Source organism: Aliihoeflea sp. PC F10.4 (genome assembly GCF_054612275.1).
In genome coordinates this window covers 117,656-175,326 of sequence record NZ_JBTSWH010000001.1, presented here as the reverse complement: position 1 = coordinate 175,326, position 57,671 = coordinate 117,656, and the positions used below count along the sequence as shown (strand labels likewise).

The following is a 57,671-nucleotide window of genomic DNA, read 5'->3' as shown; positions in this document are numbered from 1 at the left end:
ACAAGGGGCCGATGGAACAGACAACGGAGATTTCATGTCCCAACCCGTCCATATAGGCGAGTTGGTCATCGAGGTCGTACCATTCCTTCCAGCTCGCGACCGTCCCGCTGCGATCATTCGCTCCATGATAGGTGTAGCCGCCTCGTGCGTTTTTCACGGCGCGTGGAAAGCCATCACGCTTTTCGAGTTGCTCAAGGACGGAGCGCGGCCACCAGTGAAAATGAGAATCTATAATCTTCATGTTCGCACCCCAGACGCTGACTTCAATTTCTCTCGAACCATCGTGGTCACAGGAAGCTACGGCCTCCATCCACAGTAAGCGATTGCCCCGTCATCAGGCTGCTCTCGTCGGACACAAGAAAAGCGACAATGCCTGTGATATCCTTCGATCGCACAATCTCAGGTACCGACTGCACATTGAGCGCGTGCAGTTGCCGCTCGTCGCCGGAAAGCCCACCCCTTTCCACACCGGTCTCTACCGCACCGGGCAGCACGGCGTTTACAGTGATGCGGTGTGTTCCAAGTTCGCGCGCTAGCGCACGCACCATCCCGATCAGTGCCGCCTTGCTGGTGATATAGTGGACGTAGGGCCGGGTTGGAGGAAGCGTGACCGTTGCGCTGGAAAGAACAACGATCCTGCCACTTCCCTGCACGATCATAGCCGGTGTTACGGCACGGATGCAGTTGAACACTCCGGTAACATTGACGGTCATCGCCCGATTCCAGTCCTCGTCGGTGATCTGTTCGACTGGAGTTGATTTGAGGCCCGTCCATCGCGCACTGCTAACAAAGGCACCAATCCCGCCAAGCCTTTTCTGTGTCATGGCAACCATGGCGGCGACGGACGCCGGATCGGTGATGTCAACCGGTGCGGCGAACGCGCCTCCCCCGTCCGCGCGAATGCCCGCAGCCACCGCCTCGGCCTTTTCCTCATCAATATCAGCGATAGCGACTTTAAGTCCGCGCACGGCAAGGTCGGCGGCAATCCTGGCACCGATCCCCTGCCCCGCGCCCGTCACGATTGCTGTCTGCGGTCTCAAAGGCTGCTCCCGCGTTCAGTGGCCAAAGTCGACGCGCCAGGAATCGGTCTTGGCTTCGAGAAGCGATAAAAGCTGGGTGAGCACCACGCCGAGCACGATGATAATGACGATTGAAACCATCATCTTTGTCGTTTGCATGATCTGAGCGTAATAGCTTATCGCGTAGCCCAGACCCGCATTGGCCCCAAAGAGTTCGGCAACCACGACGCCCGTCAGTGCGCGGCCGACTCCAAGACGCAGCCCCGCCATTATGACGGGTACCGATCCGGGTAGCGCAACGCGAAGGAAGACGTCGTAACGCCTTGCCCCAAACGATTCAGCCGCGCGCGCAAGGTCTTGGTCGGTATTCTTGATCCCCGAAAGCGTATTCGCATAGATCGGTGTAAGCGCGAACAGAAACGCGATCGCGACGATAGTTGGGGTGCCATAACCCAGCCAGGCTATGAAAAGCGGATAAAAGGCAATCGTGGGCGCAGAGTACTTGAACCAGACGAAAGGTTCGAGTGCTGACTCGATGTCGGCGAACCAGCCAGCCAGAACTCCCAGCCCGATGCCAACCACCGTTGCCAGCCCTAATGCGAGAGCGAAAGAGTAAAGTGTCGCCGCAATGTTCGTAGCAACCGAGCCGTCCCGGAGTTGCACCATGAACTCGTTGGCGACCTCACTTGGCGTGGAGATAAAGAACGGATTGATGATACCTAAATCGACGGAGAGTTGCCACAGGACCACGATGCCGACCATCGAGAATGTTCCAAGAATGAGCGCCTGGCGACGATGGAAGAACGCGATCATTTCGACCTCCATTCCCGAACCCTGTTCTCAACCGAGCGCACGAGCATGGTGAGGGTATATCCGAATGCGCTGACGACGATCGCGTAGACAAGCAATCTGTCGACTCTCATAGAGGAACCGTAGAGGTTGAGCTGATAGCCGATGCCGGCCTGCGAGACATAGAGCTCGCCGACGACGACACCGAGAACGGCGCGACCGACCGCCAGACGCAAGCCCGTTAGGATAGATGGAAGCGAGCCGGGAACGAGGACGCGCGTAAAAATATCGAGCTTGCTCGCGCCGAAGGCCCGTGCCGCACGGATGAGCTTCGGATCGGCCTCTCGCATGCCCGCCATGGTATTGACGATGATGGGAAAGACCGCGCCGAGAAACACCACGGCCACCTTGGAAGCCATGTCGATCCCAAGCCAGATCACCATGATCGGGAGCAAGATCAAAGTCGGCGCGATGTAAAGCGCCATAAGCGGAGGGTCTATCAGATGGCGCGCCGTTCTCGACGTTCCCAGTGTCACTCCCAAAGGAATCGAAACGGCAATCGCCAGACAGAAGCCCAATACGAATTCGGTCAGACTGATGCGCGCGTGATACCAGAAATTGTCATGAAGAATGACGTCGACGAACGCGACCGCAACCTCGCTTGGTCGACTGGTGAACCGGCCATTGACCCATCCCAGCATCGGCGCGACCTGCCACAAGATAAGGAAGCACGCGACCGACAAAGTGCCAATCACCGCCGAGCGGGATGGCCGGAAAGCAAACAGCGCGAACTGCTGCGACTGGCGGCCGGGGATCACCATCTGAGCCGATTTCATGCCACCTCCCGCAACAGTTGCATGCTTGCCATGTCCTCGGCGAGGTATGCTCGCAATCGTCTTCGCAACGCTTGAAATTCGTCACTGTCGAGTACCGCTTCGTCGCGGGGGCGCGGCAGGTCGACTTTGATCACGTCTTTGACGTGGCCTGGATTTCGGCCCATCACGACAATCCGATCGGCTAGGAAAATCGCCTCGTCGATATCGTGCGTGACGAAAAGCGCCGTCTTCTTGTCCCGCTCCCATACGCGCAGCAATTCCGCGCCCATGATCTCCCGGGTCTGGGCATCCAGTGCGCCGAAAGGCTCGTCCATCAGCAGCACCTCAGGATCGACGGCAAGCGCACGGGCAATGTTCACCCGCTGACGCATACCGCCTGAAAGCTGGTGCGGATGGTAGTCCGAAAAACGGCCGAGCCCGACCAGGCGGATCATCTGCATCGCGCGATCGCTCTTGTCGCCGCCGTTCCACCTTTGCATTTCAAGGCCGAAGCGAACGTTGCCCTTTACCGAGCGCCACGGAAGAAGCGACGCTTCCTGGAACACTACCGCCCGGTCCGGACCAGGTCCGGTGATGCTTGCGCCGTCTATGCAGATTTCGCCGCGTGTCAGGTTGACCAGCCCTGCGATGGCCATCAGCAACGTGCTCTTGCCACAGCCGCTAGACCCGACAATGGTCACGAACTCGCCCTTTTCGATGGACAACGATACGCTATCGATAGCCGGAAATACCTCATCGCTGTTCGGCTTGCGATAGTCTATGCCGAGATTGCTGACTTCAATCTGCGCCATTTTCTCCTCCTTCACGACCGATGACCGCATTGCATTTCCTACGGCTTCCAGTCCTCATAGCTCGCCCGGAACTCGTCGATCCAATAAGCTTCCAGAGGCCAAGCCTGTTCGAATTCACCTGACGCCACGCCCATCGCGATGAAGGCCTTTATGCCCTCGTCGGAACCAAGGCGCCCGTCTTCGTGGAAGCCACCGATCATCGCGTCATAGACGCGGCCGGCATATTGCTCGTCCAGCCCCACCCGTTCGACAAGAAGGCTCACCGCCTCCTCTCGGTCCTGCCGGGCGTCGCGCATCCCGCGGATGAAAGCCCGCAGGATACGCTTCAGCGTTTCGGGATTTTCCTCGATGTAGGTCCCTGTCGAGAAGAAGGATTGGACCGGATAATCGGGCATGAAATCGCTTTGTCGCGCGATGAGGGTGAACCCGCGATCGGCCGCCATGAAGTTGTGAGGCTCGGCGAATGGACCTGCCTGAATTTGCCCGGCTTCGAGCGCGGCCAGCCTTTCAGCTGAACCGCCGCCTTGAACGATACGGACATCATTGGCAGGATCGAGGCCTCCATCGGCCAACACCATGCGCGTCAGTACATCGGTTGAGGATCCGAAGCGCGTAATGCCGATAACCTTACCCCGCAAATCCTGCACCGACTTTATGCTTGCTTCAGCATACCATTCGAACGGCACCTGATTGAAACCGCCATAGAAGACCTTCACATCCTGCCCCGCCTGAATGGCGGCGATGACGCTGGCGGGCGAGGCTGCTCCGACATCGACCGACTGCGCGAGCATCGCGCGCACCAGGTCGGAACCGCCTCGAAAGCTGGTCAACCTGACGTCGATCCCTTCTTCGGCGAAATAGCCCTTTTCCTCGGCAAGGAAGATAGGAAGAAAGGTCGGGGTGGCCAGCGTGATCCCCAATGTCAGGCTATCCTGCTCCGGCGCGCCAGATGGCTGGGCGCTGGCCGCGAACGTCGCAAACGTGGCCAGTGCAACAATTGAAGACGCTTTGATGCCGCTCGTGAATGCATTCGCACACATCGCTCGTTCCTCCCGTGACCGTGATCAAGGTTGCCAGTCTGCGAACGTTTCCTGGAAGGTTCCGACCCAATAGGTCTCCTGCGGCCAGGGTTCCTCGTAGGTGCCGTTCTGGATGCCCATGTCCCAGAAGGCCTGCATGCCTGCTTCGCTTGGCAGACGCCCGTCCTCGAAGATCGTTTCGATGAAATCATCGTAGCCGCGCTCGAGATATTCACGCTCCATACCCAGCTTCTGGGCCAGCACTTCAATCGACTTTTCCTTGTCCTCCTTCGCCAGGCGTACGCCTTTGACAAACCCGCGCAGCACCGCCTTGATGGCATTCGGGTCGTTTTCAATGAAGTCTTCACGCGCATAGAAGACATGGAACGGATAGTCCGGCGCGATATCCTCCTGCTTGAGAATCAGATTGAAGCCCAAATCCGCCGCCATGAATTTTTCGGGCGTCGCGAAGATGTTCACGTCTAGTTGCCCAGCTTCCATCGCCGCCAAGCGCGCAACCGACCCGCCACCCTGAACGATCTGGACTTCGGATTGAGGATCGATGCCCTCCTGCAACAGCGCGTATCGCGTGAGAAAGTCGGTCGACGATCCAAAGGTGGTGACGCCAAAACGTTTGCCTCTGGCCTCTTCGAGCGTGGCGATCTCAGGTATCGCATACCAGTCGAAGATCGCCATGTTGAAGCCGCCGTAAAAAACCTTGATGCCTTGACCGGTCTCGACCCCGACCAGTGCTTCGGCCAAAGCGCCGATGCCGATGTCGACCGCGCCCGCTACCATGCCGCGCACAAGGTCGGTGCCGCCTTTGAAGGCGACGATCCTGACATTGACACCCTGCTCCTCGAAAAAGCCTTCAGATTCCGCAAGATAGATCGGTAGATAAGTCGACGTATTGAGCGGCAGCCCTATCGTAATGTCGGTCTTTTCGATTTCCTGAGCGTAAGCGGGCTGCAATGACGCCACCGTGATTGCAGCCACTGCAGTGATATTCCTAACCAACTTCAGCATGTTCTCCTCCACTGCTGATCTCATTTTCTAGGCGGCATGTTCCTCGAACTTTTCCGGCCGGATGTCAGTCCTGGCCAAGCCATCCATCGCTACGACCTCCTGCAGCAACGAACGCGCATTGCGTAGCGGAAAGTCGCTTTCCGCTGCTTGTCCTTCTATCCGCTGCAACCTGCCCGCAAGATCGGACGGCAAGGCCGAAAGCTTTCGCGCCGATACCGTTATGGGATCTTGTGCCGTTTCCTCTGGCGAAGCCGCCTCGAATTCATTGGCGCCGGCTTTTACCACGACCTCGGCCGGCCACCCGGCGCCCCCCACCCCCACTTCGAGCGGCTTCATCGCGACCTTTCCGGCAAGTGACAAGGTCGTCTCGAGAAACGGACGGGTGCGGGCGACATCGCTCAGACGCTCAGGTTCGAACGCCGCCACCCCCAATTGAAGACCGAGATGAGCAATGGTCGAAAGCCTGTCGCCAAGGACAAGTTCGCGGCTTGAAACGGCTATGGTTTCCTTGGGTACCCGTACGGTAATGGTCTTGATCGTTGCGGGGTCCAACCCGTCGGCAATCAGACGGCGAAACGCTGAAATGGCGTTCATGCCTTGGCGAGCCGCGACGAAGGGCTTCAGTTCGACACGCATTATTGCCTCCTTGTCGAACATCCCAACCCCAAGACCGCCGGCCGCCCTTCCCTGTCCCTTCATCCAGTCCGCAGACAACAGGGCGAGATCGCCTCTAACGCCGGCGCGCGCGGCCAACGCCGCTCGAATGCCTTTGAGGGTTGCCTCGCCAACGGACAGCCAACGCGAAGACGGTGAGCCCGTTGGGCGGCCATTTCTTCCCGACGTACCGGCCATCGCAATCACAAGCGCCTGCGCCGTTAAATCGGGTCCAAGCTCCAATGCCATCGCGGAACTGACGGCGGCCACCGCCGGCGCAGCAAACAAACCCGGCCAAGTTTCAGGCAATGCATCGACCCCACCGATCGCCGTGCAAAGCGCGAGGCCAACGACGTGACCTGCTGCCACGGCCCTTACGAAAGCCGCCTCGTCTGAAGCAAACATAAGAGCGGTGGGAACTGCGAACGCGTCCGGCGTGGCGCATGACGGTACGTTGATCGCATCCCATTCTGTATAGCGAATAATGGCGGCGGAGGCGGAGGCTACGGAGGCCCGATCATCCGCTCCCGCTCCGGCATTCGCGTAGAATTTCAGAAGATCCGCACCTTCCCTCGTCATCACCCCTGCGCAAAGACATGCTAGAGCATCGATCGAGTGTGAGAATACGCATGCACGCAGATTCGGATCGTCGCCGTCAATATTGTGTAGAAAACCGGCAATCTCCAGCGCGTTCATGCCGCCTCCCCCTTGTGTTCGGGGACTGTCCCAAGACCAATCGGCCGCGCGGCGACAACCGTTTCGCCATCGACGTGAAAAGCCGCTGTCAGGATACCGTAGGCTACAGGTCCGCGTAACGGTGTCTCTTCGCTGGCGACTACGGTCAGAGGCCGCGTACCCATCGGTGCTTCCAGGTGCCAATCGAGCAGATGCGAATTTGGCGGCAAGACAGCTGACACATCCAAAGCGTCGGCATGCAGAGCCGGCCATTCGGCATCCAGTTGGCTGTATGTACGCGCGAACCGGGCAGTTAAGTCCGCATCGCTCGAAAAGCTTTGGATGCGGCGAACCCACACACCGTTATATGCCACCGATAAACGCACCGCGAAGCTGCGGCCAAGCCGCATCTTCCCGGCTCGGATGAAGCGCCGATCCTTTGACAGGTCAGGCGCAACAGCAACATAGCACTCCTCGGCACCAGCCAGGCGCACCGCCCGCTCCACCGGCCCGGTAAAATCGCCGACAAAATCGACCTGCGCATCGCCCACGGCAAAAGCTGCACGCGCGATCTCGTCCGTATAGCGAACGAGGTGCAGCTCAGCTTCGTCGACATCGCTGCGAATACGATCGAAAAAGCCTGTCGCATCGGAAAGCTCTACCTTCGCTACCGACAAGATTTCCTCGACCAAACCACCGGGCATTCGATCGAGTTCGACAACGCCCAGTCGTCGGGCACCAGCTTGTGCCAACCGCTCGCCCGCCAGCCTGCCGGGAAACGGCGAATGCGCCACTTCGAACGTCGGGCTTACAGATTTCACCCATTCGCCAACACGCTTGGAAAGGGCTGTCAGAAAGATCGGCAAGCCTTCTCGCAGCATCAAGACCAGCCCGTCGGACCAATAGGGGGTGAAGCCCGATACCCATGTCACGCCCGCCGAGCGCACATGGTTGGTGTAGATCAGGAGGCCATCGAGCTCGGCACCGACCAGTGCGTCGCACAGCCTTGCCTGTCGTGCTTTCACGTCAGTCACGGACAATTCGTCTTCCCGCCACCTGATCAGTCCGTGCCTCATGCCGCCGCCCTCCTGGAATCGACACTGAAGAGCCGCCGTGGTGTCGTCGTCAGAATTTCGGGACCGTCGGTTCGGACAATCAGAGAATCGCCGTGAACGAAATATCCGATCTCGGGATTGTAGGTGTTCGGATGTACAATGAGCGACATCCCCTCCTCGATCACCGTATCCACACTTTCGAGGATGTGCGGTTTTGTATCCGGAAACAGGCCAAGCCCGTGGCCACGCACCCGGGTATATTCACTGGTGACATAGTCGCCGAGGCCATGCGCACGAAAGACGTCATTTTCGGCGCGCGCGATATCGGCCGCCTTGACGCCCGGCTTGACCACGGCGAGCCCCGCCTGCAAGGCGTCGTCATAGATCGAGAACACCTTTTGTTGCGTCTCGCTCGGATCGCCGAGCACCAGCGTGCGGCAGACTTGGACGTAATAGCCATTGACGCAAGGCGTCAGTTCGGTCGTGACCAGATCGCCCGTTTGCAGCACCTTGCCGAGCGGTGGTGCCATTCCTCGCACCTCCGGCCCGCCGACGCCGATAATCATGAAGTTGTCGTCCACGCCTTCGCTGCGAAAGAACGCTTCCACCTCGGCGATCAACTCATAGTCCTTCTTGCCGACGGCTGCGGCGTTGCGGAAGACCGTATAGCCCTGGTCGGCAAGGCGCGCCGCGCCCCTGATGGCCTCAAGCTCCTCGGTGGTCTTCACCATTAACAGGCGATCGATAAACGCCGTCGCATCATCAAAGTGCAAATCATCGCGTCGGGCCGACAGACCGTAAGGCAGATGCCGCTTTGGGCCAGCAGCAATGCGTTGGTTGCCCAGACGAGCGATCGCGTCACAAACAGTCTGCGTGAGCGAGGACGCTACGATTGTCGTCACCTGCGGGCACTCGACACTGGCACGTTCGGCTTCCAGTTGGTCATCAAGGTAGAGCGCGATCTCACCGTCGCGCGTGACGATGGCGATGCCTTCGCCTTCCAGAATGCCGAAATCAGCCGCGTAACGCAGATAGTCGTTCTGCCACGCATTGCCGTAAAGCACGAGGACGTCGATATGCGCCGCCTCCATGGCCTCGATCAATCGCTTCCTGCGCAACTCGCCGATCATCATGCGCTCCTCAACCATTGACCGCCGCGCGGCGCGGAGGAGCGAGTTCGGCATAGCCATAATCACGCTCCGCTGCCTGCATGGTGACGAAGCCGTTAGAAATGTCGTCCTCAAGGTCGGTGCGCGATCGGTTGCGCGGATCGCCATATCCTCCTCCACCGGCCGTCAGAAAGGTGATGCGGTCACCCGGTGCGAACTGAACGTCGGTCGCCTTGTGTACCTTTTGACGCGTACCGTCCGCTCGGTCGATGATGGCAACCGAGACTTCGCCTGCTGCACCGCCGTGAAGCCCCCAGGGAGGCGTCACCGTGCGGTCGAAGTTGATATTGCCCCTGCACGAACGCATGCAGCGATAGGTCAGTTCGATACCTAGACCGCCCCGATGCTCGCCAGCGCCACCCGAGTCCGGACGCAGCGCATGGCGCTCGATCATGAAGGGATACTTCATTTCCTGAAGTTCTACGGGCGTGTTGCGCACATCGCCCTGGCAAACGGAAACAGCGGCGGATTCTCCATCCTCGTGTGGACGCCCGCCCCAGCCGCCGCCGAAAATATTCATCAGCAAAAAACGCGAGCCATCTTCGTAAAAGCCGAAGAACGAGCATCCACCCATATCGCCCTTGTGCGCGGCAGGGATCAGGTCCGGTACGGCTGGCGCCAGCGCTTTCAAGATGGTGTCGATCACGGTCGGCAGTGCGATGCTCCACTGACCGAGAGCAGCCGGCGGCCGCGCCGACAAAATGGTGCCGTCCGGCAGATCGACATCGAGCGCCCTGAAACACCCTTCGTTAACGTCGAGATCCGGTGAGGTGAGCGCCTTGAATGCAACGCGCGCAGCAGCAATGCCTCCGGAGCGTCCGGCGTTCAGCGGACCATTGACCTGCGGGTGCATGCCATTGAAATCCACTGTCATGGTCGATCCGGAAACAATAACTTTGACAGCGATTTTTAACGGTGTGGAGAGGTCCCGACCGTCATTGTCGAGATAACTCTCCGCAGAATAGACACCGTCCGGAATACCCTCAATCACTTGCCGGACAGATCTGTCGGCATGGTCCCAGATAGTGTCTACGCAGCTTTCCACCACGCCAAGACCATACCGTGCAACCAGTTCGGAGTAGCGTTTGGCACCGATCTGACAGGATGCGATCTGCGCGCGCAGGTCGCCGAGGCTCGCTTCGGGATAGCGGATGTTGTCCTGGATGATCTGATACAGGGTGTCATTCAGTTCACCGGCTTTGTAAATTTTAAGCGATCGCAACTGAAGACCTTCGGAGAAGATATCGGTCGTCGCGTTCGAGCCAAAACCCTGTCGGCCGCCGCCAATGTCTACCCAATGCGCACGGTTGGCGGCAAAGCCGATGAGTTCACCATCTTGAAAACATGGTGCATACACGACGACGTTGTTCAGATGCTGACCGCAGATATGGCCGTGGTTCATCACCAGCACATCGCCTTCGGCGAACCCACCTAGCCCGTACTTGCCGATGCCGTCTTCGACCGCGATACCAAGGTCGGCAAGAAATATCGGAAGTCCGCCGCGATTCTGCGAGATCATGCGGCCGCTTGTATCGATAAGGCCGCAGCAATAGTCACGCACCTCATAGATCATCATGTTGTATGCGGACTTGCAGAGCGCCTCTGCCATTTCATCGGCGTATGCGACGATCGCGTTGCGGACAACTTCAACCGTGACGGGATCATTTTTCTGCGGAGTCATGCCTATTCCTCGCTCTGGCTGGCTAGCGTCACCAGAAGATGTCCCGCCTCATGCACGACCACGTCGTCACCGGGATGGATCAGAATTGTGGAGTTGGGCTCCTCGATCACCGCAGGGCCGCCGAGTCGGAAACCGGCCGGCAAGGCCGGGCGCCAGTAAATTGACGTCTCGACAGGCTTTTCAGGATCGTCGAACACGACCGCGCGATGTTGCACTTCAACCTCACCTTCCGGTCGCCAGGGGCTCGACAGCCATTCCTCGGCAAGATTGTCGGGACGCGGCGCGGTCAGAACGAGCCGCAGGCTGACGATTTCCAACGCCTCGGTCGGTGCCGACTGGCTGTAGCGGCGGTCGTGTTCCGCATCGAAGCGCCGGCGGATCTCGCGCGTGTCGTCGGAAAGCATACCGGCGCGATCGAGACCAATCGAAATTGTGTGCTCCTGGCCGACATAGCGCATGTCGGCAAAAAAGCGGTAATCAGCTTCATCTCCTGGGATACCATCGCGCTTCATCTGTTTGCGCGCCGTTTTCAACAGTTCCTGATAAACGACATCGACGGCAGCGACCGACAACTCGCCGATACGGCCGATGAAAGTCTGCACGAAGTCCTGGCGCCAGGACGCCATCAACATGCCGAGCGCGGAGAAGGTCCCCGGCAGCTTTGGAATGATAACCTGTGGAATGTAGATTTCGCGGGCAATGGCGATCGCGTGAAGCGGACCGGCGCCGCCAAACGCGATCATTGCCGTGTCACGCGGATCGATGCCTTTGTGGATGGAAACTGCGCGCACCGACAGGGACATCGAACTGTCGGCAATCCTTGAAATCCCCAGCGCAGCCTGCACCGCGTCGAGCCCCAACGGCACGCCGACCTCTTTCATCATTGCCCGTTCGGAGGCCGCGCGGTCGAGCGGCATGCCACCGTTCAAAAAGCGTTCCGGATTGATGCGGCCGAGGATAAGGTCGGCATCCGTCACCACAGGCACGTCTGCACCCTTGCCATAGCATGCAGGCCCCGGGTCAGCGCCTACGCTTTGCGGTCCGACATGCAGTCCGCCGGCATCGTCAACCCAGGCGATGGAGCCGCCCCCAGCCCCAACCTCGACGATATTGACGACCGGCAACTGCATTGGCTGGCCGTCTGCTTCCTCGCCGATCACGTAGCCGGTCTCGATCGCAGGTGCGCCGTCGGTGATCAGGCTCGATTTTGCGGTAGTTCCGCCCATGTCGAAGCCGATGCAGCGCTTGAGACCGAGAAGCCGTGCAAGGCGTCCGGCGCCGATCATACCGGCAACAGGACCCGACTCCATCATGGCGACCGGTTGCTCCTGTGCCTGGCCGATTGACATGACGCCGCCATTGGACCGCATAATATGAATCTTGCCGCCAAACGCATCGGCGCGAAGATACGATTCCAGCCGTTTGAGATAGCCGCCTACGCGTGGACCGACGAAAGCGTTGAGCGCAGTGGTCGACGAACGCTCGTACTCACGATATTCGCGCAGGATTTCATGCGAAAGCGTGACAAATACACTTGGGAGCGCCTGACGCAGCACCTCTCCGATGCGACGCTCATGCGTGGGGTTCGCCCACGAATGCAGAAGACATACAGCGACAGATTCGACGTCGGCCGCGTCGATCTCAGCAACGATGTCTAAAAGAGCCTTTTCATCCAGTGCCTCCAGCACATCCCCGGATGCCAGCATCCGTTCGGGCACCTCAAATGTGAGACTGCGCGGCACCAGCGGCTGGGGCCGTTTGAAAAACAGGTTGAACGCCTGAATGCGGTTGGAGCGGCCGATCGCATAAACATCGCGAAATCCGGCTGTCGTTATTAGTGCCGTGCGAGCTCCCTTGCGTTCCAGCACGGTATTGATCGCGATCGTGGAGCCGTGCAGAATCTCATTTAGCGTGACAGGATTGCAGTTCACCAACTCGATGCTGCGCGCAATACCTTGCGTCGGATCGGCTGGTATCGTGGAAGTTTTTGACGTGACGATCTCGCCATCAACATAGCCAACCAGATCGGTAAACGTTCCGCCGATATCAATTCCGACGATATTCATACATCCTCCCGTCTGTCCCGATATTGGGCAGACCATTTCACTTAACCTCGGCCCAAAGCATCAACACGTTTGAAGTTTACTGACGTCATCTCTCACTCCTCCCGCGTATCCTCGTTCATGATTTGAGCGATGATCGCGGAGAAGAGCAACGGGTCATGAGGCTGTATATTTAATAGGCAATAGGCTATAGGTTATCGCAATGTATAACCTTACACTCCGCCGAATGGAGATCCTTGTCGCCGTGGTTGAAGAGGGCAGTTTCGCTGCTGCAGCTGATCGATTCGGAATCGCACAACCGTCGGTAAGCGCTCACATTCTGGCGATAGAAAAGGAAATTGGCGGACAACTTTTCCTGCGCCGGCGCGGCCGAAAGCCAACGCTTACAGAAATCGGCCTGACCGTTCTTCAGCATGCCCGCGAGCTTCTTGCTGAGGCCGATGACATGCGTGCCGACGTGGTTAAAATTCGAAGCGAAACCGGCCAGCAAGTCATTTTGTCGTGCCAGCGAAGCTTGGCGAATTTCGTCCTGCGCAAAGAAATAACCGACTTCGCTTTGTCGCGTCCCGACATCCAACTCGTGCTGCGTATCGGGAAGCAGGAAGATGTCTTCAACGAGATTCGCGATGGCATTGCGGACGTCGGATGCTTTTTAGGCAATGAGGATCCACGTGGCGTTCGTTCCGAAGTCATCGGCCGAGAAAAATTGGTGCTTATTTCTGCACCAAACCATTTGTTGGCTCGTCGGAAACGAATCAACTCGGAAGATATTGCACGTCAAGATTTTGTCGGGCCGCCTCCGTCCTCGCTTTTCGGGCGAGGCGTCTCGAGGCTTCTCGCTGGTGCGGGAGTGCATCATGTTAAAATCGCAGCTCAGGCGACGGAGTATCAATTTCTGCGTGAGTTCGTCGTCGCCGGGGTTGGCATCGCCTGCTCGCTAGAACGAAGCGTCGCCGCTGACATCGATCGAGGGCTTGTAACGAAACTGGATTTCGCCAGCGACAAACTCTACTTCGACATCCGCCAAATAGTCTCTATGCGACGTCCAATATCCACTCAAGCCGTTCATCTGATGAACCATCTGCGAAATAGTCATCAAACAAGCCATGATATCCATTGATATACGGCAATTTACTAGCTCTATGTCGAAATAGTATGGATGAGATAGTCAAGTTCATGGGGTCATGATACGTGAAGACGATGACGTGCATCTACGCTCGTTTTTCACCGACGCATCTGCGCAAACTTGCGGATTTTCTGGCGATCTAGGTTTGCTGAACCTGCCGACCACTACGCAACCGGGGACGTTAATGTAGTGATTTCGAGGTGTCAGATGGTGGGCGTGACAGGGATTGAACCTGTGACCCCTACGATGTCAACGTAGTGCTCTCCCGCTGAGCTACACGCCCATCTGACGGAGCCGCATACACCATGGAAAAACGGCATCGTCAATAGGTTTGCGCCGCCTTATTTCCCATTGAAGGCTGACGCTGGGCGAACTCGTCAGGCCGCCTGCAACATCTTCTCGACCTCGTTGACGAGATCGCGCAGGTGAAACGGCTTCGACAGGACCTTGGCGTCCTTGGGAGCCTTGGAGTCCGGATTGAGCGCAACGGCGGCAAAGCCGGTGATGAACATCACTTTCAGGTCCGGATCGATTTCGGTCGCCCGGCGCGCCAACTCGATACCGTCCATTTCGGGCATGACGATATCGGTCAGGAGGAGCGAGAATGGCTCCTCTCGCAAGCGTTCATACGCGCTCGCGCCATTGTCGTAGTCGATCACGTCGTAGCCTGCGCGCTGCAGCGCCTTGACGAGAAAACGACGCATATCCTCATCGTCTTCCGCGAGAAGAATTCTTGCCATCTTGTCGTTCGTAACCCTCTTGCCGAGCGGGACCAGACCCGATTCGGTGCTTCAAGCCTATATGCGTTCGACATGGTAAACATCAAGTGAACCCGGGCAGCATCAGCGTTGCAACCGGCGGCCGCTGCTGGACAGTTCAGCCTGCCGGTGGCACAGATGAGAAATGAAGACCTGAGAGGCTGGTTCGACGCGACAAATGACGAAACATCCCGATTTCACGGGCCATCCGCCGTTTGAAACAAGCTCGCCGGCTTTCCAGTCCGTTCCCTTCATTTTCAACTCGCCGCATAGCGGCGCGTTTTACCCGCCGCGTTTCCTCGAGATGGCAAGGCTCGACGCCCATGCGATCCGGCGTTCGGAGGACTGCTTTGTCGACGACCTCTTCGCCAGCGTGGTCGAAAAGGGCGCACCGCTTTTGAAAGCGCATTTTCCCCGCGCCTATCTCGACGTCAATCGCGAACCGTGGGAACTCGATCCGCGTATGTTCACGACGGCTCTGCCGCCGTTCGCCAACACCCGCTCGGCACGTGTTGCAGGCGGGCTCGGCACCATCCCGCGGCTGGTCGGCGAGGGCCAGGACATCTACGCCGGGAAGCTGTCGCTGGATGAGGCAGCGGGGCGTATAGAGGGTATCTACAAGCCCTATCACGACCAGTTGCGCGCGCTGATCGGCGCGACCTACAAGGCGTTCGGCATGGCGGTCCTTGTCGATTGCCACTCCATGCCTGCGTCCATCCGTCTGGCTGAAAGCCGCATTCGCCCCGATTTCATCATCGGCGACAGATATGGCATGTCCTGCATGTCGGACCTTTCCGAAACGGCGATCGCGTATCTGGCAGGGTGCGGCTACACGGTCGCGCACAACAAACCCTATGCCGGCGGCTTCATCACCGAGCATTACGGCCGCCCCGCGCGCGGCATTCATGCGATCCAGATCGAGATCAACCGCAGCCTCTATATGGACGAAGACAAATTGCTGCCGCACGAAGGCTACGACCAGCTTCGTCGTGACATCGACGGCCTTGCTGCGACTTTGATCGACCTATTCTCCCCGCCTGCGGAATTGCCCGTCGCCGCCGAATGAAAAAAAGCCGCCCCAAAAGGAGCGGCTGAAATCTAGGGAGGAAACGCCCAAAGCTGGGCATGACAGGCGAACCTGTCGACATTCAGTTTATGCTGCACTGCACAATTGTCAAGCCGGGCGTTCCGACGCTATTGCAGACGCCAGTTCGACCGGAGCCCTTTATGAACGTTACGCCCGACTTCCTCCGCCAGTTCGCAAGCGCTGCCGCCGCGCAAACACTGCCGCGTTTTCGCCAGCCGCATGACATCACCAACAAGCTGGAAGGCGGCTTCGATCCAGTGACCGAAGGCGATCGCGAGGCCGAACGCGCGATCCGTGCGCTCATTGAGGCGAGTTTTTCCGACCATGGCATTCTGGGCGAAGAATTCGGCGCGACGAACCTGCCGAACCGACATTGCTGGGTCATCGACCCTATCGACGGAACCCGCGCTTTCATTTCCGGATTACCCCTGTGGGGCACGCTGGTCGGCCTTCTCGAAGACGGCGACGCCGTCGCCGGCATGATGAGCCAGCCCTTTACCGGAGAACTCTTTTACGCAACGAACGGCACCGCGCATTACGAAGGCCCCGGTGGCCCAAAGACCCTGATGACGCGTGATACGATCGATTTGGCGGATGCGACGCTTTGCACGACCACGCCGGTCCTTTTTCCTAACGGCGAACGGGAAAGCTACGACCGGGTGGAGAATGCGGTTCGCCTGACTCGCTACGGCACGGATTGCTATGCCTACTGCATGCTGGCGGCCGGTCAGGTCGATCTCGTGATCGAGACAGGCCTCCAGCCCTACGACATCGTCGCGCTCATCCCGATCATCGAGGCGGCGGGCGGCGTCATTACGACGCGCGATGGTGGCCCGGCGGAAAGCGGTGGCTTCATCGTCGCGGCAGCGACCGCAAAATTGCATGCGGCCGCGATAAAAATGCTGAACGGCTAATCAGCGCGGCAGAACCGTCGCGCCCATCAATTCCTTGTCGATGGCATGCGCGGCTTGGCGCCCTTCGCGGATGGCCCACACGACCAGCGACTGGCCACGGCGGATGTCGCCCGCGACGAAGAGCTTGTCGATATTCGTTTTGTAGTCCTGATCGTTGCCCGTCACGTTTCGCGAGCCGCGCCTGTCGGTGGTCGTGATAAGGTTCTCGCCAAGCTGGTCGACGAGGCCGCCGACGAGCGGCCCGGCGAAGCCGATCGCGATGAAAGCGAGATCGGCCTTGATGATGAACTCGGTGCCTTCGATCGGCTTGCGCTTCTCGTCCACCTGGCAGCACTTCACGCCGGTCAGAACGCCATCTTCGTCGCCCACGAATTCGAGCGTCGCGACCTGGAATTCCCGGTCTGCGCCCTCGGCCTGGCTGGACGAGGTACGCATCTTCGTCGCCCAGTAGGGCCACACGGACAATTTTTCCTCGCGCACCGGCGGCTGCGGGCGGATATCGAGCTGCGTCACGCGCACCGCGCCCTGCCGGAACGACGTCCCCACGCAATCCGAGGCCGTGTCGCCGCCACCGACGACCACGACGTGCTTGCCGCCGGAAAGGATCGGATCGGCCGCCCATGCGCGCGACTGAATGTCCTCGCCGCCGACGCGGCGGTTCTGCTGGACGAGATAGGGCATCGCATCGTGGACACCCGCAAGTTCGAGCCCCGGAATGCCGGCCGGACGCGGATTTTCGGATCCGCCGCAGTAAAGCACGGCGTCGAACTCGGCCGTCAACTCGTCGAGCGTCTTGTCGGTGCCGATATCGACGCCGCAATGAAAGGTCACGCCCTCGCCCTGCATCTGCTCGACGCGCATGTCGATATAGTGCTTCTCGATCTTGAAGTCGGGAATGCCATAGCGCATCAGACCGCCAGGCTTCGACTCGCGCTCGTAGACGTGGACGTCGTGGCCGACGCGGCCAAGCTGCTGCGCCGCCGCCATACCGGCCGGGCCGGAACCGATGATCGCTACGCGCTTGCCGGTCTTCTCGGCGGCTGGCTGTGAGCGGATCAGGCCCTTCTCATAAGCCTTGTCAGCAATCGCCTGCTCGACCGTCTTGATGGCGACCGGAATGTCCTCGAGGTTCAGCGTGCAGGCTTCCTCGCATGGCGCTGGGCAGATGCGGCCTGTCCATTCGGGGAAGTTGTTGGTCGAATGGAGGTTGCGGATCGCCCCTTCCCAGTCCTTTTGATAAACGAGGTCGTTCCAGTCCGGGATCTGGTTGTGGACGGGGCAACCCGTCGGCCCATGACAGAACGGAATCCCGCAATCCATGCAGCGCGCCGCCTGTTTCTCGACTTCCGGTTCCGACATCGGAAGAGTGAACTCCCGGAAATGACGGATGCGGTCGGAAGCCGGCTGGTATTTGTGCACCTGCCGGTCGATCTCGAGAAAGCCTGTTACCTTGCCCATAGTTCGGTCCAATCGTCTGCAAGCCTTGCGGCCTTGAAATGCGATCAAGGGTTATAGGAGACGACCTATTCGGCCGCCACACCCATGCGCATGCGTTCCATTTCGATCAGCGCGCGTTTGTATTCCACCGGCATGACCTTGCGGAATTTCGGGCGGTAGTCGGCCCAATTGTCCAAAATGGTCTGACCCCGCGTCGAGCCGGTGTGGTCCACATGGCTGCGGATGAGCTGATAGAGGCGCTCCTCGTCATGGCTCGTCATGTCGGCTTGGACGTCGACGCGGCCCTTGTGGTCGATGTCGCCGCCATGGTGGTGGAGACGTTCGAGAAGCTCGTCTTCCTCCGGCACCGGCTCCAGCTCGACCATCGCCATGTTGCAGCGTTCGGCAAAGTCGCCCGCCTCGTCCAGAACATAGGCGATGCCGCCCGACATGCCGGCCGCAAAATTGCGTCCCGTCCGGCCGAGCACGACGACAATGCCGCCCGTCATGTATTCGCAGCCGTGATCGCCCACGCCCTCGACGACAGCGACCGCGCCAGAATTGCGCACGGCGAAGCGCTCGCCCGCGAACCCGCGGAAGTAGCATTCGCCCTCGGTTGCGCCGTATAGAACGGTGTTGCCGACGATGATGGAATCTTCGGCGACGATGCGCGTGTTTTCCGGCGGGCGGATGACGATGCGACCGCCCGAAAGACCCTTGCCGACATAGTCGTTGCCGTCGCCGATCAACGTGAAGGTGACGCCCTTGGCGAGGAATGCGGCAAAGGACTGGCCGGCCGTACCGGTCAGCGTCACATTGATCGTGCCGTCCCGCAGACCCTTGTGGCCGAAGCGCTTGGCGACCTCGCCCGACAACATCGCGCCGGTCGAACGGTCGACGTTGCGGATGTCGGCAGCGATCTCGACCGGTTGGCGCGCGTCGAGCGCGGGCGCGGCCTCCGCGATCAACTTGCGGTCGAGCACGTCGTCGATCGGATGCTTCTGGCGCTCGGTCCAGTAGGTCTGTTCCTTCGGCGCGTCGGGCTTGAAGAACATCTTGGAAAAGTCGAGTCCTTTCGACTTCCAGTGCGAGAACGCTTCGTCCTTGGCAAGAAGTTCGGACTGTCCGATGATTTCGTCGAGCTTGCGATAGCCCATCGAAGCGAGCAGTTCGCGCACTTCCTCGGCCACGAAGAAGAAGAAGTTGATGACATGCTCAGGCGTGCCCTTGAAGCGCTTGCGCAAAACCGGGTCCTGCGTGGCGACACCCACGGGGCAGGTATTGAGGTGGCACTTGCGCATCATGATGCAGCCCGCCGCGATCAGCGGCGCGGTCGAGAAACCATATTCGTCGGCACCCAGAAGCGCACCGACGATCACGTCGCGGCCGGTGCGAAGCCCGCCATCGACCTGAAGCGCGACGCGTGAGCGCAAGCCGTTCAGCACCAGCGTCTGGTGCGTCTCGGCAAGCCCCATCTCCCACGGCGAGCCGGCATGCTTGATCGAGGTCAGCGGCGAAGCGCCCGTGCCGCCGTCATAGCCCGACACGGTGATGTGGTCGGCACGCGCCTTGGCGACGCCCGCCGCGACAGTTCCCACGCCGACTTCCGAAACCAGCTTAACCGAAACGTCGGCGGTCGGGTTCACATTCTTCAGATCGTAGATGAGCTGCGCCAGATCCTCGATCGAATAGATGTCGTGGTGCGGCGGCGGCGAGATAAGCCCGACACCCGGCGTCGAATGGCGCACCTTGGCGATGGTCGCATCGACCTTGTGGCCGGGAAGCTGGCCGCCCTCGCCCGGCTTCGCGCCCTGCGCGACCTTGATCTGCATCATGTCGGAATTGACCAGATATTCCGCCGTCACGCCGAAGCGGCCGGATGCGACCTGCTTGATCGCCGAACGCTCTGGGTTGGGCGAACCGTCGCGCAGCGGGAAATACCGGTCCGGCTCCTCGCCGCCCTCGCCCGTGTTCGACTTGCCGCCGATGCGGTTCATCGCAACGGCGAGCGTCGAATGCGCCTCGCGGCTGATCGAGCCGAACGACATCGCGCCTGTCGAGAAGCGCTTGACGAGGTCGGTCGCCGATTCCACCTCGTCGAGCGGCACCGGTGCGCGGCCTGTCTCGGTCGCGAGCTTGATCTTGAAAAGACCGCGAATGGATTTCGCGTCGGCGGCGCTGCCGTCGATCTGCGCGGAATACTGCTTGTACGTCTCCCACGAATTGAGGCGGACCGAATGCTGAAGCGTTGCGACCGCGTCGGGCGACCACATATGGGCCTCGCCGCGAATGCGGTACATATATTCGCCGCCGACTTCGAGCGCGTTCTTCAGCACCGGGTCGTCGCTGAAGGCGGATTCGTGGCGCAGCACCGTTTCGTCTGCGATCTCGTCGAGCCCGACGCCCTCGATCGTGGTCGCCGTGCCGAAAAAGAAGCGCTCGACGAATTCGGAATTGAGACCGATCGCGTCGAAAATCTGCGCGCCGCAATAGGACTGATAGGTCGAAATGCCCATCTTGGACATGACCTTGAGGATGCCCTTTCCGATCGACTTGATGTAGCGATAGACGACTTCGCCGGCATCGACTTCCGGCGGAAAGTCGCCGCGCCGATGCATCTCGGTCAAGGTATCGAAGGCGAGATAGGGGTTGATCGCCTCGGCACCGAAACCGGCAAGACAGGCGAAGTGATGCACCTCGCGCGGCTCGCCCGATTCCACCACGAGACCGACGGCCGTGCGCATGCCCTTGCGGATCAGGTGATGGTGAACGGCGGCGGTCGCCAAAAGCGCCGGGATGGCGATGCGATCGGGTCCGACCTGACGATCCGAGAGGATGATGATGTTGTAGCCGCCGACGACGGCCGCCTCGGCGCGCTCGCACAGGCGCTCGACGGCGCCCTGCATGCCGGACGCGCCTTCCGCCGACGAATAGGTGATGTCGATCGTCCGTGTGTCGAACCGATCCTCGGTATGGCCGATCGAGCGGATCTTCTCCAGATCGCCGTTCGTCAGGATCGGCTGGCGCACCTCAAGCCGCTTGCGGCGCGAAGAGCCGACGAGGTCGAAGATGTTCGGCCGCGGCCCGATAAAGGAGACGAGGCTCATGACGAGTTCCTCGCGGATCGGGTCGATCGGCGGGTTCGTCACCTGCGCGAAGTTCTGCTTGAAATAGGTGTAGAGCAGCTTCGACTTGTCGGACATCGCCGAAATCGGCGTATCGGTGCCCATCGAGCCGATCGCTTCCATGCCCGTCGTCGCCATTGGCGACATCAGGATCTTGGTGTCTTCCTGCGTATAGCCGAACACCTGCTGGCGATCGATCAGCGACACGTCGTTGCGCGGCGCGCGCGGCTGGACCGGCTTCAGCTCCTCCAAAATGAGCTGCGTGTTCTTCAGCCACTGCCGGTAGGGGTGCTGCGAGGCGATCTCGGTCTTGATCTCGTCGTCGGAGATAATGCGACCCTGATCCATATCGATCAAAAGCATACGGCCCGGCTGGAGCCGCCATTTTGTCACGACGTTTTCTTCCGGCACCGGCAGCACGCCGGCTTCCGACGCCATGATGACACGGTCGTCGTCGGTCACGATGTAGCGCGCCGGGCGAAGACCGTTGCGGTCGAGCGTCGCGCCGATCTGGCGACCATCGGTAAAGACCACGGCGGCCGGGCCGTCCCACGGCTCCATCAGCGCAGCGTGATATTCGTAGAACGCGCGGCGCTCTTCGCTCATCAGCTTGTTGCCGGCCCATGCTTCCGGGATCAGCATCATCGCCGCATGGGTCAGCGAATAGCCGCCCTGGAAGAGAAATTCGAGCGCATTGTCGAAGCACGCCGTGTCCGACTGGCCTTCATAGGAAATTGGCCACAGCTTCGAAATGTCGTTGCCGAAAAGTTCGGAATCGACCGACGCCTGCCGCGCCGCCATCCAGTTCACGTTGCCGCGCAGCGTGTTGATCTCGCCATTATGCGCGACCATGCGATAAGGATGCGCCAGCTTCCAGGATGGGAAGGTGTTGGTCGAAAAACGCTGGTGAACAAGGATCAGCGCGCTTTCGAAGCGCGGATCGGCAAGGTCGGTGTAATAGGCGCCCACCTGATAGGCGAGGAACATGCCTTTATAGACGATCGTGCGCGAGGACAGCGATACCGTGTAAGCGCCTTCGTCGCGCCCGCCGGCCTCAACGAAGAGCCGCGCCGAGATCGCCTTGCGCAGGATGTAGAGCCGGCGCTCGAACTCGTCATCGTCGGTAATGGCGGCGTTGCGGCCGATGAAGACCTGCCGGTGAACCGGCTCGCTTGCCGCGATGTCCGGAGCCTTCGACAGGGACGAATTGTCGACCGGCACGTCGCGGAAGCCGAGGAGCGTCTGGCCTTCCTGCTGCACGACTTCGGCGATGATCGCCTCGGTTCTCTCGCGAAGATCGGGATCGGTCGGCATGAAGATATGGCCGACGGCATAATGGTTGGGTTCTGGCAGGTCCACGCCCTGCGCCGCCATCTCCTCGCGGAAAAAGCGGTCGGGTATCTGGACAAGCACGCCCGCGCCGTCGCCCATAAGGGGGTCCGCGCCGACCGCGCCGCGATGCGTCAGGTTTTCGAGCATAAAAAGCCCGTCTTTGACGATCTGGTGCGACTTCGTGCCCTTCATGTTCGCGATGAAGCCGACGCCGCATGCATCGTGCTCGTTGCGTGGATCGTAAAGACCCTGCGCATGAGGGATGCCGGCTTTGCGGGCAGTCGCTTTGGTCTGCACGGCCGGCGTCGATCCGGGCATCACAGCTTGCGTCTTCTCGCTCATGGCATCTCTCCGTAGCCCTTCGTGCGGGCGGTCGTCTCGTCCTCCGGGCGCACTTTCACGCGCACCCATTCTTGCAGTCGCGGCATATATGTCTATGGGTCGCTTCGCCGACCATCGGTACGGATCAAACCGCCCTGTCGGCACCAGCCCGGTACATCGTGCCAAGCGGCGCCCGTCGAAGATGGCATCTTACCGTGCCATCCACCCGCCGGGCAAACCGCAAATAAGACAGCATTACTGTCCTAAATTCGGTATGACAGAAATCCAAAGCCCGCACAAGATGCAAGTGCAAAAAAAACAGGCGGCGAGCGACATATTGTTTCGCCTATTTGAGCCTCGATGCAATTTTTGCAAAGCTGGATTCACGCGGCCGTTAAATGCTTGTCATGCCCCAACCAAGCTGGTTTGACAGGCGCAAACGATCAACAGGTTCCATCCCATGTATTTTGCCTCCGACAACTGGGCCGGCGCCCATCCCGACATCGCGCGCAATCTGGTGACACGATCCGCAGGGTTCGTACCAGCCTATGGAGCCAGCGATCTCGACCGCGAGGTCGAGGCGAAATTTAGCGAAATCTTCGAGCGCGACGTCGCCGTCTTTTTCGTCGGAACGGGCACGGCGGCCAATTCGCTCGCGCTGACCGCCTTCGACCGGGCTGGCGGCGTCTCCTTTTGCCATCGCGAGGCGCATGTCAGCGCGGACGAGTGCGGCGCGCCGGAATATTTCATGGGGGGCTCGCGCCTCCATCAGGTCGACGGACCGCTCGGCCGCATCGACCCCGACCGGTTGAAGGCGGCGATCGAGCGCTTTCCGCCCGAATTCGTGCATGGAGGACGTCCGGCCGCCGTCACGATCACGCAAGCAAGCGAAGTCGGCACGGTCTACTCGCTTGCGCAAATCGACGCGATTTCCAGTCTGGCCAAAGAACATGGCATCCCGCTGCATATGGACGGTGCGCGCTTTGCCAACGCGCTCGTCTCGCTCGACGTCTCGCCCGCCGAGATGACCTGGAAGCGCGGTGTCGATGTCCTGTCGTTCGGTGGCACGAAGAACGGCTGCTGGTGCGCGGAGGCGGTGATCTTCTTCGACCCGGACAAGGCGAGGGATTTTCCGTTCATACGCAAGCGGGCCGCGCAGCTTTTCTCCAAGTCCCGTTTCATCGCCGCCCAGTTCGAGGCCTATTTCGCCAACGATCTGTGGCTGACGACCGCGCGTCATGCAAATGCGATGGCGGCCCGCCTTGCCGGTCATTTCACCGCCTCGCCGAATGCGCGCCTTGGCTGGAAGCCGGAAGCGAACGAGGTGTTCCCGATTCTGCCCAAGGGCCTCGCGGACGAACTCAAGGAAAAGGGCGCGGTGTTCTACGCATGGCCGACGCCGAGCGGCCTCGATGTCAGGCCGGACGAAACCTTGTGCCGGTTCGTCACCAGCTTCGCGACCAGTGAAGACGAGGTCGACGAAATCGGCAGGCTGATCGCCTGAAATTGCACTTCCAAATGAAAAAGGCCCGGGATCGCTCCCGAGCCTTTCCGCATGAACGGTCCAGCCGTCAGATTTCGAAATACCGCTCGCGAGCCTGAACGAACAGCGAGTCCGTGCCGTCCGTCTTCTGGCGAACGATGTTGAACGCCTGAACGAAGCTTTCAGCAGTCTTCTTGGTCAGCGGATCGGACGAATCGAGGAGACCCTGAAGGATTTCCTTCGATGCGGCGGCGCCTGCCTCGAGAATCTCGTCCGGGAACTGCCGGATCTGCACGCCATGATCGTTGACGAGCGTCTGAAGCGCGCGCGGATCGTTGGCCGCAAAGTCGGCGGCGACGGCATCGTATTCGGCTTGGCAGACATCGCGGATGATCGCCTGAAGATCGTCTGGCAGGGCCTGATACTTCGCCTTGTCGACGACGAGTTCGGTCGCCAGACCAGGCTCGATGAAGCTCGGGAAATAGTAGTTCTTGGCGATCTGATAGAAACCGAGCGCGAGATCGTTATAGGGACCGACGAATTCGGCCGCGTCGAGCGTGCCCGACTGGAGCGCCTGGAAGATTTCGCCCGCCGCCATGTTGGTGACCGATGCGCCGAGTTGCTGCCAGACCTGACCGCCGAGGCCGGGTGTGCGGAAGCGAAGGCCCTGAATGTCGGAAACACCGGTCAGTTCGTTGCGGAACCAGCCGCCGGCCTGCGTGCCAGTGTCGCCCGACAGGAAGCCCTGAACGCCGAACTGGTCATAGATTTCGTCCCAGATTTCCTGACCGCCGAGATAGCGCACCCAGCCGGTGAGTTCGCGCGAGGTCATGCCGAAGGGAACGCCGGTGAAGAAGGAGAGGCCCTGGCTCTTGTTCTGCCAGTAATAGGCAGCGCCATGGCTCATCTCGGCATTGCCGTCGATGACGGCATCGAGCGACTGGAGCGGCGGCACGAGTTCGCCGGCCGAATAGACCTGCACGGTCAGGCGACCGCCCGAGGCAGCCGTGATGCGTTCGCCGAGGCGCTGCGCGCCAACGCCCATGCCCGGAAAATTGCGCGGCCACGTGGTGACCATGCGCCAGGTCTGGTTGCCCTGCGCGATCGCCGGTGCGGCAAGCGTCGTGGATGCGGCGACAGCGCCGGCGCCGGCAAAACCGGCTTTTGTCAGAAAGGAACGACGATCCATAAGAAACCTCCCGTAATGGACCTCAAAATGCATGTCGGTTTTCGGGAATCCGGTATGACACGTAAGCGCGTCCTCCCCCCGAGGCCGGGCCGTATACATACACGCCGAAGACCTCAAGTCCAGCGCCAAGAAGCACACCGCCAAAACTTGACTAACGCCTTGCGTTAGCTCGACAAAACTGCCTGTTTCATGTGCAGATATGATGCCGTGCTTATCGCGCGACGACTTGGAGTCAGCTCCGTTTCGCGCTAGATATTGCCGAGACGATCATTGCAGGACCAACATCCGTGACCCAGCCGCTTGTCGCCGTGTCGACCGACATTCGCCAGTTCGAGAACTACACCTGGCACGCAGCGCCCAGCCAGTATCTGGAGGCCGCGCTTTCGCAGGCCGGCATATTGCCGCTTTTGCTGCCCTCGTTCGGCAACCGCATCGATTTCGACGCGCTCTTGTCTCGCGTCGACGGCGTGTTACTGACCGGGTCGAAGTCGAACGTCCATCCGTCGCTTTACGGCGGCGATGCGAGCGAAGCGAATGGTCCTTACGACGAGGCGCGCGACGCGACGACCATGCCGCTGATCCGCAAGGCGATCGAGCGCGGCGTGCCGCTTCTGGCCATCTGCCGCGGCATTCAGGAACTAAACGTGGCGCTCGGCGGCTCGCTGGCGACGGAAATTCAGGAGGGTGAAGGCATGTGGGACCACCGCGCGCCTGACAGCCCCGACCAGAACGAACGCTTCGCGATCCGCCAGTCGGTGCGCATCAAGAGCGGGACCTGCCTTGCGGGCGTGTTCGGCGCGCAGGAAATCAAGGTCAACTCGGTTCACCGGCAGGCGATCGGCGAGATCGCGCCGAAGCTTCAAGCCGAAGCAGTCGCCGAAGACGGCACGATCGAGGCCGTATCGGTCATCGGATCGAAGGCTTTCGCCGTCGGCGTGCAGTGGCACCCCGAATACTGGGCGTCGAGCGATCAGGCATCCGCGCGCATCTTCGAGGCGTTCGGCGAAGCCGTGCGCGCGCATGAGGCAGCCCGTCTCGGGCTGGCGAGCGCGGCCGAATAGAGCCTTTCTTTCTTATACGGAAGCGATTCTGTTTCTCCGATGGCGTGGCAATCCGCGAGAAGGACGGTGAAGGTCGTATCTGGATACGGCCAAGTCCGTACGACGAAGCGGGTGCCCGCCAGCGGGAAACCCTTTAGGGCCGGGTTAATTCACCGGCAGAATGATTCCGTATGAGAATGAAAGGCTCTCGACCCTGTCAGTCGATGGCGACGAGGCGAACGAGCGGCGATTGCGGCTCGTAGGATACATGCGTGCCGCCCTCGGCCGCCGCAAAGCGGATGACCGCCGTGCCGTCCGCGCCGAGAAGGTCGATCGTGCCATCGTCCTTTTCCTCGATCATGGCGGCCTGCGCGATGGGGCTTGCGGCACTGTCGCAAGTAGGATCGACGGAAAGCCGCGCGACCTTTTGGCGAACGTCGCCCTGCGAGAGGCGGCATTCCACATCGCCCGAAATGAGCATGTAGTCGCTCGGATTGTTCATCTCGGCGCGGGCCGTGCCCGCATCCTCACGAACACCTTGCGCAAGCGCGATGAGCGCGACAGTCGCGGCGAGAGCGGCAAGGGTGGTCTTCATGTCGTCACTCCGTTCGCCTCCCCGCCCGAGACTGAACCTTCATGGTTAACGACGCGTTAAACCTTACTTGCGGCGCGAAAAAGGCACCGTCACCTGCGCTTTGCCAGATCCTTCGTCTCGGCGACCGGCGTTAGCGCTTCGCCGCGCGAAAACCACGCAATCAAATTGTCAACGACGAGATCGGCCATGGCCTGTCGTGTATGGAGCGTTGCCGAACCCACATGCGGCAACAGGCTTGCGTTCTCCGCGTCGAGCAGGGCCTGCGGCACGTTCGGCTCGTCTTCGAAGACGTCGAGGCCGGCAGCCTGGATCGTGCCGTCATGAAGCGCGGCGGCAAGCGCCTCCTCGTCCACGGTATTGCCGCGCCCGATATTGACGAACACGCCGGTCGGCCCGAGCGCTGCGAGGATTTCGGCATTGACGATCTTCTGGGTCTGCGGTGTCGAGGGAGCGACGGAGATCAGCGTGTCGACATTGGCAGCCAGTTCGACGAGGCTGTCGAAATACTGGTAGTCGACCCCGTCGACACGGCGCCGATTGTGGTAGCTCACCGGCAGGCCGAACGCCTCGATCCGCTTGGCGATGGCGAGCCCGATGCGGCCCATTCCGAAAATACCGACCCGGCGGCCGCGCAGCGTGCCTCTTGTCAGGCGATACGGCCCCTCGCCCTTCCACCGCCCGTCGCGCAGCCATTGTTCGGCCTTCGGCAGTTCGCGCACCGCATTGATCAGCAATCCGATGGCCGTATCGGCGACCTCGTCCGTCAAAACGTCCGGCGTATTCGTAACGACGACGTTCCGCGTCGCGGCGTGGCTCGCATCGACGTGATCGTAGCCGACGCCGAAGCTCGACACGATTTCCACATTGGGCAGGCCGTCCAGAAAAGCCGGATCGACGTCTTTTCCCATCACTGCGACGCCAATTATCCCGTCAGGCGCATCCGGCGAGTTCACCAGCGTGAACGTCTCCTCCAGGCGCTTTGCCGCGTGCGGATGCGGCTTGCCATGAACCAGAAGCGTAACGTCTTTCAGGTTCTTCTCCGGCATGGCGTTCTCCTTTTCGAAAATCGTTTTTGGTCAGGCGTCGTGCGGTGCTGAGGTCGACTGGCGAATGTGGAGTTCCGGCGTGATCAGGTCCTGATCGCCGTGAACCTCTACACCGGACAGCCGATCAACGAGGGCTTTCGCCGCCTGGCGGCCGACCTCGCGCTGGCCGTTCCAGACGGTCGTCAATGCCGGTGTCGCAATCGCCGCCTCTTCGAGATCGTCATAGCCGATCACCGAAATGTCGATTCCAGGCCGGAGCCCGGCGCGCGCAAGGCCGTTCATCAAGCCGATGGCGACAAGGTCGTTCCAGCAGACGGCGGCCGTGGGTTTATCGGGAAGGTTGAGGAACTGGCCAACCGCATCGAAGCCGCCCTGCTTGGTGCGCGGGCCGGCGATGCGCCATTGCGGACGCGGATCGAGGCCCGCGCGCTTCATCGCGACGACATAGCCGCGATAGCGCTCGCGGCCCGTTGAAGTCTGGTCCGTCCCGCCGATCATCGCGATGCGCGTATGGCCAAGGCCGATCAGATGGTCCGTGGCAAGCCCGACCCCGAACGCGTCGTCACCGCGAAAGACCGGAACGTCCACGCCCTCCACCGAACGCGCGATCAGCACCGCCGGCAGGCCGTTTTCCTCGGCCATCATGATATCCTTCGCCGGCGTCCCGATCGCCGGCGACATGATCACGCCGTCGGCCCCAAGCTGCAAAAGCGTATCGATGAAGTTTCGCTGCTTTTCCAGATCGTCATAGTGATTGGACAGGATGAAAGTCTGGCGCGAGCGGTCGAGTTCGTGCTCGATCGACTTCAGGATCTCGGCGAAGAACGGGTTCATGATGTCGTGGACGACGACGCCCACGATACCCGACCGCGACGTGCGCAAGGATGCGGCGCGGCGATTGTAGATATAGCCGATCTCGCGCGCATGCGCCTTGATGCGATCACGCGTCGTGTCCGCCACGAGCGGGCTGTCTCGCAGCGCGAGCGAAACCGTTGCGGTGGACACGCCGAGCGCATCGGCGATGTTCGATAATTTGATTTTCTGGCCCAGAACCCCCTCCCGAAAGGGTACACAGGATTAAACCGTTTAAACCTATGCCATCACGGGAGCGTGTTTCAAAGCTTTTTTGCCAGATCGCGCGCTTCGGAGTTTGGAAGGGATCGGCTTTGCAGCCGCAAACGCGTTTCGCGGTGGACTATATAAAGCCCGCTGGCCACGATGATGCCAGATCCGACGAGCGTCCAGCGATCGGGCAGATCGCCGAATACGAGATAGCCAAGCGCGATCATCCAGACCATCTGGAGGTACGGATAGGGCGCGAGCGCGGACGTAGATGCCTGCTTGTAAGCATGGATCAAGAGGAGGTGCCCGAACGCGCCGTAGACGCCGAGCGACAAAAGCACCGCCCACTGAATGCCCGTATCGGGCAACGATCCATAGAGTGGCACGGTCGGGGCCATCAGGATGACGGGCGCGAGCGCCGAATAGAAGATCAGGCTCTCGGCCGTTTCCTTCGCGCCCATCTGCCGCGTCATGATGACGTAGAGACAATAGCAGCCCATCGCGCAGAAAATATAGAAATGGCCGATGCCGAACGCGCTGTAGCCCGGCCGCGTGATGACCAGAACGCCGACGAAACCAACCACGATGGCGAGCCACCGGCGCCAGCCTGCCCATTCACCCAATAGCGGCCCGGCAAGCGCGGTGATGACCATCGGCGCGAAGAAGAAGATCGACACCGTTTCGGCAAGCTGAAGCGTTTGCAGCGCGAAGAAATTGAAAATCGTCGAGCCAAACAGGAAGATCCCGCGTATGACCTGACGCGGCAGGCTGACGACCGTGAACATGGCGCGGTTCGTCCACGCCCGAAACGCGATCAGCACCAGCACGACATGAACGGCGAAGCGCACCCACGCGACGAACGGCGCTTCCATGCCCGACTGGACGAGATATTTCGCGCTCGTATCGAGAAAGGAGAATATCAGCCCGGCGACGAGAACGAGAAGGATCGCCGAAAAAGGCGTGGCTGTGTCGGTCGAAGTGGAAGGTTGGGACAAAAGATCGGCATCCGTCTGGGCACGTGCCGTGTTTGGAAGCTTCACGCCGTCAGTGCAAGCGAAAAGCCGAAAGTTTCTCTCAGGCGGCGGTCTCGATCGGCTCCTCGACGACCTCTTCGTCGTCGTCTTCTTCCTCGACGATAGCCGAGAGATTGGCTTCGATCTGCCCGAGAAGCTTTGCGAGGGTTTTCTGGTCTTTCTTGTCGAGGCCCTTCAAGGCCTGCTTTTCGGTCTTTTTCAGGCTCTTTTCGATCGACTTGATCGCGTCACGTCCCGGTTCGGCCAGAAACACATGCGCCTGCCGTGCGTCCGTTTCGGATGCCTGCTTGGCGACGAAGCCCTGCACCTGAAGCCGGTTGATCGTCTTCGTGATGGTGGGCGGCCGCACGCCGAGCCTGTTGGCAAGCTGGCCGGGCGTCTGCCCGTCGGTTTCGGCGAGCGCCATGATGATTTGCTCCTGGCCGGCATAAAGCCCATGTCCGAGGAGCCGCGCGGCGAGTGCCGTTCGCGTCAGCCTCGCAGCCGACTGGAGCCTCATTGCAATCGCTCGCTTGTCGCCCTTGGCCATGCTGGCATCCCATCCTGACATTTAAATTTGCGGCCCGATGCATTAGCTTGGACCGATGACCTCAGCGCCGATATGCCATAGCTACATATCAGAAACATGACAGCCAGCGAAACAAACGCCGCGCGCAGGATTGCCGTCCTGCCGCTGGGCGCAACCGAGCAGCACGGCCCGCATCTGCCGTTCGAGACCGATACGCTGATCGCGGAGGCGGTCGCGAGCCGGCTGAAGGACCATCTTGCCGGCGAAATTCCGCTCGATATCCTGCCCGTCGAACCGGTTGGATATTCGCCCGAGCACATGGATGTCGAGGGCAGCAAGACACTGCGCTTCGACGAAGCGGTGAACCGCTGGATCGGCATTGGCGCACAACTCGCCGCGCAAGGCACACGTAAATTCGTCATGCTCAACGCCCATGGCGGCAACTCGCCGCTGATGACGGTGGTGGCGACCGAACTTCGCGTGCGCCACGCGATGCTTGCCGTCGCGACGAGTTGGACACGCTTCGGCTATCCGGCCGATATCGTCAGCCCGCATGAAAAGGCCATCGGCATTCACGGCGGCCTGATCGAGACGAGCGTAATGCTGGCGATCCGCCCCGACCTTGTCGACATGGATAAGGCTCGCGACTTCCCCTCCGCTCAATCCCGTTTCGAAAAGGACTTCACGCATCTGCGCGCCTACGGCCCGCATGCCTTCGGTTGGAAGATGTCGGATCTGTCGCTCGACGGCGTCACCGGAAACGCAGCAGGTGCAAGTGCCGACAAGGGCGAGCGCATCCTGGATCATAGCGTCGCCGGCCTTGCCGACCTCATTCGCGACATCGATAAATTCGACGTTTCATCTCTGCGTTGACCCCCGTGCAAATCGGATCGTGACGTCCTATATCGGGCCGACTTCCCTTTCCTCCATTCAAGGAGACGCGGCCATGGCCGATCCGCAAACCCAGATTCCCGTCACCGTCCTCACCGGCTATCTCGGCTCCGGCAAGACGACGCTTTTGAACCGCATCCTCACCGAAGATCACGGCAAGCGCTACGCGGTCATCGTCAACGAATTCGGCGAGATCGGCATCGACAACGACCTGATCGTGGAATCCGACGAGGAAATCTACGAAATGAACAATGGCTGTATCTGCTGCACGGTGCGCGGCGATTTGATCCGCACCGTCGAGGCATTGATGCGCCGCCCCGGCCGCTTCGACGCGATTCTGGTCGAGACCACCGGCCTTGCAGACCCTGCCCCCGTCGCACAGACCTTCTTCATGGACGATGACGTGCGCGCAAAGACGAAGCTCGACGCCGTCGTCGCACTGGTCGATGCGAAGCACCTGCCGCTTCGCCTGAAGGATTCGAAGGAGGCCGAGGACCAGATCGCTTTCGCCGACGTGGTTCTTTTGAACAAGACCGATCTCGTCAGCGCCGACGAACTTCGCGCCGTCGAAGCGACGATCCGTGCGATCAACCCATCCGCGCGCATCCACCGGACCGAGCGTTCGGCGATCGATCTGCGCGAAGTTCTCGACCGCGGCGCGTTCGACCTTTCCCGCGCGCTCGACAACGATCCGCACTTCCTCGATGGCGATCATGATCACGAGCACAGCCACGATCACGACCATGTTCACGGTCCCGATTGCGGCCATGACCATCATCACGACCACGCCTCGCCGATCCACGACGCGACTGTGAAGTCGATCTCGCTGCGCGGCGGCGACATGGACCCGAAGAAGTTCTTTCCGTGGCTTGAAAAGACCACGCAGATGGACGGGCCGAGCATCCTGCGTCTCAAGGGCATCATCGCGATCAAGGACGATCCGGAGCGCTATGTCGTGCAGGGCGTCCACATGATCATCGAGGGCGATCACCAGCGCGCATGGAAGGACGGAGAAAAGCGCGAGAGCCGTCTCGTCTTCATCGGCCGCGATCTTGACGAGGAACGCCTGCGCCGCACCTTCGAAGCCTGCCAGGCACAGCCGGTCGCCGCCTGACAGATGCCGACAGTCGCCCCGCTCGATCTCGACGGCCATTGCATAACGGCCGCCTTCATTTCCGATGTTCCCCATTTCGCGATGGCCGACGGAACGGTCCACCGCCTCGATCACGGTCACAAAACCGTCGAGGCGCATGACGGACTTTTATGCGCCGTGGCGGCGCTTGACGGCAAATCGCTGATCACCGGCGGCGAAGATGGCCGCGTCTGTGCGATCTCTTCCACGGGCGAAGCGAAAGACATTGCCGGCATCATCGGCAAATGGGTAACCGCGCTCGCCACTGGGCCGCGCGGTGCGGTGGCGTTTGGCAGCGGCCGCACAGTGTATGTGTGCCTGCCCGATGGCAATTTTATCGATTTACAGCACCCGCGCTCGGCGGAAGGTCTCGCCTTCGCGCCGAAGGGCATGCGCTTAGCCGTAGCCCGCTACAATGGGGCAACGCTGCATTTTCCGGCCACCGCCGGCAAGCCGGTGGAGCTTGAATGGCCGGGCGCGCATATCGGCGTGACCTTTTCGCCGGACGGCAATTTCCTCGTCACCGCCATGCAGGAAAACGCGCTGCACGGCTGGCGGCTTTCCGACGGCAAGCACATGCGCATGACCGGCTATCCGGCCAAGGTGAAAAGCATGTCGTGGGGACCGAAAGGCAAATGGCTGGCGAGTTCCGGTGCGCCGGCCGCAATCGTATGGCCGTTCCAGACCAAGGACGGGCCGATGGGCAAGGCCCCGCTGGAACTCGGCACGCGCGGCGATACGATGGCGACCGCAGTCGCCTTTCACCCGGCGGAAGAAATCCTCGCCATCGGCTATGGCGACGGCATGGTCATGGCCGTGCGCGTGGCCGATGCAAAGGAAATCCTCCTGCGCCGTCCGGGCAAGGCTGCGATTACGTCGATGGACTGGGATCGCGAAGGCCGCCGCATCGTCTTCGGCTCCGAGACCGGCGATTGCGGCGTCATCGATATTTCGGGCTGAAGCATCAGGGCGGCCGAAAGCGCCGCCCCGCTACAGTTCCTTGATGAAGTACCGCACGGTCTTTTTCCCATAGCCGGCCGTACCGACTTCGCGAAAGCCGAGCGCGGCATGAAAAGCGTCCGACGCCGGGTTGGGCGGGTCGAGATTGACTTCGCAGGCGATCAGGTCATGACCATCCGCCGCTGCCTTTTTGAACAAAGCTTCATAAAGCCGGCGCGCCAGACCGCGACCGCGCGCGTGCTCCGCCACCGCGATCCGGTCGACATAGGCGAAGCGCGGGTAGCGCTCGCGAAACCAGATAAAATTCGGGCTGTCGTAATCGCTCGTCTCGTCAAACGCGATGATGAACGCGTCCGCATTGCCGACGACACCGGCCAAATAGGCTGCGTCCACAAGCTGCTTCAGCCGCACCGTATCGAGCGCCGACAACTCGTTTTCATGAAGCGTATTGAGTTCGAGAACGGAGCCAAGATTTTCCGGGACGATCGGCTGGATATCGGTCATGTCGCGGCTCTGAACGTTTCCGTACAAAACGTCAATCGCGCGATTAGCATTTTTAATATCTTCAAATCGCGAAAGAACATATCATGAACACATGAGCACGCTTTCAACACGCGATAAACTGGCCATCCTTTCCGACGCCGCGAAATATGATGCCTCTTGCGCATCCTCCGGCGCGGCCAAGCGCAATTCCCTGAAATCGGGCGGAATCGGCTCGACGGAAGGCATGGGAATCTGCCATTCCTACGCGCCGGACGGACGCTGTATTTCGCTTTTGAAAATCCTGCTCACTAATTTCTGCATCTACGATTGCAGCTATTGCATCAACCGTTCCTCCTCCAACGTGAAGCGTGCCCGCTTTTCAATCGATGAAGTCGTGCGGCTGACGCTCGAATTCTACAAGCGCAACTATATCGAGGGGCTGTTCCTCTCCTCCGGCGTCATCCGGTCGCCGGACGAGACGATGGGCGAAATGGTCGAGATCGCCCGCCGCCTGCGCGTCGAGCACAAATTCGGCGGTTACATTCACCTGAAAACGATCCCCGAATGCGCGCCGGAGCTTCTCGATCAGGCCGGCATTTTCGCCGACCGGTTGTCGATCAATGTCGAACTGCCGACCGACGAGGGCGTGAAGAAGCTTGCGCCCGAAAAACGCCCAGAGACGATCCGCATTTCGATGGCGAATCTCCGCGCGCGCATCGAGGAAAAGTCGGAGCCGACTTTGAAAACGAAGCGCCGACAGCGTTTTGCGCCGGGCGGGCAGTCGACCCAGATGATCGTTGGCGCGGATGCGACGAGCGACGCGGACATCCTGGGAACGAGCGCGCGGCTTTACGGCAGCTACCAGCTCCGCCGTGTCTATTATTCCGCCTTCAGCCCGATTCCGGATTCGTCCTCCACCCTGCCTTCGATGAAACCGCCGCTGATGCGCGAACACCGGCTCTATCAAGCCGATTGGCTGATGCGGTTTTACGGATTCGACCGGCACGAGATCACGGCCGGCCGCGATGACGGAATGCTGGACCTCGCGATCGATCCCAAGCTTGCATGGGCGCTTTCCAACCGCGCCTCCTTTCCCGTCGACGTCAACCGCGCGCCGAAGGAAATGCTCCTGCGCGTGCCCGGCTTCGGCACCAAAGCAGTGAAAAAGATGCTGGAGGTGCGCCGCTATCGCCGTCTGCGGCTGGAAGATGTCGGCCGGCTTTGCCAGTCGGTCGTCAAGGTGCGCCCCTTTATCGTCGCGGAGGGATGGTCGCCCGGCGGCATGACAGACGCGGAACATCTGCGCGCCGAACTGGTTGGTAAGCCCAAGCAGCTGAGTTTGTTCTGATGAGCCAGCCAGCGCGCCAGCCGACGACGAGTTTTTCCATTCAACTGGAAGGCGAGACGGATTTTTCCGGCTGGCGCGATGCGGCTCGACGGCTTGTCCTGAACGATATATCGCCGCACGATATCGTCTGGACGACCGGCGCCGAGAGCGACCTTTTCGCCGAAACGGCGCCGTTGCCGGAAATTCCCGCCGGGAAAATACTGAACGTGCCACGCGAATTCGTCGAGCGCGCCGAAGCCGTGGCATGCCACTTTGATCCGTCGCGCTTTTCCATTCTCTACCGCATCCTCTTTCGGCTCGTTCGCGAACCGGAGCTTTTGAAGATCGCTTCCGATCCCGACATCATGCGTCTGCACGAGATGGAAAAGGCAGTGCGGCGCGACACGCACAAGATGCGCGCTTTCGTGCGTTTCGTGGAGATCGGCGACGGCGAGGACAAGCGCTACGTCGCCTGGTTCGAGCCCGATCACTTTATTCTTGAGCGCAACGCGCCGTTTTTCGTGCGCCGGTTCACCGGCATGCGCTGGACGATCCTGACGCCGAAAGGCACCGCCGAGTGGGACGGCGAAAAACTCGAGATTGGCCCGCCGGCATCGAAGGCGGACGCGCCCGGCCCCGATGCGACCGAGGAATTGTGGCGGACTTATTTCACCAACATCTTCAATCCGGCGCGTCTGAAGGTGAAGGCGATGCAGGCCGAAATGCCGAAGAAATACTGGAAGAACCTGCCCGAGGCGGCGCTGATCCCCGACATGATCAAGGGCGCGGACAAGGCGGCAAAGGAGATGATCGATAAGATGCCGACCATCCCTGCCCCGCACCACGAAAAAGTGCAGGAACGCTACTGGTCTGCCAAGGACGAGCCTCTTTCCACGGGCACGCCGGCAAATACGCTGACCGAAGCGCGCGAACAGGCGAAAGGGTGCCGCCGTTGCCCGCTCTGGCGCGACGCCACGCAGACCGTGTTCGGCGAAGGACCGGAAGATGCGCGCATCGTCTTCGTCGGCGAGCAGCCCGGCGACCAGGAGGACATTGCGGGCAAGCCCTTCGTCGGCCCTGCCGGAAAAGTCTTTGATGCCGTGCTGGAGGAGGCCGGCGTCGACCGGCGCATCACTTACGTCACCAACGCCGTCAAGCACTTCAAGTTCGAACCGCGCGGCAAGCGCCGCATCCATATGCGGCCGAATGCGGGCGAGGTGCAGGCCTGCCGCTGGTGGGTCGATCGCGAACTTGATTTCATCAAGCCGGACCTTGCCGTCGCACTCGGCGCGACCGCCGCACATTCGCTTCTCGGCAAGGCGATCCCGGTAACGAAAATGCGTGGCGAGGTGATAACGCGCGACGACGGCCTTCGCGTCTTCATCACCATCCACCCCTCCTTCATTCTGCGCATTCGCGAGCGCGCGGAGGCAGAAGCAGAACGCGCACGGTTCGTCGCCGACATGCGCAAGGTCAAGGAATTGATGGCGGCCTAGACGATCAGAACCGCCCGCAGATCGTTGACGTTCGTTCCCGTCGGACCCGGCTCGAACAGATCGCCCAGAGCGTCGAACGCGCTCCACGCATCATGCCGAGCCGACAGCGCGCGCGGGTCAAGCCCGAGCGCGCGCAGGCGCGAAACCGTTAAGCCGTCCGCAAACGCACCGGCATTCGTCTCGGACCCGTCAATGCCGTCCGTATCAGCCGCGAACGCATGCACGCCGGACAGTCCCTCGATGCCGATAGCCAGCGACAGCAGGAAGTCCGTGTTGCGTCCGCCTTTGCCGCCCTTTTCGCGGATCGTCACGGTCGTCTCGCCACCCGAAAGAAGCAGGACAGGCTTGGCGAAAGGCCGGTCATGCAGGGCGACTTCGCGCGCCAGCGCCGCGTGAACCTTGCCGACTTCGCTCGCTTCGCCTTCGATCGCATCGGACAAAATCACGGCCTCGATGCCATGACGTTTAGCCTCAGCCGCTGCCGCCTCTAGCGAAAAATTGGCCGACGCGATGATCTGCACCTCGTTTCCGGAAAAGCGCGGATCGTCCGGCTTCGGCGCATCGGCATCTTGGGAGCGCATATGCGCCATAACCGCGTCCGGCAGCTTTATGCGGTAAGTCGCAATTATGGAAAGCGCGTCCTCGCGCGTCGCACCATCCGCCACGGTCGGCCCGGAGGCGACATGGGCGGGATTGTCTCCGGGAATGTCGGAAACGATCAGAGACACGACGCGCGCGGGATGCGCGGCGGCTGCGAGGCGACCGCCCTTGATGGTCGAGACATGTTTGCGGATCGTGTTCATCGCCGAGATGGGTGCGCCGGATGCCAGCAGCGCCTCGTTGACGGCGATCTCGTCTGCAAGCGTCAGTCCATCCGGCGGTGCGGGCAGCAAGGCCGACCCGCCGCCCGAGATCAGCGCGATGACGAGATCGTCTTTCGTCAAACCCTCGACCGACGCCAGAAGCCGTTTTCCGGCTTCGAGCCCGGCTGCGTCCGGCATGGGGTGTGCCGCCTCGATGATCCGGACGCGCTCGCATTTGCAGCCATAGCCGTAGCGCGTGACGACGACGCCTTCGAGCGGGCCGTCCCACGCCTTCTCCAGCGCCCGAGCCATTTGCGCCGAACCTTTACCCGCCCCAACGACGATGGTTCGGCCCTTCGGCCGCTCCGGCAGATGATCACGGATTGTGCGCTCGGGGTCGGCGGCGGAAACGGCGGCATTGAAGATGTCGGTGAAGAGACGGCGCGGATCGATCATGCCGCCAATCTCCACGCCCGAACCCTAGCTGGCAAGGTCGCTCTTCGCCTTTTTGCCCGCCACATAGACCTCGCGCACGGCGCGGTCGTCGCCCATGGTTTGCAGGAGGAACAGTTCTTCCGCCAAGGTTTCGATCCGCTCCATGCGCAGCCGCATGGCAGGCGTTGCATTGGCATCGAGCACGACGAGGTCCGCGTCGGTACCAGGCTCGAGCGTGCCTATCTTTTCGCCGAGCGACAGCGCTTCCGCATTACCGCGCGTGATCTGCCAGAACGATGCGAACGGGTTCAGCTTCTCGCCATTGAGCGCGATAACCTTGTAGCCCTCGTCCATCGTGCGCAACATGGAATAGTTGGTCCCCCCTCCGACATCCGTCGCGGTCGAGATGCGTAGCGGTTTCTCGCGGCGGCGATACCGCAGATAGTCGAAAAGGCCAGAGCCGAGAAAAAGGTTCGAGGTCGGGCAGAAGACGGCGATGGAGCCGGCATCCGAAAGCGCATCCGCCTCGCGTTCGGACAGATGGATGGAATGGCCGAAAAGCGTCTTTGACCCGGCCAGCCCATAATGCTGGTAGATGTCGGTATAGTCCTTCGCCCACGGATAGAGTTCGCCCGTATAGGCGATCTCGTCGTGGTTTTCCGATAGATGCGTCTGGACGTGAAGCTCAGGATATTCGCGCGCGAGTTGACCTGCCATCTCCATCTGCTCGGGGCTGGACGTGATGGCGAAGCGCGGCGTGATGGCGTAGTGCCCCCGCGCGCGGCCATGCCACCGTCCGATCAGCTCCTTCGTGTCGTCGTAGGAGGATTGCGGCGTATCCGTAAGCGCGGCGGGTGCGTTGCGGTCCATCATCACCTTGCCGCCGACGACCAGCATGTCGCGGCTTTCCGCCTCCGCGAAAAAGGCGTCCGCGCTTTCCTTGTGAACGGAGCAATAGGCGGCGACCGTCGTCGTGCCGTGCCGGATAAGTTCGTCGAGAAAGAGCCGCGCGATGCGCCGCCCGTGCTGGAGATCGGCGAAGCGCGTTTCCTCGGGAAAGGTATAGCGGTTCAGCCATTCCAGAAGCTCGGTGCCGTAGCTTGCGATCACCTGCATCTGCGGGAAATGTGCGTGCGTGTCGATGAAGCCGGGTAGGATCAGATGCGGGCGGTGATCGATCACTTCGGCATCCGGCGCATTGGCGGCAACCGTCGCGAAATCGCCAATGGCCGCGATCTTGCCGTCCTCGATCAACAGCCCGCCATCGTCCTCGTAAACGTAGGAGGCATGGTCATCGACGCTTTGCGGCTCGGTCAGGAACGTCAGCAGACGTCCGCGCAGAAGAAGGCTCATCTTACCGCCCCTCGAACCATGCGACGAGCAGCCGACGCTCGTCGTCGGTCATGCCCGATAAATTGCCGGGCGGCATGGCGTGGCTGCGGCCCGACTGGATATAGATTTCGCGTGCGTGGTCGGCGATGTCCGCTTCGGTGTCGAGGTGAACGCCCTTCGGTGCGAAATGAATGCCCGCGAAACCCGGCTCGGCGGCATGGCACATGGCGCAGCGGCCCATCACCGTGTCGCGTACCGCCGGAAAATGCGTTGACGCCATCAGTGCTTCGGCCCGTACGGACGCACGCGGCTCGCCGGTCAGCGCGGCGGGAACGGTCGACAGCCACATGATGACGATGAACAGGACAGCCGACGCACCCCATGTCCAGTGCGGCTTTGCGCCGGTCGCATGCATCGTGTTGAAGTAATGCCGGATCAGCACGCCGATGATGAACACCAGCGATGCGATCACCCAGTTGAACTCCGTCGCGTAGGCGAGCGGATAGTGGTTCGACAGCATCAGGAATATGACGGGCAGCGTCAGATAGTTGTTGTGGGTCGAGCGCTGCTTGGCGATCTTGCCGTATTTCGGATCGGGCGCGCGCCCGGATTTGAGGTCGGCGACCACGATCTTCTGGTTCGGAATGATGATCAGGAAGACATTGGCCGACATGATCGTCGCGGTGAACGCGCCCAGATGCAGGAACGCCGCGCGGCCGGTGAAAAGCTGCGTGTAGCCCCACGCCATGGCGACGAGAACGCCATAGAGGATCAGCATGAGCGCCGTGTCGTTTTTACCAAGCGGCGATTTGCAAAGCTGGTCGTAGATCACCCACCCGAGACCGAGCGAGGCAATCGAAATGAGAATTGCGACGGGCGCCGAAACGTCGAGCACGTTGCGGTCGATCAGGTAGAGATCGGCGCCGGCATAATAGACGATGGCAAGCAGCACGAAGCCGGAGAGCCAGGTGGCGTAGCTCTCCCATTTGAACCAGATCAGGTGCTCGGGCATGTTGGGCGGCGCGACCATATACTTCTGGATATGGTAGAATCCGCCGCCATGGACCTGCCATTCCTCGCCGTTGACGCCGGGCGGAAGCGGAACGTTGCGCCGCAGGCCCAAATCGAGCGCGATGAAATAGAAGGACGAGCCGATCCATGCGATCGCCGTGATGACGTGCAGCCAGCGCGCGGCAAAGGACAGCCAGTCCCAAAAGATCGCGAAATCGTACACCGGCCATTCCCCTCGGCTCGAACCCGTCCCGACTTTTACGCGCATCGGCGGGATGCGGAAGGGGCAAGCAGCGCGATGACTTTCAAAAAATGAATGAAAATGCTAGCGCATTCCCACCCAACCTTATGGCAGGCGCATGGCATATCTGGACAATGTCTCGGTCTTCGTTCGCGTGGTCGAACTCGGCAATCTGTCGGCTGCCGGGCGCGACATGCGCATATCGCCCGCCGTCGCGTCGAACCGCATCAAGGAGCTGGAAAAGCATCTCGGCGTCAGGCTCTTCAACCGCACGACGCGGCAATTGATGCCGACCGAGCACGGGCGCGTCTTTTATGACGGGGCGAAAAAGGTGCTTGAAGCCGTTTCGGAAGCCGAAGCGGCTGTCACGTCGCTATCGGGCCAGCCGCGCGGCACGATCCGCGTCACCGCGCCGCTCGGCTTAGGGCGGCGCTTCATCGCGTCCGGCATCCCCGAATTCCACGACCGCTACCCGGACATCGAGGTGCGGCTGCGCCTGTCGGACCACAATGTCGATATGATGAAGGAAGGCATCGACGTCGCCTTCCGGCTTGGGCTGCTCGAGGATTCCAGCCTTCGCATGCGCGGCCTGATGGATTGCGAGCGCGTGCTGGTCGCATCACCGCATTATCTCGAGGCGCGTGGCGAACCGCAAACGCCGCAGGAGCTCGTTGACAAGCGCCACGACTGCTTGCTCCTGCGCTTTCCCGGCGCGCGCGAATTCACCTGGACCTTGCAGACGCCGGAGGGCCCGCAAAAGCTGGACGTACGCGGGCCGTTCGATTCCGACGATGGCGACGTGTTGACGAGTTGGGCGCTTGCCGGGCGTGGCATCGTCATGAAGCCGCGCTTCGAGGTCGAGCCATTCATCCGCGACCGGCGGCTGAAGGTGATCCTGTCCGACACGCCACCGACACCGGTGCAGCTTGCCGCGATCTATCCACACAAGAAGTTTCAAGACCCCAAGACACGCCTGCTGCTCGATTTCATGGCCGAGCGCTGTCAGCGGCTGATCCGCGACATTATGCGATAGTTGGTTTCAATTTTCGGGCCACCTGAAGTCGGAACCCGGAGACGGTTTCGTTCCTTATCCGAACGCGACGCGAATGCCGCGCGAAAAGACAGGAAGGGAAACCGGCGATGGACAAGATCTCCACGAAAAACGACCTGAAGTCGAACACCAAGACGAAGATGATCGACCTGATCAATGCGCGGCTCGCCGAAGCGATCGACCTTGCGCTACTGACCAAGCAGGCGCACTGGAACCTCAAGGGTCCGAATTTCATCGCCATCCACGAAATGCTCGACATGTTCCGCGGCGATCTCGACGGCCATGTGGACACGATCGCCGAACGCGCAGCGCAGCTCGGCGGAACGGCGCTCGGCACGACGCAGGCTGTGGCCAAGGCGACGACTCTGGAAGCATATCCACTCGACATCCACAAGACGAAGGATCATCTCGCCGCGCTGATCGAACGCTACGCCAAAACCGCGAAGGCGGCACGCGAGGCGATCGACGAATCCGACGAGGCGGGCGACGCCGACACCGCCGATATCTTCACGGCCTATTCGCGCACGCTCGACAAGAATTTGTGGTTCCTAGAAAGCCATGTTCAGGAAAAGGACTAAGGGCTCGTTCAGGCGCTGAGCAGCGCAGTTGCGATTTCGGCAGCGGCAAGCGCGGCGATCACCTCGGGGCGCTTGTCTTTCAGCGCCGACCCGCCGATCGGACATACCAGCCGGTCGATGTCTTCATCGCGCCCGTCCGCTTCTTTCAGATACCAGCTTTTGAACGTAGCCCGCTTCGTCTTCGAACCAATCATGCCGATATAGGTGGCATCCGGCCGAGCGAGCGCCGCAGCGACGATCAGGAAGTCGAGCGCGTGATCGTGGGTCAAGACCACGAAAGCGGCCTTGGCAGGTGCCATCTCAACTTCCTGCTCGGGCACAGCGGTCAGCCGCGTTTCGACGCCCTCGGGCATCCCTTCCAAAGCCTCGGCACGCGTTTCGACCACAACCGTTCGCACCGGAAGCAATCGAAGCGAACACGCCAGTGCCAGACCAACATGGCCGCCGCCGAAAATGATCACCGAAGGCCGCATGTCGTCCTCGGCCTCGATCCGCTTCGGGATCGCCGCGCGTAGTTCGGGGTCGAGGAAGGCGATGTCGATCTCCACACGCCCGCCGCAGCACTGGCCGATTTCAGGCCCAAGCGGAATGTCCATGCGCGCCGCGCCTTTTCCTTCGGCAATCAGTTCGCGCGCGCGTTCGATGGCCATGAATTCGAGTTGCCCGCCACCGATCGTGCCGAATGTCGCATCGGGCGAAACCAGCATCCACGTCGCCACATCGCGCGGCGTCGACCCGCGCGCGGCGCAGATTTCCACGACCGCCGCTTCAGGTGCGGTATCCAGAAAACGCGTCAGCGCTTCTGCACGCGAATTCATGTTCTGGCTGCCGTCCTGACCCGCTCGACCGCCATCAATACACGTTCCGGCGTCGCGGGCGCGTCAAGCGCAGGGAAAATCCTGTGGCCGCCGACGCTCGCCACCGCATCGGAAAGCGCATGGAAAACGGACATGCCCAGCATGAAGGGCGGCTCGCCCACCGCCTTTGAGCGATGGATCGTCGGCTCGCCGGCTTCGGCCCAATCGGCAAGTGTCACATTGAAGATTTTCGGCCGGTCGGAGGCGAGCGGAATCTTGTAGGTCGAGGGCGCATGCGTGCGCAGCCGCCCCTTATCGTCCCAGACAAGTTCCTCCGTCGTCAGCCAGCCCATGCCCTGAATGAAGCCGCCTTCGATCTGGCCGAGATCGATGGCGCGGTTCAACGAGCGCCCGGTCTCGTGCAGGATATCTACGCGCTCGACGATATATTCGCCGGTCAGCGTGTCGATGGATACTTCCGCGCAGGCCGCGCCATAGGCGAAATAGTAGAATGGCCGCCCCTCGCCCTTGTCGCGGTCCCAGTGGATCTTCGGCGTCTTGTAGAATCCGGCCGCCGAAAGTTGGACGCGCGCCATATAGGCCTGCTTGACGAGGTCGGCGAAAGGGATTTCCTGATTGCCGAGCCTGACGCGGTTCGGCAGGAAGAGTATCTGGTCCTTCTCCAACCCGTATTTCTCGGCCGCAAAGTCGCACAGCCGATCCTTGATCTGCCGTGCCGCGTTCTGCGCCGCCATACCGTTCAGATCCGACCCCGAGGACGCGGCGGTCGCAGACGTGTTCGGCACCTTGCCAGTCGTCGTCGCGGTGATCTTCACCTGATCGATGTCGATCTGGAATTCCTCGGCGACGACCTGCGCGACCTTGATGTAGAGCCCCTGCCCCATCTCTGTGCCGCCATGGTTCAAATGGACCGAGCCGTCCGTATAGACATGGACCAGCGCGCCGGCCTGATTGAAATGGGTCGCCGTAAACGAGATGCCGAACTTGACCGGCATCAACGCCAGCCCGCGCTTGACGATGCGGCTTTTCGCGTTGAAGGCGGCGATTTCCTCGCGCCGCTTCGCATAATCCGCGCTCGCCTCAAGCTCCGCAACGATGCGGTGGACGATATTGTCGTCGACCGTCTGGTGGTAGGGCGTGACGTTGCGTGTCTCAGTCCCGTAAAAATTCGCCTTGCGCACGTCGAGCGGGTCTTTGCCTAACGCGAAGGCGATCTCGTCGACGATGCGCTCCGCACCCATCATGCCCTGCGGGCCGCCAAAGCCGCGAAAGGCCGTGTTCGACACGGTGTTGGTGAAGAACGGCGCAGAGCGCGCCTTTACCGCCGGATAGAAATAGGAATTGTCGCAATGAAACAGCGCCCGGTCCGTCACCGGGCCGGACAGGTCCGACGAGAACCCGCAACGCGCGCCATAGAGAAAATCGACGCCGACAATGCGTCCGTCATCGCCGAAGCCCACCTCATAGTCGATGACGAAATCGTGCCGTTTGCCCGTGGCAATCATGTCGTCGTCGCGGTCGGGCCGGATCTTCACAGCGCGCTTCAGTTTTTTCGCTGCGATGGCGGCTATGGCCGCGAACTGGTTCGACTGGGTTTCCTTGCCGCCGAAACCGCCGCCCATGCGCCGAATTTCAACCGTCACGGAGTGCGAAGCAACGCCGAGCGCATGGGCAACCATGTGCTGGACCTCGCTCGGATGCTGCGTGGAGGAATGAACGGTCACATCGTCGTCTTCGCTGGGAATGGCGAGCGCGATGTGGCCTTCGAGATAGAAATGATCCTGCCCACCGACGCGCATGCGTCCCTTGATCCGATGCGGCGCGGCGGCGATGGCCTCGGCCGCATCGCCGCGCGTCAGGGTCAAAGGCGGCGTGACAAGCTTGTCCGCTTCGGCGTCGAGGTCGCCGATATCGGTGACGAAACCGCGCTCTTCATAGGTGATCTTCGCCAGCTTGCACGCGCGCCGCGCCACTTCCCGCGTTTCTGCGATCACTGCGAAAATGGGCTGGCCGTGGAACAGCACCTCCTCTTCGGCCAGGATCGGCTCGTCATGACGGCCGGTCGGCGAGATGTCGTTGACGCCCGGCACATCGCTCGCGATCAAAACCGCAACCACGCCCGGCGTATTTTCGACTACCGACAAATCCATGGAAACGATGCGCCCGTTCGCAACCGTCGAAAGGCCAAGGCATCCATGGAGCAGTCCGGCCGGCTCTGGCAAATCGTCGATATAGACGGCTGTTCCCGTCACATGCTTATGCGCGGAATCGTGACGACGGTCGGTTGCGACGCCGCCTTTTATCGTGGCGGCCTGGAGGTCGGGCTGCGCGTGCTTGTTCATCACGCGACCTCATGGCGGGTGATGTGCGCGACTTCGCCTTCGCTTTCGAGGAACACTCGCATCAGAAGGTTCTTCGCCACCATCATGCGATAGCCGCCACTGGCGCGCATGTCGGAGATCGGCTGATAATCGGTCGCGAACGCCGCCATCGCCGCTTCCACGGTTTCGACCGTCCAACGCTTGCCGACGAGCGCCGCTTCAACGGCCGACGCGCGTTTCGGGGTGGCCGCCATGCCGCCATAGGCGATACGCGCCGAGGCGACTTTTCCATCCGCGATGTGCAGATGAAACGCGCCGAGTACGGCGGTGATGTCCTCGTCGCGGCGCTTGGTGACTTTGTGGACGGTGAAAAGCGCACCTTCGTCCGGCACTGGCACATGGATCGCCTCGACGAACTCGCCGGGGGCGCGATCCTGCTTGCCGTAGTCGATGAAGAACTCCTCCAGCGCGATCCGGCGCCGCACCTCACCCTTGCGCAATGCGATCTGTGCCCCGAGCGCGATCAACGGCGGCGGCGTGTCGCCAATAGGCGAGCCGTTGGCGATATTGCCGCCGATCGTACCCATGTTGCGAACCTGGTCGCCGCCGATCCGGTCGAGCAACGGCGCAAGCGCCGGAATGCGCCGGGCAAGCGCCGCAGAGGCGTCGGTATAGCTGACGCCCGCGCCGATCGTGACAACACCCTCCGCCTCACTCACCCGCCGCAATTCGTCCAGTCCGCCGATGAAGACGACAGGCGAGATGTCGCGGAAATGCTTGGTGACCCAAAGCCCGACATCGGTGGAGCCGGCGACGATGCGCGCATTCGGCTCGGCTTCGAAAATCGCCGCCAAGTCATCGACGCTGGCCGGCACGATAAGGCGCTGCTTGTCCGAACCGATCTCAACGCGTGTGCCGTCGCGCATCGCTTTCAGTTTCGCGATGACTTCGGCACGTTCGGCGATGAGTGAATCGCGTCCGCTCTCGCCGTAATGCGAGACCGCGCGCGCGGCGCGCATGATCGCTTCATAGCCGGTGCAGCGGCACAGATTGCCCTGCAGCGCCTTTTCGATGGTGGCGTCGGCAGGGTTCGGCTCGCGCATCCACAGCGCATAAAGCGACATGACAAAGCCCGGCGTGCAGAAGCCGCACTGCGAGCCGTGAAAGTCGACCATGGCCTGCTGCACCGGATGCAGTCCGCCATCCGTACCGCGCAGATGCTCGACCGTGACGACATGGCAGCCGTCGAGGGAGCCGGTAAAGCGGATGCAGGAATTGACGCCTTCGTAGACAAGGCCGTCGCCCGCCAGCCGCCCGACCAGCACCGTGCATGCACCGCAATCGCCTTCCGCGCAGCCTTCCTTCGTGCCCTTCAAAGAGCGGCGAAGACGCAGGAAATCGAGCAACGTTTCGTCCGGCCGCACATCGGTGAGCGTGACCTCGTCACCGTTCAGAAGAAAACGAAGCTCGCGGCGGATTTCAGCCATTCAGCTTCCCCTGTAAGTGGAATAGCCATAGGGCGAGATAAGCAACGGCACATGATAATGGGTGTTTTCGGATATGCCGAAGCGGATCGGAACCTGATCGAGAAAAGCCGGCTCGGGCAGATCATTGCCGCTCGCCCGCAGATAGTCGCCCGCGAAGAAGATCAGCTCGTATTGGCCGGTCGAAAAATCCTTCCCTTCCAGAAGCGGCGTGTCGCAGCGGCCGTCGGCGTTTGTCACGACATCCTTCACCTTACGGTGCGAATTGCCGGACACGCGATAAAGCGCGATCTTCAGCCCCGCTGCCGGCTTGCCGGAAGCCGTATCGAGCACGTGCGTCGTCAAACGTCCTCCGGTTGCAGCCATACTCACCCTCTTGTTCTTGTGATCATTGCCGGTGATCCTAAGGCAAGTCATAAGCCCTCTTCAGGTACGGGGCCACAAAAAGACTTTCAAATTTTTGGCCGGGAATGAAGTCGCCGCAACCGTCCTATCCTGCCTGCTGAATGAGGGGCTAAATGAACGATCCGAAACGCTATGCGCGCAATATGCGCGGCTATGGACCGAACCCGCCCAACGCGGCATGGCCGGGCGGTGCCAATGTCGCCGTCTCATTCGTCGTCAATTACGAGGAAGGCGGCGAGAACAACGTCCTGCATGGCGATGCCGCATCAGAGGCGTTTCTATCGGAAATCGTCGGCGCGGCCCCATGGCCGGCCAAGCGCCACTGGAACATGGAATCGATCTACGAATACGGCTCGCGCGCCGGATTCTGGCGGCTCCACCGCATGTTCACGGCAGCAAACGCGCCGGTCACGGTCTACGGGGTTGCCGCCGCGCTCGCTCGCTCGCCCGATCAGATGCGCGCCATGCAGGAGGCCGGCTGGGAAATCGCCTCGCACGGTCTGAAATGGATCGACTACCGCGACCACGACGAGGCTGACGAGCGCGCAGACCTCGATGAAGCCGTGCGGCTGCACGAAGAGGTAACGGGCGCGCGTCCGACCGGGCTTTATCTGGGGCGAACCTCGGTCAACTCTGTGAAGATCGCCGCCGAGGAAGGCGGCTTCACATGGATTTCGGACACCTACGACGACGATCTGCCCTACTGGCTCGATCATGACGGGCACGGCCATCCGATCCCGCCGCAACTCGTCATCCCCTATACGCTCGACGCCAACGACATGCGCTTCGCCACCGCGCAGGGCTTCAATTCGGGCGATCAGTTCTTCGCCTATCTGAAGGACGCGTTCGACACGCTATATGCAGAAGGCGAAGCCGGGCGGCCTTCCATGATGAGCATCGGGCTTCATTGCCGCCTGATCGGCCGGCCCGGTCGCGCAGCTGCGCTGAAGCGCTTCGTCGACTATGTACAAAGCCACCAGAAGGTCTGGATCGCGCGGCGCATCGACATCGCAAATCACTGGATCGCCACACACCCTTACGAGCCGCATGCGTTGCGCCCCTCGCGCATGGATCGCGAGACCTTCGTGGCGCGTTTCGGGTCGATCTTCGAGCATTCGCCATGGATCGCAGAGCGCGCCTTCGATCTGGAACTCGGCCCGGCACATGACAGCGCGGGCGGATTGCATAATGCGCTGGCACGCATGTTCCGCTCGGCAAGCCCGGCGGAGCGGCTTGGCGTTCTCGTCGCCCATCCGGATCTGGCGGGAAAGCTTGCTCAGGCCAAACGCCTCACCGACGAATCGACGAAGGAGCAGGCATCCGCCGGCCTTGATGCGCTGACCGACGTCGAACGCGCCGCCTTCACCGAACTCAACGACGCCTATACCGAAAAATTCGGTTTTCCCTTCATCGTCGCGGTCAAGGACAACACGAAAGCGTCCATCCTCGACGCGTTCCGCCGGCGCGTCGCCAGCGACCGCGACACCGAATTCGAAACGGCCTGCAAACAGGTCGAGCGCATCGCCCTTCTAAGGCTCAGGGACATTTTACCCGAATGACCGACCGCTCCTATTACGCTCCAAAAGGCGGCCTGCCGCCGCAGACCACGCTTCACACCGGCCGTGCTGTCTTCACCGATGCCTATGCGGTGATCCCCAAGGGCGTCATGAGCGACATCGTGACCAGCCTTTTGCCGTTCTGGGAAAAGACGCGCGCCTGGATCATCGCGCGCCCGATGTCCGGCTTTGCGGAGACCTTCTCGCAATACATCATGGAAGTGCAGCCAGGCGGCGGGTCCGACCAACCGGAACCGGAGGCGGATGCGCAAGGCGTTCTCTTCGTGGTCGAGGGCGAGGTGACTGTGACGCTGGACGGCGCGCACCACACCTTGACGCCCGGCTTCTATGCCTATCTGCCGCCAGCGAGCGGCTGGACGCTGACGAACGAAGGCAACGTGCCCGCGCGGTTTCATTGGGTCCGAAAGGCCTATGAGTTCGTCGAAGGGCTGGACACGCCCGACGCGCTCTTCCTCAACGAAAAAGACATCGACCCGACGCCGATGCCCGACACGAACGGTACGTGGGCAACCACACGCTTCGTCGATCCGGCCGATCTGCGGCACGACATGCACGTCACGGTCGTTACCTTCGAGCCGGGCGGATCGATCCCTTTTGAGGAAACGCATGTGATGGAGCACGGGCTTTACGTGCTTGAAGGCAAGGCGGTCTACAAGCTCAACACGGACTGGGTGGAGGTCGAGGCCGGCGACTTCATGTGGCTGCGCGCCTTTTGCCCACAGGCCTGCTACGCGGGCGGGCCGGGCCGCTTCCGCTATCTGCTCTACAAGGATGTGAACCGCCACGCGAAGTTGGCTTTCCGATGAGCCGCACACTCATCGCATGCCCTCTCACGCGCGAGACTTTTGCCCCGTTCGGCGACGTGCTGGATACGGACTGGCAGAACCATTTCCCGATCAATCGCGGAAAATGCGAGCGCTATCACGATCTGGCGACGGTTGAGGCGGCGGGAACGGATGCGCGTGTCCTGATCTCGATCTTCAAGGGCACCCCCTATCCGTTTCCCTTGACGCTCGATCTCGTCGAGCGTCACCCTTACGGCAGCCAGGCATTCATGCCGCTCGACGACCGGCCGTTTCTGGTCGTTGTCTGCCCGGACGAAAATGGACGGCCGGGTACGCCGCAAGCATTCGTGACGGCACCGCGCCAAGGTGTGAACTACCATCGCAATGTCTGGCACGGCGTTCTGACGCCGATCGGCCGGCCGCAGGATTTCGTCGTCGTCGATCGCGGCGGCGTGGAAGACAACCTCGAAGAGTTCGTCTTCGAAACACCTTGGGACATATATCTGCCAGCCGGCTTCGACCCGGTAGATTGAAAGAAATTTCAGGCACGCGAATGCCTCCCCCAAGTCGAAACGGCTCGCTCGCGAAATATCCTTCATATCTTGCGACAATGATCGCCTGCCACGCAGGCGACACGCTCAGTCAAAGCTTCGCGGTCGGTTCGAAACGACGATCGCTCGATGCCCGGAAGCGTGGCCGCGACTGCCAAATATTAGAAATTCCACGAGAATTTTCCGCGCAAGGTTGATCCTCACGGCTCGCTGGCTATAGTCGCCGCCACGCGAGGGGACATCCATTTACGTCAAGCGATGTCGGAATTGGCCTTGCTGGGTGTCGCTTTTTGGCGTCAATATCCAGCACAACGAGGCCTGCACGAACGGGCCCGCTGCAATGGGTTCGAACAAAACTGATCGAATAAGGAACAGGCAATGTCTAGGGAACTCGAATTTCTGAGCCGGCTGGTCGCTGCACGCAAGCTGAACCGCCGTGACTTCCTCGGCCGCGCATCCGCACTTGGCGCATCGGCCGTCTTTGCAAACTCGCTTTTGACCAAGGCCGTCTACGCGCAGGGCGCGCAAAAAGGCGGGGATCTGCGCCTCGGCCTTCAGGGCGGTGAATCCACCAACTCGCTCGATCCGGCTTTGTGGCTGACACAGGTTTCGCAGAATTTCGGTTCAACCTGGGGCGAACTTCTCGTACTCCAGTCGCCTGAGGACGGCTCGCCGCAGCCCATGCTGGCAGAATCCTGGGAATCCTCGGACGACGCGTCGGAATGGCGCTTCAAGATCCGTAGCGGCATCACCTTCCATGACGGCAAGGACCTGACGCCCGAAGACGTCGCGCAGACCATCCGCCGCCACTCCGACGAAGCGACCGAATCCGCCGCGCTCGGTGTCTTGCGCGGCATCACCGATATTTCGGTCGACGGCGACAACGTCGTCTTCAAGCTCGATGGCGGCAATGCAGACCTGCCGCTGCTTTTGACTGACTACCATCTCGTGATCCAGCCGAATGGCGGCTACGATGATCCGGCTGCAGGCATCGGCACCGGCCCGTATCAGGTTGAGGTCAACGAGCCGGGCATCCGTCACGTCTCGACCAAATATGACGGCTATTGGAACGACGACATCGGCCATGTCGCCTCCATCGAAGTCATCGTGATGAACGATCCGACGGCGCGCATGTCGGCACTGCAATCGGGACAAGTCCATATCGTCAACCGCGTCGAGCCGCGCACGGTCGCACTGCTGGCCCGCGCGCCGGGCGTCGTGATCGAGAGCGTCCCGTCGAAAGGGCACTACATCTTCGCCATGCATTGCAACACCGCGCCGTTCGACAATGCGGATTTGCGCATGGCGCTCAAGCTTGCCGTCGATCGCCAGCAGATGGTCGACCAGATTCTGATGGGACATGCGTCGGTCGGCAACGATTTCCCGATCAACCAGTCCTACGCGCTGTTTCCCGATGGCATGGAGCAACGTGCCTACGATCCCGACGAGGCGCGTCACTATTTCGAGCGTTCCGGTCATTCCGGCCCGATCCTGCTGCGCACCTCGGAAGTCGCCTTTCCCGGCGCGGTCGATGCCGCGCAACTCTTCCAGCAGCAGGCGCAGGCCGCAGGCATCGAAATCCAGGTCCAGCGCGAACCGGGTGACGGCTACTGGTCGGAAGTGTGGAATAAGCAGCCCTTCTGCGCCTCCTATTGGGGCGGCCGTCCGACGCAGGATTCCATGTATTCGACCGCCTATGTCACGGGCGCCGACTGGAACGACACGCGCTTCTTCGACGAAGGCTTCGACACGCTCATCCGCGAGGCCCGCGCCGAACTCGATGACACGAAGCGTGCGGAAATGTACCGCGAGGCGGCAACCAAGGTGCGCGATGATGGCGGCCTGATCCTGCCCATGTTCAACGACTTCATCGACGCGCGCCGCGAGGAAGTCCAAGGCTGGGTGAAGGACCCCAACCACGAGACCTCGAACTTGCGGGCCGCGACCCGCGTCTGGCTCGATCAGGCCTGAGGGGGCCTGCGGTCTTGGGGACACATCCGATCCTGACACTCATCGCCCAGCGCATCGCGCTGGGCGTCCTTCTCCTTCTGGCCGTTTCGGTGCTGATCTTCGTCGGCACGGAAATCCTGCCGGGTGACGTTGCCGCGTCGATCCTCGGTCAGGCGGCGACACCGCAAGCTCTTGAAAATCTGCGCGCACAACTCGGCCTCAACGATCCGGCCTATATCCGCTATTTCCGCTGGCTCGGCGGTGTCCTGACGGGCGATCTCGGCACGGCGCTGTCGAACCGCATGGACATCGCCTCGTCCATCTGGCCGCGTCTGAAGAACACGATGTTTCTGGCCTTCTGGGCTGCTGCCGTTTCCGTACCGCTGGCAATCCTGCTCGGCCTGATCGCCGTTCGCTATCGCAACGGTTTCGTCGACAAGACCATTTCCGGTCTGTCGCTGTCGGCAACCTCGCTGCCCGAATTCTTCATCGGCTATGTTTTGATGTACTTTTTCGCCGTGCGGCTCGGCTGGTTCCCCAGCGTCTCGACCGTATACGACACCATGCCTTTCCTCGACCGGATGCGCGCCATCGCCCTGCCCGCGACGGCGCTGACGCTGGTGGTGCTGGCGCATATGATGCGCATGACGCGCGCCGCGATCCTGAACGTCATGCAGTCGGCCTATATCGAAACGGCCGAACTCAAGGGCCTGACGATGTTCGAGATCATCAGGAAGCATGCCTTCCCGAACGCCATCGCGCCTATCGTCAATGTGGTGATGCTCAATCTTGCCTATCTCGTCGTCGGCGTCGTCGTCATCGAGGTCATCTTCGTCTATCCCGGCATGGGGCAATATCTCGTCGATCACGTCACCCGGCGCGACGTACCCGTGGTGCAGGCTGTCGGCCTGATTTTCGCCGCCGTCTATATCGGCCTCAACCTCGTCGCGGACATCGTGGCGATCCTCGCCAATCCGCGCCTGCGGCACAGGAGGTGAGGCGATGACGATGTTCAAACGCATGCCGATCGGCGCGGCCATCGGCCTGATCATCACCGCGACGCTTCTGTTCGTCGCGATCTTCGCTCCCTGGATCGCGCCCTACCCCGGATCGCGCGTCCTCGGCGGTGTCTGGGAACCGTCCTCGGCGCAATACTGGCTCGGCACGGACAATCTGGGCCGCGACCTTCTCTCGCGTATGATCTACGGCGCACGCATCACGGTGTTCATCGCCGTTTCAGCAACTGCGCTCGCCTTCACGCTCGGCTCGATCCTCGGCTTCATGGCGGCCGTGCTCGGCGGCTGGTTCGACACGCTGATGTCGCGCTTCGTCGATCTCCTGATGTCGATCCCGACGCTGATTTTCGGCCTCGTGGTGCTGTCGGTCCTGCCATCCACCATCCCGACGCTGATCATCGTGATGGGACTGCTCGATTCCACGCGCGTCTATCGCCTGTCGCGTGCCGTCGCGGTCGACATCAACGTCATGGACTATGTGGAGGCCGCCAAGCTGCGCGGCGAAGGCACCCGCTGGATCATCTTCCGGGAAATCCTGCCCAACGCGCTTTCGCCGCTCGTCTCGGAACTCGGCCTGCGATTCATCTACGCGGTGCTGTTCCTGTCCGCTTTGTCCTTCCTCGGCCTCGGCGTCCAACCGCCGGATGCCGACTGGGGCGGCATGGTGCGCGAAAACCGCGAGGGCATCGTCTTCGGGATACCCGCCGCGCTCATCCCGGCAGGCGCGATCGCCGCGCTCGCCATCTCCGTCAATCTCGTCGCCGACTGGCTCTTGAATCGCACCAGCGATCTGAAGGGAGGACGCGGCAATGCCTAAGGAACCCATGCCTGTCACCGACAAGCCGCTGCTCGATATCCGCGATCTGAAGATCGAGGCGACCGTCTATCCACCCGATGAAGCGCCGCGCGACATCACCATCGTCGACGGCGTCTCGCTGACACTGGAAAAAGGCAAGGTGCTTGGGCTGATCGGCGAATCCGGTGCCGGCAAGTCCACCATCGGTCTGTCGCCTATGGCCTATGGGCGCGGCGGCGTCAGAATCACTGGCGGTGAGGTCTGGCTCAACGGCAGAGACATATTGAAGGACGGTGCTCGCAAGAAACGCAAATTGCGCGGCCGCGAGGTCTGTTACGTGGCACAGTCGGCCGCCGCCGCGTTCAACCCGGCCCATCGCCTGATGGATCAAGTGGTGGAAGCGACGCTGAAGCACGGGATCTCGTCCCGCAAGGAAGCCGAACAACGCGCCGTCGAACTCTTTCGAAAGCTCTCCCTTCCCGATCCGGAGAATATCGGCAGACGCTATCCGCATCAGGTCTCGGGCGGCCAGCTTCAGCGTGTCATGACGGCAATGGCGCTGTGTTCGCAGCCCGACCTGATCATCTTCGACGAACCGACGACCGCGCTCGACGTGACGACGCAGATCGACGTGCTCGCTGCGATCAAGGAAGCGATCGCCGCGACGGGCGTTGCAGCGCTTTATATCACGCACGATCTTGCCGTCGTCGCGCAAGTCTCGGATCGCATCATGGTGCTGCGCCACGGCAAGATGGTCGAGGTCGGCGAGACGCGCCAGATCGTCGACGCGCCGCGCGAGACCTATACGCAGCAACTTGTCGCTGCCCATCATGTCGAGCACGCCGAACAGGCACCCACCGGTGCGCCGCTCCTGTCGGTGAAGAACGTCACCGCAGCCTATGGCGGCGGCAACGTTAACGTCCTGAAGGATGTCTCGGTCGATATCCTGCCGGGCCAGACGCTGGCCGTCGTCGGCGAATCCGGCTCCGGCAAGTCGACGCTGGCGCGTGCGATCACAGGCCTGCTTCCCCCAAGGAAGGTTCTATCGCGTTCGACGGGCGCACGCTTTCAAACCGCCTCGCAGATCGCAGCAAGGAAGATCTGCGCGAATTGCAGATGATCTACCAGATGGCGGATGTGGCGATGAATCCGCGGCAGACGGTCGCGACGATCATCGGCCGCCCGCTCGAATTCTATTTCGACATACGCGGCAAGGAACGCGACCGTCAGGTGGCCGAACTCCTCGAAAAGATCGAGATGGGCGGCGGCTTCGCCGACCGCTATCCAGCCGAATTGTCGGGCGGCCAAAAGCAGCGCGTATGCATAGCGCGGGCGCTCGCCGCCAAGCCGAAGCTGATCATCTGCGATGAGGTAACGAGCGCGCTCGACCCGCTGGTCGCCAACGGTATCCTGAAACTGCTTCTGGAATTGCAGAAAGAGGAAAAGGTCTCCTACCTTTTCATCACACACGACATCGCGACCGTGCGCGCCATCGCCGATTCCATCGCCGTCATGTATCGCGGCGAGGTCGTACGTTACGGGCCGAAGTCGAAGGTGCTGTCGCCGCCCTTCGACGACTACACACAGTTGCTCCTGTCCTCGGTTCCCGAGATGGAGGTGGGCTGGCTCGAAAAGGCGATTTCCGGGCGCAAGATGGCGGCGGCCGGGAACTGACCCGGCCGCAATCTTTCAGATATCAGACGCGCTCGATGGCGACCGAAATGCCTTGCCCGACGCCGATGCACATGGTCGCAAGGCCGTAGCGCACGCCACGTTCCTTCAGTTCCAGCGCAGCCGTGCCGGTGATGCGCGCGCCGGACATACCGAGCGGATGGCCAAGCGCGATCGCACCGCCATTCGGATTCACATGCGCCGCATCATCGGCAACACCGAGATCGCGCAGAGTGGCGAGACCTTGAGATGCGAAGGCTTCGTTGAGTTCGATCACGTCGAAATCCGAGATCGACATGCCAAGCCGCTGCAGCAATTTCTTGGTCGAAAGCGCAGGGCCGAAGCCCATGATGCGCGGTGCCAGACCGGCGGCCGCACCGCCGAGAACGCGGGCAATCGGCGTTAGGCCGTATTTCTTCACTGCTGCTTCCGACGCAATGATGAGCGCGGCCGCGCCGTCATTGACGCCCGAAGCGTTGCCGGCTGTCACCGAACCGCCTTCCTTTTTGAAGGGCGTCGGCAGCTTGGAGAGTTTTTCGGCGGTCGTGCCGGCGCGCGGGTGCTCGTCCTTGTCGACGACGATCGGATCGCCCTTGCGCTGCGGGATCGTCACCGCGACGATCTCCTTTGCCAAACGGCCGTTTTCCTGCGCAGCGACGGCCTTGTCCTGGCTGCGTGCGGCGAACGCATCCTGATCGGCGCGGCTGACCTTGAAATCTTCCGCCACGTTTTCCGCCGTCTCCGGCATGGAATCGACGCCGTATTGCTTTTTCATCAGCGGATTGACGAAGCGCCAGCCGATCGTGGTGTCGTAGATTTCTGCATTCCGCGAAAAGGCCGTGTCGGCCTTCGGCATCACGAAGGGTGCGCGGCTCATGGATTCCACGCCGCCGGCAATCATGATCTCCGCCTCGCCCGCCTTGATCGCTCGCGCGGCGTCGATGACGGCATTCATGCCCGAACCGCAAAGCCGGTTGACAGTCGCACCCGGCACCACGTCCGGCAGACCGGCCAGAAGCAACGACATGCGCGCGACGTTGCGGTTGTCCTCGCCCGCCTGGTTGGCGCAGCCATAGATCACGTCGTCAATCGCGGCCCAGTCGAGGCCGGGATTGCGCTCCATGAGCGCCTTCAGCGGCACCGCGCCGAGATCGTCTGCCCTGACGGACGAGAGCGAGCCGCCGAAGCGGCCGATGGGCGTGCGGATATAGTCGCAGATATAAGCGTCAGCCATGTTCAAACCTCCGGTACGATCAGGTCTTCGACGGTGCCTTGCACGGTGAGTTCCGCGCCTGTCACGGCCTGCAAATCTTCCATGCTCATGCCCGGCAGCTTTTCGCGCAGCACGAAGCGCTTGTCGATGATTTCGACGACGGCAAGGCTGGTGTAAACCGTCGTCACGCAGCCGACACCGGTCAGCGGAAGCGAACACTTTTCGACGAGCTTCGGCTTCCCGTCCTTGGTCACGTGATCGGTGATAACGCAAACGCGCTTCGCCCCATGGACGAGGTCCATCGCGCCGCCAACTGCCGGAACCGATTTCGGGCCGGTCGACCAGTTGGCGAGATCGCCCGTCTGCGCGACTTCGTAGGCACCGAGGATCGCGACGTCGAGATGGCCGCCGCGCACCATGGCGAAACTGTCGGCATGGTGGAAAAACGATGCGCCGGGATTGAGCGTCACGGCCTTCTTGCCGGCGTTGATCAGGTCCCAGTCTTCCTCG

Annotated in this window: 49 protein-coding genes, 1 tRNA gene and 1 pseudogene (2 of these 51 running past the window's edge); 19 read left to right on the top strand and 32 right to left on the bottom strand. The window is 61.2% G+C overall.

Features of this window, described 5'->3' with window-relative positions; all coding sequences use genetic code 11:
* The 12 genes from ACX82Z_RS00780 to ACX82Z_RS00725 all read right to left on the bottom strand — a co-directional run.
* A protein-coding gene (locus tag ACX82Z_RS00780; RefSeq protein WP_459586251.1) for an amidohydrolase family protein crosses the window boundary here: on the bottom strand, window positions 1–241 show its beginning. The gene continues 749 nt to the left of window position 1, outside the view; 241 of the gene's 990 nt are visible here — the first part of the coding sequence; the start codon lies at window positions 239–241; the stop codon falls past the left edge of the window.
* Between the two features lie 46 nt (window positions 242–287).
* A complete protein-coding gene (locus tag ACX82Z_RS00775; RefSeq protein WP_459586250.1) occupies window positions 288–1,040 on the bottom strand; it encodes an SDR family NAD(P)-dependent oxidoreductase in 753 nt (250 codons plus the stop codon).
* 15 nt (window positions 1,041–1,055) lie between these two features.
* A complete protein-coding gene (locus ACX82Z_RS00770) occupies window positions 1,056–1,832 on the bottom strand; it encodes an ABC transporter permease (RefSeq protein WP_459586249.1) in 777 nt (258 codons plus the stop codon).
* Window positions 1,829–2,644 carry an ABC transporter permease gene (locus ACX82Z_RS00765; RefSeq protein WP_459586248.1) on the bottom strand — a complete coding sequence of 272 codons (816 nt, stop codon included), beginning with the start codon at window positions 2,642–2,644 and terminating at the stop codon, window positions 1,829–1,831. Before ACX82Z_RS00765 ends, ACX82Z_RS00770 begins: the two co-directional genes overlap by 4 nt.
* On the bottom strand, window positions 2,641–3,435 hold the full coding sequence (locus ACX82Z_RS00760) for an ABC transporter ATP-binding protein (protein WP_459586247.1): 795 nt from the start codon (window positions 3,433–3,435) through the stop codon (window positions 2,641–2,643). The genes ACX82Z_RS00765 and ACX82Z_RS00760 overlap by 4 nt, the downstream gene beginning before the upstream one ends.
* Before the next feature lie 38 nt (window positions 3,436–3,473).
* Window positions 3,474–4,475 (bottom strand): ABC transporter substrate-binding protein, encoded by a 1,002-nt coding sequence (locus ACX82Z_RS00755; protein WP_459586246.1) that lies wholly within the window; start codon window positions 4,473–4,475, stop codon window positions 3,474–3,476.
* A 24-nt stretch (window positions 4,476–4,499) separates the two neighbouring features.
* Window positions 4,500–5,492 (bottom strand): ABC transporter substrate-binding protein, encoded by a 993-nt coding sequence (locus tag ACX82Z_RS00750; protein WP_459586245.1) that lies wholly within the window; start codon window positions 5,490–5,492, stop codon window positions 4,500–4,502.
* Between the two features lie 15 nt (window positions 5,493–5,507).
* Window positions 5,508–6,830 carry a hypothetical protein gene (locus ACX82Z_RS00745; protein ID WP_459586244.1) on the bottom strand — a complete coding sequence of 441 codons (1,323 nt, stop codon included), beginning with the start codon at window positions 6,828–6,830 and terminating at the stop codon, window positions 5,508–5,510.
* Window positions 6,827–7,675: a hypothetical protein gene (locus tag ACX82Z_RS00740; RefSeq protein ID WP_459586243.1), complete on the bottom strand. Its 849-nt coding sequence runs from the start codon at window positions 7,673–7,675 to the stop codon at window positions 6,827–6,829. The genes ACX82Z_RS00745 and ACX82Z_RS00740 overlap by 4 nt, the downstream gene beginning before the upstream one ends.
* A gap of 206 nt (window positions 7,676–7,881) precedes the next feature.
* Window positions 7,882–9,054 (bottom strand): M24 family metallopeptidase, encoded by a 1,173-nt coding sequence (locus tag ACX82Z_RS00735; RefSeq protein WP_459586242.1) that lies wholly within the window; start codon window positions 9,052–9,054, stop codon window positions 7,882–7,884.
* Window positions 9,005–10,714 carry a hydantoinase B/oxoprolinase family protein gene (locus tag ACX82Z_RS00730; RefSeq protein WP_459586241.1) on the bottom strand — a complete coding sequence of 570 codons (1,710 nt, stop codon included), beginning with the start codon at window positions 10,712–10,714 and terminating at the stop codon, window positions 9,005–9,007. Before ACX82Z_RS00730 ends, ACX82Z_RS00735 begins: the two co-directional genes overlap by 50 nt.
* A 2-nt stretch (window positions 10,715–10,716) precedes the next feature.
* On the bottom strand, window positions 10,717–12,780 hold the full coding sequence (locus ACX82Z_RS00725) for a hydantoinase/oxoprolinase family protein (protein WP_459586240.1): 2,064 nt from the start codon (window positions 12,778–12,780) through the stop codon (window positions 10,717–10,719).
* 199 nt (window positions 12,781–12,979) lie between these two features.
* On the opposite strand from ACX82Z_RS00725, the gene ACX82Z_RS00720 reads away from it, so the two are divergent.
* Window positions 12,980–13,897: a LysR family transcriptional regulator gene (locus ACX82Z_RS00720; protein WP_459586239.1), complete on the top strand. Its 918-nt coding sequence runs from the start codon at window positions 12,980–12,982 to the stop codon at window positions 13,895–13,897.
* A gap of 214 nt (window positions 13,898–14,111) precedes the next feature.
* Here ACX82Z_RS00720 and ACX82Z_RS00715 read toward each other — a convergent pair.
* A tRNA-Val gene (locus ACX82Z_RS00715) sits at window positions 14,112–14,186 on the bottom strand.
* Window positions 14,187–14,280: 94 nt separating this feature from the next.
* Window positions 14,281–14,643 (bottom strand): cell cycle two-component system response regulator CpdR, encoded by a 363-nt coding sequence (gene cpdR / locus ACX82Z_RS00710; RefSeq protein ID WP_459586238.1) that lies wholly within the window; start codon window positions 14,641–14,643, stop codon window positions 14,281–14,283.
* Window positions 14,644–14,839: 196 nt separating this feature from the next.
* On the opposite strand from cpdR, the gene ACX82Z_RS00705 reads away from it, so the two are divergent.
* Window positions 14,840–15,727: an N-formylglutamate amidohydrolase gene (locus tag ACX82Z_RS00705; protein WP_459586237.1), complete on the top strand. Its 888-nt coding sequence runs from the start codon at window positions 14,840–14,842 to the stop codon at window positions 15,725–15,727.
* Window positions 15,728–15,888: 161 nt separating this feature from the next.
* A complete protein-coding gene (hisN, locus tag ACX82Z_RS00700) occupies window positions 15,889–16,662 on the top strand; it encodes a histidinol-phosphatase (RefSeq protein ID WP_459586236.1) in 774 nt (257 codons plus the stop codon).
* Here the strand turns inward: hisN and ACX82Z_RS00695 are convergent, their stop codons facing one another.
* Together ACX82Z_RS00695 and gltB are read right to left on the bottom strand one after the other, a co-directional pair.
* On the bottom strand, window positions 16,663–18,120 hold the full coding sequence (locus ACX82Z_RS00695; RefSeq protein WP_459586235.1) for a glutamate synthase subunit beta: 1,458 nt from the start codon (window positions 18,118–18,120) through the stop codon (window positions 16,663–16,665).
* A 65-nt stretch (window positions 18,121–18,185) separates the two neighbouring features.
* Entirely contained in the window at window positions 18,186–22,898 is a 4,713-nt protein-coding gene (gltB, locus tag ACX82Z_RS00690; protein WP_459586234.1) for a glutamate synthase large subunit, read from the bottom strand.
* Window positions 22,899–23,337: 439 nt separating this feature from the next.
* Here gltB and ACX82Z_RS00685 point away from each other — a divergent pair, with 439 nt between their 5' ends.
* Window positions 23,338–24,381, top strand: a complete 1,044-nt coding sequence (locus ACX82Z_RS00685) for a threonine aldolase family protein (protein ID WP_459586233.1) — start codon at window positions 23,338–23,340, stop codon at window positions 24,379–24,381.
* Between the two features lie 67 nt (window positions 24,382–24,448).
* Here the strand turns inward: ACX82Z_RS00685 and ACX82Z_RS00680 are convergent, their stop codons facing one another.
* Window positions 24,449–25,549, bottom strand: a complete 1,101-nt coding sequence (locus ACX82Z_RS00680) for a TRAP transporter substrate-binding protein (protein WP_459586232.1) — start codon at window positions 25,547–25,549, stop codon at window positions 24,449–24,451.
* A gap of 287 nt (window positions 25,550–25,836) precedes the next feature.
* Here ACX82Z_RS00680 and ACX82Z_RS00675 point away from each other — a divergent pair, with 287 nt between their 5' ends.
* Entirely contained in the window at window positions 25,837–26,610 is a 774-nt protein-coding gene (locus ACX82Z_RS00675; RefSeq protein ID WP_459586231.1) for a gamma-glutamyl-gamma-aminobutyrate hydrolase family protein, read from the top strand.
* Window positions 26,611–26,806: 196 nt separating this feature from the next.
* Here ACX82Z_RS00675 and ACX82Z_RS00670 read toward each other — a convergent pair whose 3' ends face one another.
* The 5 genes from ACX82Z_RS00670 to ACX82Z_RS00650 all read right to left on the bottom strand — a co-directional run bounded on the left by ACX82Z_RS00670 (window position 26,807) and on the right by ACX82Z_RS00650 (window position 30,855).
* On the bottom strand, window positions 26,807–27,184 hold the full coding sequence (locus tag ACX82Z_RS00670; protein ID WP_459586230.1) for a hypothetical protein: 378 nt from the start codon (window positions 27,182–27,184) through the stop codon (window positions 26,807–26,809).
* Between the two features lie 89 nt (window positions 27,185–27,273).
* A complete protein-coding gene (locus ACX82Z_RS00665) occupies window positions 27,274–28,230 on the bottom strand; it encodes a 2-hydroxyacid dehydrogenase (RefSeq protein ID WP_459586229.1) in 957 nt (318 codons plus the stop codon).
* A gap of 30 nt (window positions 28,231–28,260) precedes the next feature.
* Window positions 28,261–29,280: a LacI family DNA-binding transcriptional regulator gene (locus ACX82Z_RS00660; protein WP_459591203.1), complete on the bottom strand. Its 1,020-nt coding sequence runs from the start codon at window positions 29,278–29,280 to the stop codon at window positions 28,261–28,263.
* A 65-nt stretch (window positions 29,281–29,345) separates the two neighbouring features.
* On the bottom strand, window positions 29,346–30,287 hold the full coding sequence (locus ACX82Z_RS00655; RefSeq protein ID WP_459591202.1) for a DMT family transporter: 942 nt from the start codon (window positions 30,285–30,287) through the stop codon (window positions 29,346–29,348).
* Window positions 30,288–30,366: 79 nt separating this feature from the next.
* Window positions 30,367–30,855 carry a MarR family winged helix-turn-helix transcriptional regulator gene (locus ACX82Z_RS00650; RefSeq protein WP_459586228.1) on the bottom strand — a complete coding sequence of 163 codons (489 nt, stop codon included), beginning with the start codon at window positions 30,853–30,855 and terminating at the stop codon, window positions 30,367–30,369.
* A gap of 96 nt (window positions 30,856–30,951) precedes the next feature.
* Here ACX82Z_RS00650 and ACX82Z_RS00645 point away from each other — a divergent pair, with 96 nt between their 5' ends.
* The 3 genes from ACX82Z_RS00645 (at window position 30,952) to ACX82Z_RS00635 (ending at window position 33,817) form a co-directional block, all read left to right on the top strand.
* On the top strand, window positions 30,952–31,707 hold the full coding sequence (locus ACX82Z_RS00645; RefSeq protein WP_459586227.1) for a creatininase family protein: 756 nt from the start codon (window positions 30,952–30,954) through the stop codon (window positions 31,705–31,707).
* Window positions 31,708–31,780: 73 nt separating this feature from the next.
* Window positions 31,781–32,839 (top strand): CobW family GTP-binding protein, encoded by a 1,059-nt coding sequence (locus tag ACX82Z_RS00640; RefSeq protein WP_459586226.1) that lies wholly within the window; start codon window positions 31,781–31,783, stop codon window positions 32,837–32,839.
* A 3-nt stretch (window positions 32,840–32,842) separates the two neighbouring features.
* Window positions 32,843–33,817 carry a WD40 repeat domain-containing protein gene (locus tag ACX82Z_RS00635; protein ID WP_459586225.1) on the top strand — a complete coding sequence of 325 codons (975 nt, stop codon included), beginning with the start codon at window positions 32,843–32,845 and terminating at the stop codon, window positions 33,815–33,817.
* Between the two features lie 30 nt (window positions 33,818–33,847).
* On the opposite strand, the gene ACX82Z_RS00630 is transcribed toward ACX82Z_RS00635, so the two are convergent.
* Complete coding sequence (locus ACX82Z_RS00630; RefSeq protein WP_459586224.1) at window positions 33,848–34,321, bottom strand: GNAT family N-acetyltransferase; 474 nt, start codon at window positions 34,319–34,321, stop codon at window positions 33,848–33,850.
* 91 nt (window positions 34,322–34,412) lie between these two features.
* Here ACX82Z_RS00630 and ACX82Z_RS00625 point away from each other — a divergent pair, with 91 nt between their 5' ends.
* Both ACX82Z_RS00625 and ACX82Z_RS00620 read left to right on the top strand, forming a co-directional pair.
* Window positions 34,413–35,648, top strand: coding sequence for a putative DNA modification/repair radical SAM protein (locus ACX82Z_RS00625; RefSeq protein WP_459586223.1), 1,236 nt, complete (start codon window positions 34,413–34,415; stop codon window positions 35,646–35,648).
* Window positions 35,648–37,123 (top strand): UdgX family uracil-DNA binding protein, encoded by a 1,476-nt coding sequence (locus tag ACX82Z_RS00620; protein WP_459586222.1) that lies wholly within the window; start codon window positions 35,648–35,650, stop codon window positions 37,121–37,123. The genes ACX82Z_RS00625 and ACX82Z_RS00620 overlap by 1 nt, the downstream gene beginning before the upstream one ends.
* On the opposite strand, the gene ACX82Z_RS00615 is transcribed toward ACX82Z_RS00620, so the two are convergent.
* The 3 genes from ACX82Z_RS00615 to ACX82Z_RS00605 are packed head-to-tail and all read right to left on the bottom strand — an operon-like array spanning window position 37,120 to window position 40,927.
* On the bottom strand, window positions 37,120–38,382 hold the full coding sequence (locus ACX82Z_RS00615) for a glycerate kinase type-2 family protein (RefSeq protein ID WP_459586221.1): 1,263 nt from the start codon (window positions 38,380–38,382) through the stop codon (window positions 37,120–37,122). The genes ACX82Z_RS00620 and ACX82Z_RS00615 overlap by 4 nt on opposite strands.
* 24 nt (window positions 38,383–38,406) lie before the next feature.
* Window positions 38,407–39,714 (bottom strand): guanine deaminase, encoded by a 1,308-nt coding sequence (gene guaD / locus ACX82Z_RS00610; protein WP_459586220.1) that lies wholly within the window; start codon window positions 39,712–39,714, stop codon window positions 38,407–38,409.
* A gap of 1 nt (window position 39,715) precedes the next feature.
* Window positions 39,716–40,927 (bottom strand): urate hydroxylase PuuD, encoded by a 1,212-nt coding sequence (locus ACX82Z_RS00605; protein WP_459586219.1) that lies wholly within the window; start codon window positions 40,925–40,927, stop codon window positions 39,716–39,718.
* 136 nt (window positions 40,928–41,063) lie between these two features.
* Here ACX82Z_RS00605 and ACX82Z_RS00600 point away from each other — a divergent pair, with 136 nt between their 5' ends.
* Both ACX82Z_RS00600 and dps read left to right on the top strand, forming a co-directional pair.
* On the top strand, window positions 41,064–41,978 hold the full coding sequence (locus ACX82Z_RS00600) for a LysR family transcriptional regulator (protein ID WP_459586218.1): 915 nt from the start codon (window positions 41,064–41,066) through the stop codon (window positions 41,976–41,978).
* A gap of 107 nt (window positions 41,979–42,085) precedes the next feature.
* The gene (gene dps, locus ACX82Z_RS00595) at window positions 42,086–42,574 is read left to right on the top strand and encodes a DNA starvation/stationary phase protection protein Dps (protein WP_459586217.1); all 489 of its coding nucleotides are present in this window, start codon (window positions 42,086–42,088) and stop codon (window positions 42,572–42,574) included.
* Window positions 42,575–42,582: 8 nt separating this feature from the next.
* On the opposite strand, the gene xdhC is transcribed toward dps, so the two are convergent.
* From xdhC to uraH, 4 genes are read right to left on the bottom strand one after another with little or no spacing between them, the layout of a single operon-like run.
* A complete protein-coding gene (gene xdhC, locus ACX82Z_RS00590; protein WP_459586216.1) occupies window positions 42,583–43,392 on the bottom strand; it encodes a xanthine dehydrogenase accessory protein XdhC in 810 nt (269 codons plus the stop codon).
* On the bottom strand, window positions 43,389–45,734 hold the full coding sequence (xdhB, locus tag ACX82Z_RS00585) for a xanthine dehydrogenase molybdopterin binding subunit (RefSeq protein WP_459586215.1): 2,346 nt from the start codon (window positions 45,732–45,734) through the stop codon (window positions 43,389–43,391). The genes xdhC and xdhB overlap by 4 nt, the downstream gene beginning before the upstream one ends.
* Window positions 45,734–47,200 (bottom strand): xanthine dehydrogenase small subunit, encoded by a 1,467-nt coding sequence (gene xdhA, locus ACX82Z_RS00580; protein WP_459586214.1) that lies wholly within the window; start codon window positions 47,198–47,200, stop codon window positions 45,734–45,736. Before xdhA ends, xdhB begins: the two co-directional genes overlap by 1 nt.
* Window positions 47,201–47,563: a hydroxyisourate hydrolase gene (uraH, locus tag ACX82Z_RS00575; RefSeq protein WP_459586213.1), complete on the bottom strand. Its 363-nt coding sequence runs from the start codon at window positions 47,561–47,563 to the stop codon at window positions 47,201–47,203.
* A gap of 152 nt (window positions 47,564–47,715) precedes the next feature.
* Between uraH and puuE the strand changes: the two genes are divergently transcribed.
* The 7 genes and pseudogenes from puuE to ACX82Z_RS00540 all read left to right on the top strand — a co-directional run bounded on the left by puuE (window position 47,716) and on the right by ACX82Z_RS00540 (window position 55,951).
* On the top strand, window positions 47,716–49,161 hold the full coding sequence (gene puuE, locus ACX82Z_RS00570; protein ID WP_459586212.1) for an allantoinase PuuE: 1,446 nt from the start codon (window positions 47,716–47,718) through the stop codon (window positions 49,159–49,161).
* Entirely contained in the window at window positions 49,158–49,985 is an 828-nt protein-coding gene (locus ACX82Z_RS00565) for a bifunctional allantoicase/(S)-ureidoglycine aminohydrolase (RefSeq protein WP_459586211.1), read from the top strand. Before puuE ends, ACX82Z_RS00565 begins: the two co-directional genes overlap by 4 nt.
* A complete protein-coding gene (locus tag ACX82Z_RS00560) occupies window positions 49,982–50,497 on the top strand; it encodes an ureidoglycolate lyase (RefSeq protein WP_459586210.1) in 516 nt (171 codons plus the stop codon). The genes ACX82Z_RS00565 and ACX82Z_RS00560 overlap by 4 nt, the downstream gene beginning before the upstream one ends.
* Before the next feature lie 396 nt (window positions 50,498–50,893).
* Entirely contained in the window at window positions 50,894–52,486 is a 1,593-nt protein-coding gene (locus ACX82Z_RS00555) for an ABC transporter substrate-binding protein (protein ID WP_459586209.1), read from the top strand.
* Between the two features lie 14 nt (window positions 52,487–52,500).
* Window positions 52,501–53,463 carry an ABC transporter permease gene (locus ACX82Z_RS00550; protein WP_459586208.1) on the top strand — a complete coding sequence of 321 codons (963 nt, stop codon included), beginning with the start codon at window positions 52,501–52,503 and terminating at the stop codon, window positions 53,461–53,463.
* Window positions 53,464–53,467: 4 nt separating this feature from the next.
* The gene (locus ACX82Z_RS00545; RefSeq protein ID WP_459586207.1) at window positions 53,468–54,298 is read left to right on the top strand and encodes an ABC transporter permease; all 831 of its coding nucleotides are present in this window, start codon (window positions 53,468–53,470) and stop codon (window positions 54,296–54,298) included.
* A pseudogene (locus tag ACX82Z_RS00540) lies at window positions 54,291–55,951 on the top strand (ABC transporter ATP-binding protein). Before ACX82Z_RS00545 ends, ACX82Z_RS00540 begins: the two are co-directional and overlap by 8 nt.
* A gap of 22 nt (window positions 55,952–55,973) precedes the next feature.
* Here the strand turns inward: ACX82Z_RS00540 and pcaF are convergent.
* Window positions 55,974–57,182 carry a 3-oxoadipyl-CoA thiolase gene (gene pcaF / locus ACX82Z_RS00535; RefSeq protein ID WP_459586206.1) on the bottom strand — a complete coding sequence of 403 codons (1,209 nt, stop codon included), beginning with the start codon at window positions 57,180–57,182 and terminating at the stop codon, window positions 55,974–55,976.
* Window positions 57,183–57,184: 2 nt separating this feature from the next.
* Window positions 57,185–57,671, bottom strand: partial view of a 3-oxoacid CoA-transferase subunit B gene (locus tag ACX82Z_RS00530; RefSeq protein WP_459586205.1) — the 3' portion only. The gene runs 185 nt beyond the window's last position; 487 of the gene's 672 nt are visible here — the last part of the coding sequence; the start codon falls outside the window, past its right edge; it ends in the stop codon at window positions 57,185–57,187.

Bases quoted from the DNA above. Each gene is read 5' to 3' on its own strand.
- ACX82Z_RS00725 (WP_459586240.1), bottom strand. From the start codon at position 12,780: ATGAATATCGTCGGAATTGATATCGGCGGAACGTTTACCGATCTGGTT.
- ACX82Z_RS00630 (WP_459586224.1), bottom strand. From the start codon at position 34,321: ATGACCGATATCCAGCCGATCGTCCCGGAAAATCTTGGCTCCGTTCTC.
- hisN (WP_459586236.1), top strand. From the start codon at position 15,889: ATGAACGTTACGCCCGACTTCCTCCGCCAGTTCGCAAGCGCTGCCGCC.
- ACX82Z_RS00705 (WP_459586237.1), top strand. From the start codon at position 14,840: ATGACGAAACATCCCGATTTCACGGGCCATCCGCCGTTTGAAACAAGC.
- ACX82Z_RS00555 (WP_459586209.1), top strand. From the start codon at position 50,894: ATGTCTAGGGAACTCGAATTTCTGAGCCGGCTGGTCGCTGCACGCAAG.
- ACX82Z_RS00625 (WP_459586223.1), top strand. From the start codon at position 34,413: ATGAGCACGCTTTCAACACGCGATAAACTGGCCATCCTTTCCGACGCC.
- ACX82Z_RS00680 (WP_459586232.1), bottom strand. From the start codon at position 25,549: ATGGATCGTCGTTCCTTTCTGACAAAAGCCGGTTTTGCCGGCGCCGGC.
- ACX82Z_RS00770 (WP_459586249.1), bottom strand. From the start codon at position 1,832: ATGATCGCGTTCTTCCATCGTCGCCAGGCGCTCATTCTTGGAACATTC.
- ACX82Z_RS00685 (WP_459586233.1), top strand. From the start codon at position 23,338: ATGTATTTTGCCTCCGACAACTGGGCCGGCGCCCATCCCGACATCGCG.
- uraH (WP_459586213.1), bottom strand. From the start codon at position 47,563: ATGGCTGCAACCGGAGGACGTTTGACGACGCACGTGCTCGATACGGCT.
- ACX82Z_RS00560 (WP_459586210.1), top strand. From the start codon at position 49,982: ATGAGCCGCACACTCATCGCATGCCCTCTCACGCGCGAGACTTTTGCC.
- gltB (WP_459586234.1), bottom strand. From the start codon at position 22,898: ATGAGCGAGAAGACGCAAGCTGTGATGCCCGGATCGACGCCGGCCGTG.
- ACX82Z_RS00615 (WP_459586221.1), bottom strand. From the start codon at position 38,382: ATGATCGATCCGCGCCGTCTCTTCACCGACATCTTCAATGCCGCCGTT.
- ACX82Z_RS00695 (WP_459586235.1), bottom strand. From the start codon at position 18,120: ATGGGCAAGGTAACAGGCTTTCTCGAGATCGACCGGCAGGTGCACAAA.
- ACX82Z_RS00645 (WP_459586227.1), top strand. From the start codon at position 30,952: ATGACAGCCAGCGAAACAAACGCCGCGCGCAGGATTGCCGTCCTGCCG.
- puuE (WP_459586212.1), top strand. From the start codon at position 47,716: ATGAACGATCCGAAACGCTATGCGCGCAATATGCGCGGCTATGGACCG.
- ACX82Z_RS00665 (WP_459586229.1), bottom strand. From the start codon at position 28,230: ATGCCGGAGAAGAACCTGAAAGACGTTACGCTTCTGGTTCATGGCAAG.
- ACX82Z_RS00620 (WP_459586222.1), top strand. From the start codon at position 35,648: ATGAGCCAGCCAGCGCGCCAGCCGACGACGAGTTTTTCCATTCAACTG.
- cpdR (WP_459586238.1), bottom strand. From the start codon at position 14,643: ATGGCAAGAATTCTTCTCGCGGAAGACGATGAGGATATGCGTCGTTTT.
- ACX82Z_RS00745 (WP_459586244.1), bottom strand. From the start codon at position 6,830: ATGAACGCGCTGGAGATTGCCGGTTTTCTACACAATATTGACGGCGAC.
- ACX82Z_RS00670 (WP_459586230.1), bottom strand. From the start codon at position 27,184: ATGAAGACCACCCTTGCCGCTCTCGCCGCGACTGTCGCGCTCATCGCG.
- guaD (WP_459586220.1), bottom strand. From the start codon at position 39,714: ATGAGCCTTCTTCTGCGCGGACGTCTGCTGACGTTCCTGACCGAGCCG.
- xdhA (WP_459586214.1), bottom strand. From the start codon at position 47,200: ATGGCTGAAATCCGCCGCGAGCTTCGTTTTCTTCTGAACGGTGACGAG.
- ACX82Z_RS00650 (WP_459586228.1), bottom strand. From the start codon at position 30,855: ATGGCCAAGGGCGACAAGCGAGCGATTGCAATGAGGCTCCAGTCGGCT.
- ACX82Z_RS00735 (WP_459586242.1), bottom strand. From the start codon at position 9,054: ATGGCTATGCCGAACTCGCTCCTCCGCGCCGCGCGGCGGTCAATGGTT.
- ACX82Z_RS00635 (WP_459586225.1), top strand. From the start codon at position 32,843: ATGCCGACAGTCGCCCCGCTCGATCTCGACGGCCATTGCATAACGGCC.
- ACX82Z_RS00600 (WP_459586218.1), top strand. From the start codon at position 41,064: ATGGCATATCTGGACAATGTCTCGGTCTTCGTTCGCGTGGTCGAACTC.
- ACX82Z_RS00565 (WP_459586211.1), top strand. From the start codon at position 49,158: ATGACCGACCGCTCCTATTACGCTCCAAAAGGCGGCCTGCCGCCGCAG.
- pcaF (WP_459586206.1), bottom strand. From the start codon at position 57,182: ATGGCTGACGCTTATATCTGCGACTATATCCGCACGCCCATCGGCCGC.
- ACX82Z_RS00730 (WP_459586241.1), bottom strand. From the start codon at position 10,714: ATGACTCCGCAGAAAAATGATCCCGTCACGGTTGAAGTTGTCCGCAAC.
- ACX82Z_RS00755 (WP_459586246.1), bottom strand. From the start codon at position 4,475: ATGTGTGCGAATGCATTCACGAGCGGCATCAAAGCGTCTTCAATTGTT.
- dps (WP_459586217.1), top strand. From the start codon at position 42,086: ATGGACAAGATCTCCACGAAAAACGACCTGAAGTCGAACACCAAGACG.
- ACX82Z_RS00545 (WP_459586207.1), top strand. From the start codon at position 53,468: ATGACGATGTTCAAACGCATGCCGATCGGCGCGGCCATCGGCCTGATC.
- ACX82Z_RS00765 (WP_459586248.1), bottom strand. From the start codon at position 2,644: ATGAAATCGGCTCAGATGGTGATCCCCGGCCGCCAGTCGCAGCAGTTC.
- xdhC (WP_459586216.1), bottom strand. From the start codon at position 43,392: ATGAATTCGCGTGCAGAAGCGCTGACGCGTTTTCTGGATACCGCACCT.
- ACX82Z_RS00640 (WP_459586226.1), top strand. From the start codon at position 31,781: ATGGCCGATCCGCAAACCCAGATTCCCGTCACCGTCCTCACCGGCTAT.
- ACX82Z_RS00720 (WP_459586239.1), top strand. From the start codon at position 12,980: ATGTATAACCTTACACTCCGCCGAATGGAGATCCTTGTCGCCGTGGTT.
- xdhB (WP_459586215.1), bottom strand. From the start codon at position 45,734: ATGAACAAGCACGCGCAGCCCGACCTCCAGGCCGCCACGATAAAAGGC.
- ACX82Z_RS00760 (WP_459586247.1), bottom strand. From the start codon at position 3,435: ATGGCGCAGATTGAAGTCAGCAATCTCGGCATAGACTATCGCAAGCCG.